At 67.6% G+C, this 56,049-nt stretch carries 54 protein-coding genes (1 of these 54 only partly in view); 25 read left to right on the forward strand and 29 right to left on the reverse strand.

Features of this window, described 5'->3' with window-relative positions; all coding sequences use genetic code 11:
• The first annotated feature begins 239 nt into the window (after positions 1–239).
• The 3 genes from ABZ942_RS30410 to ABZ942_RS30420 are packed head-to-tail and all read left to right on the forward strand — an operon-like array spanning position 240 to position 1,623.
• On the forward strand, positions 240–944 hold the full coding sequence (locus ABZ942_RS30410; RefSeq protein ID WP_357387971.1) for a DUF899 family protein: 705 nt from the start codon (positions 240–242) through the stop codon (positions 942–944).
• A gap of 59 nt (positions 945–1,003) precedes the next feature.
• On the forward strand, positions 1,004–1,309 hold the full coding sequence (locus ABZ942_RS30415) for an alpha/beta hydrolase (protein ID WP_357388982.1): 306 nt from the start codon (positions 1,004–1,006) through the stop codon (positions 1,307–1,309).
• Complete coding sequence (locus ABZ942_RS30420; RefSeq protein WP_357387973.1) at positions 1,246–1,623, forward strand: hypothetical protein; 378 nt, start codon at positions 1,246–1,248, stop codon at positions 1,621–1,623. Before ABZ942_RS30415 ends, ABZ942_RS30420 begins: the two co-directional genes overlap by 64 nt.
• A gap of 16 nt (positions 1,624–1,639) precedes the next feature.
• Here the strand turns inward: ABZ942_RS30420 and ABZ942_RS30425 are convergent, their stop codons facing one another.
• The 3 genes from ABZ942_RS30425 to ABZ942_RS30435 all read right to left on the reverse strand — a co-directional run bounded on the left by ABZ942_RS30425 (position 1,640) and on the right by ABZ942_RS30435 (position 4,244).
• The gene (locus tag ABZ942_RS30425; protein ID WP_357387975.1) at positions 1,640–2,938 is read right to left on the reverse strand and encodes a DUF2786 domain-containing protein; all 1,299 of its coding nucleotides are present in this window, start codon (positions 2,936–2,938) and stop codon (positions 1,640–1,642) included.
• 153 nt (positions 2,939–3,091) lie between these two features.
• Positions 3,092–3,295: a hypothetical protein gene (locus ABZ942_RS30430; protein ID WP_357387977.1), complete on the reverse strand. Its 204-nt coding sequence runs from the start codon at positions 3,293–3,295 to the stop codon at positions 3,092–3,094.
• Between the two features lie 70 nt (positions 3,296–3,365).
• Positions 3,366–4,244 (reverse strand): helix-turn-helix domain-containing protein, encoded by an 879-nt coding sequence (locus ABZ942_RS30435; RefSeq protein ID WP_357387979.1) that lies wholly within the window; start codon positions 4,242–4,244, stop codon positions 3,366–3,368.
• Positions 4,245–4,368: 124 nt separating this feature from the next.
• Here ABZ942_RS30435 and ABZ942_RS30440 point away from each other — a divergent pair, with 124 nt between their 5' ends.
• On the forward strand, positions 4,369–5,160 hold the full coding sequence (locus tag ABZ942_RS30440) for an SDR family oxidoreductase (RefSeq protein WP_357387981.1): 792 nt from the start codon (positions 4,369–4,371) through the stop codon (positions 5,158–5,160).
• 1 nt (position 5,161) lies between these two features.
• The gene (locus tag ABZ942_RS30445; RefSeq protein ID WP_357387983.1) at positions 5,162–6,229 is read left to right on the forward strand and encodes a diacylglycerol kinase; all 1,068 of its coding nucleotides are present in this window, start codon (positions 5,162–5,164) and stop codon (positions 6,227–6,229) included.
• 2 nt (positions 6,230–6,231) lie between these two features.
• Here ABZ942_RS30445 and ABZ942_RS30450 read toward each other — a convergent pair whose 3' ends face one another.
• Complete coding sequence (locus tag ABZ942_RS30450) at positions 6,232–7,464, reverse strand: alpha-hydroxy acid oxidase (RefSeq protein ID WP_357387985.1); 1,233 nt, start codon at positions 7,462–7,464, stop codon at positions 6,232–6,234.
• A complete protein-coding gene (locus tag ABZ942_RS30455) occupies positions 7,461–8,237 on the reverse strand; it encodes an SDR family oxidoreductase (RefSeq protein ID WP_357387987.1) in 777 nt (258 codons plus the stop codon). Before ABZ942_RS30455 ends, ABZ942_RS30450 begins: the two co-directional genes overlap by 4 nt.
• A gap of 213 nt (positions 8,238–8,450) precedes the next feature.
• On the opposite strand from ABZ942_RS30455, the gene ABZ942_RS30460 reads away from it, so the two are divergent.
• The 6 genes from ABZ942_RS30460 to ABZ942_RS30485 are packed head-to-tail and all read left to right on the forward strand — an operon-like array spanning position 8,451 to position 14,637.
• Positions 8,451–9,788, forward strand: a complete 1,338-nt coding sequence (locus ABZ942_RS30460) for an enolase C-terminal domain-like protein (RefSeq protein WP_357387989.1) — start codon at positions 8,451–8,453, stop codon at positions 9,786–9,788.
• Complete coding sequence (locus ABZ942_RS30465) at positions 9,785–10,882, forward strand: sugar ABC transporter substrate-binding protein (RefSeq protein WP_357387991.1); 1,098 nt, start codon at positions 9,785–9,787, stop codon at positions 10,880–10,882. The genes ABZ942_RS30460 and ABZ942_RS30465 overlap by 4 nt, the downstream gene beginning before the upstream one ends.
• Positions 10,879–12,375 carry a sugar ABC transporter ATP-binding protein gene (locus ABZ942_RS30470; RefSeq protein WP_357387993.1) on the forward strand — a complete coding sequence of 499 codons (1,497 nt, stop codon included), beginning with the start codon at positions 10,879–10,881 and terminating at the stop codon, positions 12,373–12,375. Before ABZ942_RS30465 ends, ABZ942_RS30470 begins: the two co-directional genes overlap by 4 nt.
• A complete protein-coding gene (locus tag ABZ942_RS30475; protein ID WP_357387995.1) occupies positions 12,372–13,400 on the forward strand; it encodes an ABC transporter permease in 1,029 nt (342 codons plus the stop codon). The genes ABZ942_RS30470 and ABZ942_RS30475 overlap by 4 nt, the downstream gene beginning before the upstream one ends.
• 2 nt (positions 13,401–13,402) lie before the next feature.
• Positions 13,403–13,726 (forward strand): L-rhamnose mutarotase, encoded by a 324-nt coding sequence (locus ABZ942_RS30480; RefSeq protein ID WP_357387997.1) that lies wholly within the window; start codon positions 13,403–13,405, stop codon positions 13,724–13,726.
• On the forward strand, positions 13,723–14,637 hold the full coding sequence (locus ABZ942_RS30485; protein ID WP_357387999.1) for an aldo/keto reductase: 915 nt from the start codon (positions 13,723–13,725) through the stop codon (positions 14,635–14,637). The genes ABZ942_RS30480 and ABZ942_RS30485 overlap by 4 nt, the downstream gene beginning before the upstream one ends.
• 32 nt (positions 14,638–14,669) lie before the next feature.
• Here the strand turns inward: ABZ942_RS30485 and ABZ942_RS30490 are convergent, their stop codons facing one another.
• Positions 14,670–15,338, reverse strand: coding sequence for an FCD domain-containing protein (locus ABZ942_RS30490; protein ID WP_357388001.1), 669 nt, complete (start codon positions 15,336–15,338; stop codon positions 14,670–14,672).
• Between the two features lie 40 nt (positions 15,339–15,378).
• Here ABZ942_RS30490 and ABZ942_RS30495 point away from each other — a divergent pair, with 40 nt between their 5' ends.
• Together ABZ942_RS30495 and ABZ942_RS30500 are read left to right on the forward strand one after the other, a co-directional pair.
• Positions 15,379–16,260 carry an amidohydrolase family protein gene (locus ABZ942_RS30495; RefSeq protein WP_357388003.1) on the forward strand — a complete coding sequence of 294 codons (882 nt, stop codon included), beginning with the start codon at positions 15,379–15,381 and terminating at the stop codon, positions 16,258–16,260.
• The gene (locus tag ABZ942_RS30500; RefSeq protein WP_357388005.1) at positions 16,257–17,144 is read left to right on the forward strand and encodes a fumarylacetoacetate hydrolase family protein; all 888 of its coding nucleotides are present in this window, start codon (positions 16,257–16,259) and stop codon (positions 17,142–17,144) included. Before ABZ942_RS30495 ends, ABZ942_RS30500 begins: the two co-directional genes overlap by 4 nt.
• A 1-nt stretch (position 17,145) precedes the next feature.
• Here the strand turns inward: ABZ942_RS30500 and ABZ942_RS30505 are convergent, their stop codons facing one another.
• Positions 17,146–18,195 carry an aminotransferase class V-fold PLP-dependent enzyme gene (locus tag ABZ942_RS30505; protein ID WP_357388007.1) on the reverse strand — a complete coding sequence of 350 codons (1,050 nt, stop codon included), beginning with the start codon at positions 18,193–18,195 and terminating at the stop codon, positions 17,146–17,148.
• 182 nt (positions 18,196–18,377) lie between these two features.
• Positions 18,378–18,860: a nuclear transport factor 2 family protein gene (locus ABZ942_RS30510; protein WP_357388009.1), complete on the reverse strand. Its 483-nt coding sequence runs from the start codon at positions 18,858–18,860 to the stop codon at positions 18,378–18,380.
• 163 nt (positions 18,861–19,023) lie between these two features.
• On the opposite strand from ABZ942_RS30510, the gene ABZ942_RS30515 reads away from it, so the two are divergent.
• Together ABZ942_RS30515 and ABZ942_RS30520 are read left to right on the forward strand one after the other, a co-directional pair.
• On the forward strand, positions 19,024–19,281 hold the full coding sequence (locus ABZ942_RS30515) for a three-helix bundle dimerization domain-containing protein (RefSeq protein ID WP_357388011.1): 258 nt from the start codon (positions 19,024–19,026) through the stop codon (positions 19,279–19,281).
• Positions 19,282–19,426: 145 nt separating this feature from the next.
• Positions 19,427–20,269 carry an IclR family transcriptional regulator gene (locus tag ABZ942_RS30520; protein ID WP_357388013.1) on the forward strand — a complete coding sequence of 281 codons (843 nt, stop codon included), beginning with the start codon at positions 19,427–19,429 and terminating at the stop codon, positions 20,267–20,269.
• 18 nt (positions 20,270–20,287) lie between these two features.
• On the opposite strand, the gene hemC is transcribed toward ABZ942_RS30520, so the two are convergent.
• Positions 20,288–21,217, reverse strand: coding sequence for a hydroxymethylbilane synthase (gene hemC / locus ABZ942_RS30525; protein ID WP_357388015.1), 930 nt, complete (start codon positions 21,215–21,217; stop codon positions 20,288–20,290).
• A 163-nt stretch (positions 21,218–21,380) separates the two neighbouring features.
• On the opposite strand from hemC, the gene ABZ942_RS30530 reads away from it, so the two are divergent.
• Together ABZ942_RS30530 and ABZ942_RS30535 are read left to right on the forward strand one after the other, a co-directional pair.
• The gene (locus ABZ942_RS30530) at positions 21,381–22,523 is read left to right on the forward strand and encodes an acyl-CoA dehydrogenase family protein (RefSeq protein ID WP_357388017.1); all 1,143 of its coding nucleotides are present in this window, start codon (positions 21,381–21,383) and stop codon (positions 22,521–22,523) included.
• A gap of 240 nt (positions 22,524–22,763) precedes the next feature.
• The gene (locus ABZ942_RS30535; protein WP_357388019.1) at positions 22,764–23,702 is read left to right on the forward strand and encodes an expansin EXLX1 family cellulose-binding protein; all 939 of its coding nucleotides are present in this window, start codon (positions 22,764–22,766) and stop codon (positions 23,700–23,702) included.
• On the opposite strand, the gene ABZ942_RS30540 is transcribed toward ABZ942_RS30535, so the two are convergent.
• A complete protein-coding gene (locus tag ABZ942_RS30540) occupies positions 23,699–25,378 on the reverse strand; it encodes an FAD-binding dehydrogenase (protein ID WP_357388021.1) in 1,680 nt (559 codons plus the stop codon). The two genes, ABZ942_RS30535 and ABZ942_RS30540, sit on opposite strands and share 4 nt — an antisense overlap.
• Before the next feature lie 2 nt (positions 25,379–25,380).
• Complete coding sequence (locus tag ABZ942_RS30545; RefSeq protein WP_357388023.1) at positions 25,381–26,019, reverse strand: TetR/AcrR family transcriptional regulator; 639 nt, start codon at positions 26,017–26,019, stop codon at positions 25,381–25,383.
• A 165-nt stretch (positions 26,020–26,184) separates the two neighbouring features.
• Here ABZ942_RS30545 and ABZ942_RS30550 point away from each other — a divergent pair, with 165 nt between their 5' ends.
• The 3 genes from ABZ942_RS30550 (at position 26,185) to ABZ942_RS30560 (ending at position 28,472) form a co-directional block, all read left to right on the forward strand.
• Positions 26,185–27,240, forward strand: a complete 1,056-nt coding sequence (locus ABZ942_RS30550) for a zinc-binding alcohol dehydrogenase family protein (protein WP_357388025.1) — start codon at positions 26,185–26,187, stop codon at positions 27,238–27,240.
• Positions 27,241–27,403: 163 nt separating this feature from the next.
• Positions 27,404–28,060, forward strand: a complete 657-nt coding sequence (locus ABZ942_RS30555; RefSeq protein WP_357388027.1) for a cutinase family protein — start codon at positions 27,404–27,406, stop codon at positions 28,058–28,060.
• Between the two features lie 193 nt (positions 28,061–28,253).
• Complete coding sequence (locus ABZ942_RS30560) at positions 28,254–28,472, forward strand: hypothetical protein (protein WP_357388029.1); 219 nt, start codon at positions 28,254–28,256, stop codon at positions 28,470–28,472.
• A gap of 379 nt (positions 28,473–28,851) precedes the next feature.
• On the opposite strand, the gene ABZ942_RS30565 is transcribed toward ABZ942_RS30560, so the two are convergent.
• Complete coding sequence (locus ABZ942_RS30565) at positions 28,852–30,864, reverse strand: SDR family oxidoreductase (RefSeq protein WP_357388031.1); 2,013 nt, start codon at positions 30,862–30,864, stop codon at positions 28,852–28,854.
• Positions 30,865–31,168: 304 nt separating this feature from the next.
• Positions 31,169–32,872 carry a bifunctional UDP-sugar hydrolase/5'-nucleotidase gene (locus ABZ942_RS30570; protein WP_357388033.1) on the reverse strand — a complete coding sequence of 568 codons (1,704 nt, stop codon included), beginning with the start codon at positions 32,870–32,872 and terminating at the stop codon, positions 31,169–31,171.
• A 284-nt stretch (positions 32,873–33,156) separates the two neighbouring features.
• On the opposite strand from ABZ942_RS30570, the gene ABZ942_RS30575 reads away from it, so the two are divergent.
• Positions 33,157–33,582: a hypothetical protein gene (locus ABZ942_RS30575; protein ID WP_357388035.1), complete on the forward strand. Its 426-nt coding sequence runs from the start codon at positions 33,157–33,159 to the stop codon at positions 33,580–33,582.
• A gap of 55 nt (positions 33,583–33,637) precedes the next feature.
• Here ABZ942_RS30575 and ABZ942_RS30580 read toward each other — a convergent pair whose 3' ends face one another.
• The 12 genes from ABZ942_RS30580 to ABZ942_RS30635 all read right to left on the reverse strand — a co-directional run bounded on the left by ABZ942_RS30580 (position 33,638) and on the right by ABZ942_RS30635 (position 49,178).
• The gene (locus tag ABZ942_RS30580; protein WP_357388037.1) at positions 33,638–34,411 is read right to left on the reverse strand and encodes an SDR family oxidoreductase; all 774 of its coding nucleotides are present in this window, start codon (positions 34,409–34,411) and stop codon (positions 33,638–33,640) included.
• A gap of 83 nt (positions 34,412–34,494) precedes the next feature.
• Positions 34,495–35,604, reverse strand: coding sequence for a glycosyltransferase (locus ABZ942_RS30585; protein WP_357388039.1), 1,110 nt, complete (start codon positions 35,602–35,604; stop codon positions 34,495–34,497).
• Entirely contained in the window at positions 35,601–36,968 is a 1,368-nt protein-coding gene (locus ABZ942_RS30590) for a glutamate-1-semialdehyde 2,1-aminomutase (RefSeq protein WP_357388041.1), read from the reverse strand. Before ABZ942_RS30590 ends, ABZ942_RS30585 begins: the two co-directional genes overlap by 4 nt.
• 223 nt (positions 36,969–37,191) lie before the next feature.
• On the reverse strand, positions 37,192–38,565 hold the full coding sequence (locus ABZ942_RS30595; RefSeq protein ID WP_357388043.1) for a GNAT family protein: 1,374 nt from the start codon (positions 38,563–38,565) through the stop codon (positions 37,192–37,194).
• A 5-nt stretch (positions 38,566–38,570) separates the two neighbouring features.
• Positions 38,571–39,938, reverse strand: a complete 1,368-nt coding sequence (locus ABZ942_RS30600; protein WP_357388045.1) for a glycosyl hydrolase family 28-related protein — start codon at positions 39,936–39,938, stop codon at positions 38,571–38,573.
• A complete protein-coding gene (locus ABZ942_RS30605; RefSeq protein ID WP_357388047.1) occupies positions 39,935–41,215 on the reverse strand; it encodes a protein tyrosine kinase in 1,281 nt (426 codons plus the stop codon). The genes ABZ942_RS30600 and ABZ942_RS30605 overlap by 4 nt, the downstream gene beginning before the upstream one ends.
• Positions 41,206–42,606 carry a hypothetical protein gene (locus tag ABZ942_RS30610; RefSeq protein WP_357388049.1) on the reverse strand — a complete coding sequence of 467 codons (1,401 nt, stop codon included), beginning with the start codon at positions 42,604–42,606 and terminating at the stop codon, positions 41,206–41,208. The genes ABZ942_RS30605 and ABZ942_RS30610 overlap by 10 nt, the downstream gene beginning before the upstream one ends.
• Positions 42,607–42,615: 9 nt before the next feature.
• Entirely contained in the window at positions 42,616–43,620 is a 1,005-nt protein-coding gene (locus ABZ942_RS30615; RefSeq protein ID WP_357388051.1) for a glycosyltransferase, read from the reverse strand.
• On the reverse strand, positions 43,617–44,981 hold the full coding sequence (locus tag ABZ942_RS30620) for an oligosaccharide flippase family protein (protein WP_357388053.1): 1,365 nt from the start codon (positions 44,979–44,981) through the stop codon (positions 43,617–43,619). Before ABZ942_RS30620 ends, ABZ942_RS30615 begins: the two co-directional genes overlap by 4 nt.
• Complete coding sequence (locus tag ABZ942_RS30625; protein WP_357388055.1) at positions 44,974–46,155, reverse strand: glycosyltransferase; 1,182 nt, start codon at positions 46,153–46,155, stop codon at positions 44,974–44,976. The genes ABZ942_RS30620 and ABZ942_RS30625 overlap by 8 nt, the downstream gene beginning before the upstream one ends.
• Entirely contained in the window at positions 46,152–47,222 is a 1,071-nt protein-coding gene (locus tag ABZ942_RS30630) for a glycosyltransferase family 4 protein (protein ID WP_357388984.1), read from the reverse strand. Before ABZ942_RS30630 ends, ABZ942_RS30625 begins: the two co-directional genes overlap by 4 nt.
• Positions 47,223–47,372: 150 nt before the next feature.
• Complete coding sequence (locus tag ABZ942_RS30635) at positions 47,373–49,178, reverse strand: FAD-dependent oxidoreductase (protein WP_357388057.1); 1,806 nt, start codon at positions 49,176–49,178, stop codon at positions 47,373–47,375.
• Positions 49,179–49,278: 100 nt separating this feature from the next.
• Here ABZ942_RS30635 and ABZ942_RS30640 point away from each other — a divergent pair, with 100 nt between their 5' ends.
• From ABZ942_RS30640 to ABZ942_RS30650, 3 genes are all read left to right on the forward strand, one after another.
• Positions 49,279–49,971: a TetR/AcrR family transcriptional regulator gene (locus ABZ942_RS30640; protein ID WP_357388059.1), complete on the forward strand. Its 693-nt coding sequence runs from the start codon at positions 49,279–49,281 to the stop codon at positions 49,969–49,971.
• A gap of 127 nt (positions 49,972–50,098) precedes the next feature.
• The gene (locus ABZ942_RS30645; RefSeq protein WP_357388061.1) at positions 50,099–51,478 is read left to right on the forward strand and encodes a polysaccharide pyruvyl transferase family protein; all 1,380 of its coding nucleotides are present in this window, start codon (positions 50,099–50,101) and stop codon (positions 51,476–51,478) included.
• A gap of 3 nt (positions 51,479–51,481) precedes the next feature.
• Positions 51,482–52,321, forward strand: a complete 840-nt coding sequence (locus tag ABZ942_RS30650; protein WP_357388063.1) for a glycosyltransferase family 2 protein — start codon at positions 51,482–51,484, stop codon at positions 52,319–52,321.
• A gap of 57 nt (positions 52,322–52,378) precedes the next feature.
• Here ABZ942_RS30650 and ABZ942_RS30655 read toward each other — a convergent pair whose 3' ends face one another.
• Both ABZ942_RS30655 and ABZ942_RS30660 read right to left on the reverse strand, forming a co-directional pair.
• The gene (locus ABZ942_RS30655) at positions 52,379–52,978 is read right to left on the reverse strand and encodes an MspA family porin (RefSeq protein ID WP_357388065.1); all 600 of its coding nucleotides are present in this window, start codon (positions 52,976–52,978) and stop codon (positions 52,379–52,381) included.
• A gap of 233 nt (positions 52,979–53,211) precedes the next feature.
• Entirely contained in the window at positions 53,212–54,324 is a 1,113-nt protein-coding gene (locus ABZ942_RS30660) for a methyltransferase domain-containing protein (RefSeq protein WP_357388067.1), read from the reverse strand.
• Between the two features lie 55 nt (positions 54,325–54,379).
• Here ABZ942_RS30660 and rfbC point away from each other — a divergent pair, with 55 nt between their 5' ends.
• Complete coding sequence (gene rfbC, locus ABZ942_RS30665; RefSeq protein WP_357388069.1) at positions 54,380–54,931, forward strand: dTDP-4-dehydrorhamnose 3,5-epimerase; 552 nt, start codon at positions 54,380–54,382, stop codon at positions 54,929–54,931.
• Between the two features lie 13 nt (positions 54,932–54,944).
• Here the strand turns inward: rfbC and ABZ942_RS30670 are convergent, their stop codons facing one another.
• Together ABZ942_RS30670 and ABZ942_RS30675 are read right to left on the reverse strand one after the other, a co-directional pair.
• The gene (locus tag ABZ942_RS30670; RefSeq protein WP_357388071.1) at positions 54,945–55,991 is read right to left on the reverse strand and encodes an SDR family oxidoreductase; all 1,047 of its coding nucleotides are present in this window, start codon (positions 55,989–55,991) and stop codon (positions 54,945–54,947) included.
• A gap of 2 nt (positions 55,992–55,993) precedes the next feature.
• Positions 55,994–56,049, reverse strand: the 3' portion of a protein-coding gene (locus tag ABZ942_RS30675; protein WP_357388074.1) for a PIG-L family deacetylase. Its footprint extends 595 nt past the window's final position; the window shows 56 of its 651 coding nt (coding positions 596–651); its start codon lies beyond the right edge, outside the window; it ends in the stop codon at positions 55,994–55,996.

Here is a 56,049-nt window from a genome sequence, read left to right on the forward strand (position 1 = left end):
TGGTACTGCACTCGACAGGGTGTGGGAGAGTAGGACACCGCCGGAACATCATTCACGAAAGCCCCCCAGCTCACGCTGGGGGGCTTTCGTCGTTTCCGAACCAATCCCGGTGTGCCGCAGCGGTCGTCAAGGCTGTCGGCTGAGAAAGTTTCGACCGGATCGACCTGAGCGCGATGATTTCTGTTGCCCGGTCCCGTCAACACAGTCAGAGCGGATCCATCCGAGCCTCTGGAGGAACCATGACCGAGCAGACCACCACGAGCGCCTTGCCCCCTGTCGTCGACCTGCCGACCTGGCAGGCCGCGCTCGACGACCTACGTATCCGGGAGAAGGCCGCCACCCGTGAACTCGACGCCATCGCCGCGCAACGCCGCAGGCTGCCTATGGTCGAGCTCCCCGACTACACGTTGACCGGCCCGGACGGTCCCGTACGCCTGGTCGATGCATTCGACGGACACTCCCAACTCATCGTCTACCACCACATGTGGTCCGACGGTGCCGAGTGGCAGTGCGGCGGCTGCACCGGGTTCACCTCGCAGTACGTCCGGCTGGGCTTCCTCGACAACTATGACGCCCGCTTCGTCATCGTGACGAATGGGCCCATCGACGAAGCCCTGGCCTACAAGACCAAAGTCGGCAACAAAATGGACTGGTACTCGTCGTCGGAAAGCTCGTTCGGCGCCGACGTAGGCGCGGCGCCCGGTGAGGGCTTCGCGGTGAACGTATTCCTCCGCGACGGCGACAAGGTCTACCGCACCTGGCACACCAACGGCCGCGGCACCGAACAGCTCAGCTACACCTTCGCGTTGATCGATCTGCTGCCGTGGGGCCGCCAGGAGGAATGGCAGGATTCACCCGCCGGATGGCCGAAGTCGCCCACCTACTCCAACTGGCTCGACTCTCCCGATGTCGCCAGACTGTACGGTCCGAACGGGACGCCGTAGCGAGGCCCGCGTCGACTCCGTTGCTGCTGATCCCCAGCGGGTTCCTGTCCACCGACTCGATGCAGTCGTGGGTATCAGCCTTCGCGGGCCGGCGCGCCGTGATCGTCTTCGACCAGCAGGGACACGGACGCACCCCGGATACTTCGCGTCCGATGCCGTACGAGCAGTTCGCCGATGATGCCGCGGCGGTGCTGCGCGCATTGCAGGTCGAGCGCGCGGATGTCATGGGCTACTCGCAAGGCGGTGGGGTCGCGGTGCAGCTCGCGCTTCGCACCCGGCGCTCATCGACAAGCTGGTCTCGTTGTCCGCCACCTACCGCAAAGACGGTTGGTACCCAGCGGTTTTCGAGGCTATCGCGGGCCTGAACGCCACCGCGTTCGAGAGCATCGACGACCATCACATCAGCGACGAGCAGATGCGTTCGATTGCCGCGAAGACGATGGTCATCGTGGGCGATGCGGATGCGGTGCGGCCGGAGCACGCGCCGGCGATGTTCACGCTGCGCGGCGGCGATGAGCAGGCGACAGCATCGGGGATGCTGCGGCAGGGACCGCCTGCGCGCCTGGTGGTGCCGGCCGCGACGTCGCACGTCGGCATCGCGGGCGAGTCGGCGGTGTTGGCGCCGATGGTGACTGCTTTTCTCGATGAAGTGCCGCCGGCGACACCGGATCTCTGTTAGCGGCAGCCGGTTTCGGCTACTTGCGAAGCGGGCGTCGCGCGCCGAGTTCGGCGTTGTCGGCGGCGGCGCGGCCGTCGTCCCAGCCGTTGGCGTTGGGGATGGAGACGCCGCGGTTGCGCACTTGCGGGAACAGGGTGTCGAAGGCTTTGTCCACCTTCAGTTGATGGGAGGCCAGGACCGGTAGAAGTCGTTGCGCGTCTGCCGATTTAGCGATGGTGGTTTCGTTCGCCGTCACCAACCGCTCGCCGATGCGCGTCGCGTAGGCGATGAGGAAGGACTTGCGGTAGGAACGACTTCGCGAGTCCGCGCTGCGCTCGGCCTGGTTGCCGCTGGCGATCATCGCCCTGGTGGCCTGGACGAGCAGCGAGGTCGTCAACAGCTCGACGACCTCGAGGTCGCCGTCGTCGCCGACGATGGTCATGAACCCCCACGCCGAGGAGAAGATCGCCCGGCAACGGTTGGCTTTGGTGACCACATCGACGAGCAGCGCCTTGGCATCGACATACGGTGTGTCCAGCCAGATCCTGGATGCGCCAGGCAGATCGGGCACCGAGGTGTCCGCGTCGACCAGTACCCGGTCCACCGCGTATTTGGTCATCAGCTCTTGCGCCTTCGCCGAAAGTGTCTCGGCCTCTTCGGGAAACGAGGTCGACTCGGCTTTGGCGAGCAGCCCTCGGACGCGGCTCAGAATCTTCTCATCGACATGGTGGTGCGCTGCGGTACTCGGCTGCGCGGTACCGGGGAGCGGGCGAATGAGTTCCAGTCGCGGCAGCCGGATCAGCAGCGCCAGTGCCTGAACCACGGTGGTGAGCGCCTCGACCGGCGTCAGCAGTAGCTTCGCCGCCCATTGACCGAGGTGCGGCGCCGAGGGGGACCACCAGGCAACGGCGTCGAGGTCATCGAGTTGTGCGCGCCAGGTCTCGTCGACCGATGCGGCGGCGAACGGTTGCATGTATGCGGCGATCACGTCGGTTAGCAGCGCGATCGCGTACTCGTCGAGGTTGCGCCGCGCGGCCTGGTGGATATCCTCGGGCAGCCAGCCGTTCTGGAGGACCCGGGTGATGATGTGCTGCCCCGCGAGGTGCACACCGTGCTCGAGCTGCGGCGTCAGCGGATCGCGGCCGGCCAGGGCGGTTGCGCAACGTTCGGCAGCAGCCGAAGCGCCTTGCGCGGTCTCCATGGCGGCAGCCATCACTGCATTGGCGATCTGCTCCGCGTCCGCGGGCGGTTGCTGCGCGTACCAGAAGGCTGAGCCACCGGACGATCCGCTTTCCGGGCGGCGCCCCGAACGTCCCCGGCGGTTCTGTTTGGCCACGATCGCCTCCTTCTGTGCACGTTCTCAACGCCTCGCAACGATAGGGCAACCCACCGACAACGAAGTCGGGTGGGTACGAACGTTCTACCCGAGTGCGCACCGGAAATGAGAGAGCCCCCAAGCTGGGGGCTCTCTTCGGTGTTTCAGCGAGGCTCAGGCGCTGTCGTCGTCGCTTGCCTCCTCATCGGCTTCCTCGTCGTCGGTCTCCTCGGTATCGGTCTCGGCGGCGGCTTCGTCGTCGCTGGCTTCGTCGTCGGCCTCGTAGCCTGTTTCATCTACTGGCGGATCGGCAGGTGCCGGATCTACCGGCGCGGGGTCAGCGGGTTCGGGGTCTACGGGAGCTACGGGGTCGGTCATGGATCAAGCGTCCTCCCGCCCAGTGCCGATCCACATCACAGTCCCATAGCGGTGCCGCGTGTTCGTCCGATCAGCGGTGTGTCGTGAGCGAAAGTGTCGCGGTGAGTTGACGGCCGGCTTCCAGCGTTGCCGAAATGTATTCCTCCCGTTCAGGTTTGGCTGCCTCCGCGCGCAGCGGTCCGAGCTGGACCTCGTACGCGGCGGTGCCCGTCGCATCGAAGACCGGGGCGGCGAGGTAGCTCAACGGCAGCGCCTCGTCGGAGTCCAATTCGGCTCTGGTGAAGGGGCGCGACGTGAGGGCGGCGAGCTGACGAAGCGCACGGGTGCGCAAATGTGGTTGCAGCAGTTCGGATCCCACGGCACCGAGCAGATCGGCGAGCAGGTCGACCATGCCCGCGTCATCGGCCCGTGGCCGGAACACGGCGACCCCGCGGTCTCGAACGAGGGCGAGTAACGAGCTCGCCGTGCGCCGGTCCGCTCCGGCGGCGGTCGATGTCCACGCGTTCTGCTCGCTGGCCGAACGCCACGGCATCACGCTCGCTCCGGCCGGGAACTGCAGCGGAATGCGATGTCCGACAGGGATTCCCGGAACGACGCGGTCGGTCCCGTGCCGGACGTCGAGAACGGTGAGGCGATCGGGCTCGATGCGACTGAACGTCGCGCCGGATCCGGTCCGTGCGGCGAGTGTCGCGAGGATCGCGCCGACACCGTGGGGGAGTGCGGCTCCGTTCAGTCCGGCCAGAGCGGGGCCGATCACATAACCGCGCTGTGCGTCACGACCGACCCAACCGGCTGCGTCGAGCTCTGCGAGGATCGCGGTCGCGGTAGCGCGGGCGATATCGAGGCGCTCGGCGATCCCCGCGACACTCACCGGTTCCGTCGACGTCGCCAGCAGCGAAACGATGTCCACGACGCGGCGCGTCGGCGGCGACGCTGATCGGTCCGGCATGGCGTAACCCCTTGTCTCCGTTCGGGCGAGCGACCTACGATGTGTCGAATATTAGTGCATTGACTGTCGAATACTCGACACCACCGGTTGCGCGGCCCTCGCGTACGGCATGGATGGAGCGCGAATGATTCTGGATCGGTTCCGCATCGACGGACGGGTCGCCATCGTGACGGGCGCGGGCCGCGGCCTGGGCGCGGCGATCGCGGTGGCTTTCGCGGAGGCGGGCGCGGACGTCGTCATCGCATCCCGCACCAAGAGCCAATTGGACGAGGTGGCCGAGCGGGTGACCGCGCTGGGACGCCAGGCGCACGTGGTGCCCGCGGACCTGAGCGATATCGAGGCCACCGCGGCGCTCGCCGAGGCGGCGGTACAGCGCTTCGGCCGCTTGGACATCGTGGTCAACAACGTCGGCGGCGCCATGCCGTGCCCGCTGCTGGACACTACACCGCAGGCGCTGGTGGACGCGTTCAACTTCAACGTCACCAACGCGCACGCCCTCGTCCGCGCCGCGGTGCCCCGCATCCTCGAAACCGCAGGTGGCGGTTCGATTCTCAACATCACCTCGACCATGGGCCGGTTGCCCGGCCGCGCGTTCGCGGCCTACGGCACCGCCAAGGCAGCCCTGGCGCACTACACGAAACTGGCCGCGCTGGACCTCAACCCGCGCATCCGGGTGAATGCCATTGCCCCCGGTTCGATTTTGAGCTCCGCCTTGGAGATCGTCGCGAGCAACGACGCGATGCGCACCCAATTGGAGACCAAGACACCGCTACACCGCATCGGTGACCCCGAGGACATCGCCGCGGCTGCCCTCTACCTCGTTTCCCCCGCGGGCAAATACCTCACCGGTAAGGTCCTAGAACCTGACGGCGGCTTGATCGCTCCCAACCTCGACATCCCGATCCAGGATCTGTGACATGACTTATCGCGTAGTGCAGTGGGGCACCGGCAATGTCGGCAGGCACGCCCTCGTCGGCGTCATCGCCAACCCCGACTTGGAACTGTCCGGCGTATGGGTATCGGGCCCGAAGAAGGACGGGATGGACGCGGGAACCATTGCCGGACTCGATCATCCGGTCGGCATCGCCGCGACGACGGACACCGACGCGATCCTCGCCGCGCGGCCCGACTGCGTCGTCTACTGTTCGATGACCGACAACCGCCTGATGGAAGCCATCGGCGACCTGCAGCGGATCCTCAGTGCCGGAATCAATGTCGTCGCCTGCGCCCCGGTGTTCTTCCAGTACCCCTACGGCGTGCTGCCCGATGAACTGCTGAAGCCGGTGCAAGAGGCTGCGGCGCAGGGGAATTCGTCGCTGTGGGTCAACGGCATCGATCCGGGTTTCGCCAACGACCTGCTCCCGCTGGCGCTGGCTGGTACCTGCCTGCGCATCGACGAGCTCCGCTGCATCGAGATCGTCGACTACGCCAGCTACGACAACCGCGAAGTCATGTTCGACATCATGGGATTCGGCAAGCCCCTCGACGACATCCCGATGCTGCTGCAACCCGGCGTGCTGTCGCTCGCCTGGGGCGGCACGGTCCGCCAACTCGCCGCGGGCATCGGCGTCACCCTCGACGCGGTCACCGAGACCTACCAGCGCATCCCGGCCACCCACGCCTTCGGCATCGCCACCGGTCATATCGCCGAAGGCACCGCCGCCGCATTGCGTTTCGAGGTCCGCGGCATGGTCGGCGACACCCCGGTCACCGTCTTGGAACACGTCACCCGCCTGCACCCCGACCTGTGTCCCGACTGGCCCCAACCCGCCCATCACGAGGGCTCCTATCGTGTCGAGATCACCGGCGAACCCAGCTATGCCATGGACCTGGTGACCTCGAGCCGCAACGGCGACCACAATCACGCCACCCTGCTGGCCACCGCCATGCGCATCGTGAACGCCGTCCCTGCCGTAGTCCAAGCGCCTCCGGGCCTCCTGACCGCCCTGGATCTGCCCTTGATCACCAATCCTGCCCAGCGGTAACCCTATTCGCGCGCTCGATATCGCTCGAGCAAGCGGACGTGTGTCGGTTCGAGTTCCTCGACCGAGCTGACGCCGAGTAGCCGCATGGTTCGGATGATCTGGGTGCGGAGGATGTCGATCGTGCGGTCGACGCCTGCCTCGCCGCCGGCCATCAATCCATACAGGTAAGCCCGGCCGACGAGGGTGAACCTGGCGCCGAGGGCGAGGGCGGCGACGATGTCGGCACCGTGCATGATGCCGGTGTCGAGGTGGATCTCCAGGTCGTCGCCCACTTCGCGTACCACGGCGGGCAGCAGGTGCAGTGGGATGGGCGCGCGATCGAGTTGGCGCCCACCGTGATTCGAGAGAACAATGCCGTCGACGCCGAGCCCGGCGAGTCGTTTCGCATCGTCGACGGTCTGCACGCCCTTGACCAGAATCTGACCCGGCCAGTTTTCCCGGATCCAGGCGAGGTCGTCGAAGCCGACGGTCGGGTCGAACATGGCGTCGAGTAGTTCGGCCACCGTCCCGGACCAACGATCGAGCGACGCGAACGCCAGCGGCTCAGTCGTGAGGAAATCCCACCACCACCAAGGTTTACGCAAGGCATCCAACGCGCCCGTCAGCGTGATGGACGGCGGCACTGTCATCCCGTTGCGCACGTCGCGCAGCCGAGCTCCTGCCACCGGCACATCGACCGTGACGACGAGGGTGTCGAATCCCGCCTGAGCGGCACGCTCGACCAGCCCCATCGAACGGTCACGGTCGGCCCACATATAGAGCTGAAACCAATTGCGGGCGTTGGGTCCGGTGCCGGCCGCCACGTCCTCGATCGCCGTGGTGCCCATGGTGGACAACGTGAACGGAATTCCCGCGCGTTCGGCCGCCCGCGCACCCGCCAGCTCGCCCGCCGTGTGCATCATCCTGGTGAACCCGGTCGGCGCGATACCGAACGGCAGCGCAGCGGTCTTACCGAGCACCTGCACCGCGGTGTCGGTGGTGGCCACATCGCGCAGGATCGCGGGCCGGAACTCGATGTCGGAGAACGCTTCCCGCGCTCGATCGAGACTGATCTCGGCATCGGCGGCACCGTCGGTGTAGTCGAACGCGACCTTCGGCGTGCGCTTGCGGGCCATCTCCCGCAACTCCCAGATCGTCTGGGCGCGAGCGAGTTTGCGCTCCCGGCCACCGAACGGGCGCTCGAACTTGACCAGCGGCGCGAGCTCTCGCGGCCGCGGCAGCCTGCGCCCGCTCACCGGGCGGCCCCGGCCACCTGCGCCGCCGCCCGCAGGCGCAGCGAGTGCATGCCGCCGTCGACCTCCAGCATCGTCGCGGTGATGGATGCCGCCGCCGGACCGGCCAGATACGCGACCGCAGCCGCGACTTCCGCCGGCGTGACCAGCCGCCCATGCGGCTGGCGCGCCCGCAACGCGGCCATTTCGGCGTCGGGATCCGCACTGGCGGCCAGCAGTCGCTGCACCCAGGGGGTGTCGACGGTGCCAGGATTGACGCAGTTCACCCGAATACCCTCCGCGAGGTGGTCGGCGGCCATGGCGCGAGTGAGTGACAGTATCGCGCCCTTACTGGCACTGTAGGCGGCGCGATCCGGCAGCCCGGTGGTGGCCGCGATCGAGCAGATATTCACGATCGCGGCGGCGGGTGAGCGTCGCAGATGGGGGAGCGCGGCACGGGAAACCCGCACCGTGCCGAAGACATTGACCTCGAACACCCGCCGCCATTCGTCGTCGGAGTTGTCCGCGATGGTCCCCTGTGCCCCGATGCCCGCATTGTTGACGAGAACATCGATCCGCCCGAACGCGTCGGCCACGCCCGCGATCGCGTGCCGGACCGATTCGTCATCGGCGACATCGCAGCGCAACGCAACCTCCGACGCGTCACCAGGATTCAGATCGAGCACCGCCACCCGCGCGCCTGCCGCGGCAAACGTCTCGGTAACCGCCTTCCCGATGCCGGACGCGCCGCCGGTGACCACCGCCACCAGCCCGTCGAACGTGCCCTGTGCCGTCATGCCGACCACCTTCTCCCCTCGGGTTCCGGTGCACGAGTTCGTTTCCGGACAGGTCCGATGTTTGACTCTGGCGAACATAACACCGATTGTCGGCGCTCGCGCCAGATTGCCACTGCGCAAGCAGGATTGACGGATTTCAAATCTCCCATTGCGTAGACAGACATCCGATGTATAGTCGTGACCCAGATCACTATCTGGAACGAGGATCACCCTATGGCGCACCTCACGGCGCTGGACACAGCAGACGTCCGGTTCCCGACGTCGCGCGAGCTGGACGGCTCGGACGCGATGAACCCCGACCCCGACTATTCGGCGGCCTACGTGATCCTTCGGACCGACGACCCGGCCGGGCCGGACGGCCACGGCTTCGCGTTCACCATCGGCCGCGGCAACGATGTGCAACGCGTCGCCATCGAGTCGCTCGCGCATTTGGTCGTCGGCCGCTCGGTGGCCGAAATCGTCGGGAACCTCGGAGGATTCGCCCGCGACCTCGCCGCCGATTCCCAATTGCGTTGGCTCGGACCGGAGAAGGGCGTCATGCAGATGGCGGTGGGCGCGGTGCTCAATGCCGCCTGGGATCTCGCCGCGAAGCTCGCCGGAAAACCGGTGTGGCAGTTGGTTTCCGAGATGTCGCCGGAACAGATCGTCGACCTGATCGACTTCCGCTACCTCACCGATGCCATGACACCCGATGAGGCACTGGCGATCCTGCGTCGCGCCGAACCGGGCAGACGCGAGCGCACGGCCCGCCTGCTCGACATCGGATATCCGGCGTACACGACCTCGCCGGGCTGGCTCGGCTACTCCGACGACAAGCTGGCCCGGCTGGCCCGCCAGGCGGTGGCCGACGGATTCGGCACCATCAAAATCAAGGTCGGCCGTGATGTGGAAGAGGACGTGCGCCGGGTCAAGGTCGCCAGAGAGGCGATCGGACCCGATATCGGGCTGGCCGTCGACGCGAACCAGCGCTGGGATGTCGATGCCGCCGTGGACTGGATTTCCCGGCTGGCGCAGGCGAATCCGGCCTGGGTCGAGGAGCCGACCAGCCCGGACGACATCCTCGGCCACGCCGAGATCCGCCGCCGCGTCGCGCCGGTGCGTATCTCGACCGGCGAGCACGGCCAGAACCGGATCCTGTTCAAACAGCTGCTGCAGGCCGGTGCGGTCGACCTCGTGCAGATCGACGCGGCCAGGGTCGCCGGTGTCAACGAGAATCTGGCAATCCTGTTGCTGGCGGCCAAGTTCGGCGTCCCGGTGGTGCCGCATGCGGGCGGCGTCGGCCTGTGCGAACTGGTCCAGCATCTGGCGATGATCGACTACGTCGCGATCACCGGAACCATGCAGGACCGCGCGATCGAATTCGTCGACCATCTGCACGAGCATTTCCGGCATCCGGTGCGCGTGGTCCACGGCCGCTACCTTGCCCCGCGCGAGCCCGGTTTCAGCGCGGAGATGCTGCCCGGCTCGCTCCGCGACTACGCCTATCCGACCGGAGCCGCGTGGCGCGCGGATCCGCAGGCCCGCTCGACCCAACAGCAGGAGAACTCATGAAAACCGCCAGCATCATCGGCGTAGCCCTCGGCGCCACACTGGTCATCGCCTCGGGCGCCGCCTGTTCCCGGGAGTCCACCGGCGCCGGCGGCAGCGCCCCGGCCGTCACCGTCGGCGCCGGCGCGGACAACGGTGTCCTCGTCGGCGCCGACCAGCCCCGCTCGGACTCCGACTTCTGGAGCGCCTACGCGGGCTATCTAGGCCCGAAAGCCGCTGCCGCGGGCGTGAAGCTGGAGAACACCTCCTCCGACAACGACGCCAACCGGCTCAAGTCGAACGTCGACACCCTGCTGTCCAAGAACGTCAAGGCGATCATCATGGCGCCGCAGGACACCGCCGCGGTGAAGCCCGCGCTCACCGCGGCGGCGGCGAAGAACGTGCCGGTGGTCAGCGTCGACACCCGTCCTGACAGCGGCGGCGTGTACATGGTGGTGCGCGCGGACAACCGCGCCTACGGCACCAAGTCGTGCCGCTATCTCGGCGAAACCCTCAAGGGCGCAGGCAAAGTCGTCGAGTTCCAGGGTGACCTGAGTTCGATCAACGGCCGCGATCGGTCGGAGGCGTTCGCGGACTGCATGAAAACGCGGTACCCCGGCATCAAGGTGATCGAGATCCCGACCGACTGGAAGGGCGATCGCGCCGTCTCCGGCCTGCAGGACAAGCTGCTGACCGACCCCGACATCAACGGCATCTACATGCAGGCGGGTGGCGTGTTCCTGCAGTCGACGATGGCCCTGCTGCGGCGCAGCAACAAACTGGTGAAAGCCGGTGAGCCGGGCCACATCACGATCGTCTCGAACGACGGCATCAAGGCCGAACTGGACGCCATCGAAGCGGGCGAGATCGACGCGACCATCTCCCAGCCCGCCGACCTGTACGCGCAGTACGCGGCGTTCTACGCCAAGGCCGCCGCCGATGGCCGCAAGTTCACCCCTGGCCCCACCGATCACGGCTCGACGATCATCGACACCGGCGTCGGCGGCACGCTCGAAGACCAGCTGCCCGCCCCGATCGTCACCCGAACGGGCGGCAAGGTCGGCGAACTCGACACCTTGAACACCACCGCGCCCGGGCTGTGGGGTCACGGCGGATGACCGGCGAACCGATCGCCGAGGCGATCGACGTGTCGAAACGCTTCGGCCGCAACGTGATTGCGCTCGACCGGGTCGGCCTGCGGGTGGAGGTGGGGCGGACCCACGCCCTGGTCGGGCGTAACGGCGCGGGGAAGTCGACCTTGGTGTCGATCCTGACCGGACTCGCAACTCCCGATGAGGGGGAGGTGCGGTTCAACGGTCTCCCGGCGCCGTCGCCCGCGGACCGGGATGCATGGCGATCCCGGGTCGCGTGTGTGTATCAGAAGTCGACGATCATTCCGGACCTGTCGGTAGCGGAGAACCTGTTCGTCAACAGCCAGGGCTTCGGCAGCCGAATCATCAACTGGCGCAAGGTGCGCGGGCGCGCCCGCGCACTGCTCGACACCTGGTCGGTGCCGGTCGACGTCGACACCGTGGCCCGCGATCTGTCCGTGGAACATCGTCAGCTGGTCGAGATCGCCCGCTCGCTCTCGCACGGCGCGCGTTTCATCATCCTGGACGAGCCGACCGCGCAACTCGACGGACCGGCGATCAAGCGGCTGTTCAGCCGGATCCGGGACCTGCAGACGCAGGGCGTCACCTTCCTGTTCATCTCCCATCACCTCGACGAGACCTACGAAATCTGCCAGGACATCACCGTTTTCCGTGATGCCAGGCACGTGCTGACCGCACCGGTCGCCGAGCTCGGCAAGAAGGAACTGATCGCCGCGATGACCGGTGACTCGGTCGAACTCGAGACGCCGGTCGCACGGCGCGATCCTGACCACGCTGCGGCACCGACGCTGCGGGTCGAAGGGCTCTCGCGGGCAGCGGAATTCGAGGAGGTCGGGTTCGAGGTGCAGCTGGGGGAGATCGTCGGCCTCGCGGGCGGCGGCAGCAGCGGCCGGATCGAGGTCGCCGAGACCATCGTCGGATTACACAAGGCCGCAACGGGTTCCATCCTTGTATCCGGTAATCGGCTACGCCACGGTGGGGTCCGGGCCGCGCTCGACGCGGGCATCGGATTCGTGCCGCGCGACCGGCACGAGGAGGGCCTGATTCCGGAGATGAGCGTCGCCGACAACGCCACCCTGACGGTGCCGCGCCGACTGGGGCGATTCGGGCTCCTGTCCCGCCGCACCCGGAACACCGTGGCGGGCAAGGCAATCGAGGATCTCGGGATCAAGACCGAAGGACCCGACCAGAGCGTCGCCGAACTGTCCGGCGGCAATCAGCAGAAGGTGGTGTTCGCCCGCGCGCTGGCCACCCAGCCTGCGGTGCTGGTGCTGATCACGCCGACGGCGGGCGTCGACGTCCGGTCGAAGCAGACGCTGCGCGGCGTGGTGCGCGACGCCGCGGACCGGGGCACCGCCGTGCTGGTGGTGTCGGACGAACTCGACGATCTGCGCGACTGCGATCGTGTCCTGGTGATGGTGCAGGGCCGGATCGCCGCGGAATTCGAGCAGGGCTGGGGCGACAAGGAACTGGTCGCCGCGATGGAAGGACTGTCATGACCCCGATCGCTACCGGGCGCGAACCCGCCGCCCGCGCGTCCGCCGGGACGCGGCGGCCGCCGGCGCTGCGCTGGGGCGCGCTGCGCGACTTCCTGCTGGTGCCGCCGATCCTGCTGGTGCTGGTGGTCGGCTACTTCATCAACACCAACTTCGTCTCGTCCACCAACCTCACCAACGTGCTGACCTCGATGAGCGGCATCGCGCTCATCGTGCTGGCCGAGGTGCTGGTGCTGGTGGTGGGCCGGATGGACCTGTCGCTCGAGTCGACCTTCGGGCTCGCTCCCGGTGTCGCCATCTGGGCGACCATGGGCACCGCGAAGGTGGGCGCCTACACCTGGACCTCGCCGTGGATGGCCATCCCGATCGCGCTGCTCGTCGGGCTCGCCGTCGGCGCGCTGAACGGGGTGCTGATCGTGCGGTTCGGGTTGAACGGCTTCATCGTCACCCTGGCGATGCTCATCGCGCTGCGCGGGCTGCTCACCTTCCTCACCGAGGGCTTCACGCTCACCAAGATCCCGCCGTCGGTCGAATGGCTCGGCAACACCCGGATACTGGGAGTGCCGGTCGACGTGGCGGTCTGCTTGGCGCTGTTCCTCATCGGCTACCTCGTGCTCACCTATACGACAGCCGGGCGCGCGCTGTATGCCGTCGGCGGCAACGAGGCCGCCGCGCGGGCCGCGGGCATCCGCACCGACAACGTTGTCATCGCCGTGCTGATCGTCGCGGGCGGGCTGGCCGCGATCGGCGGACTCATCTACTCGGGCCAATTCGCCAGCGTGCAGGTGAGTCAAGGCGATGGGATGATCTTCCAGGTGTTCGCCGCCTGTGTGATCGGCGGAGTCGCGCTCAACGGCGGGCGCGGCTCGGTACTCGGCGCGTTCTTCGGCGTGCTGATCCTCACGCTGATCCAGAAGCTGCTGTCCTACGGCGGGGTGAGCGCCGACTCGCTGAAGTTCATCAACGGCGCGCTGATCCTGGTCGCCCTGGTGATCACCCGCATCGCCAGCGGACGACGGCAGGAGTGAGCGTGCGAATCGCGTTGCACACCAAGCTGAAACCGGGCGCCGAGGCGGAGTACGAGGCGGCGCACCGGGCGGTGCCTGCCGAACTCGTCGCGGCCATCAAAGATGCCGGAGCCACGTCCTGGACCATTTGGCGCAGCGGCACCGATCTGTTTCATGTGATCGACTGTGCCGCTTACGATCTGCTGCTGAGCCGGTTGGCTGAGCTGCCCGTCAATGTCGCGTGGCAGGTGCGGATCAACGAGTATCTCGAAGCGGCGCACGACTATTCGGCCGTCGGGGCCGACGCGGCGCTGCCGGTCGTGTGGGAGTTGGGGCGGTGCGGGTGAATGACGTAGCCGACATCGTCCTCGGCGGCGCGGGTTACGCGGGCCTGTTTCGCGCGATCGACGAGGCGGACGCTCAGGCGGGTATTGGAGCGGCCTGGGATGCGGGTATTCGCGCCTTCGATACCGCGCCGCACTATGGCGCGGGCCTGAGCGAGGAGCGTCTCGGCCGATTCCTGCGGTCCCGCTCGGAGTACACGATATCGACGAAGGTGGGTCGGTTGCTCTACGACGACCCGTTGGCATCCGACGGTGTCGACGACTTCTATGGAGCACCGAAACGTTCACGGCGACGCGACTATTCGGCGGCGGGCGTACGACGGTCGCTGGAGGATTCACTCGAGCGGCTCGGCCTGGACCGAGTCGACCAGCTACTGATCCACGATCCGGACAACTATCAGGATCAGACCCTTGTCGAGGCCGTGCCAGAGCTGAGCCGAATGCGCGATGCCGGCACGGTTTCCGGCATCGGAGTCGGCGTGAACGATGTGGAGGTAGCACTGCGCTTCGTGCGGGAAACAACCATCGATCACGTGATGATCGCAGGCAGATACACCTTGCTCGACCGGCGAGCGGAAGCCGAGCTGCTTCCCGAATGCGCGCGCCGAGGCATTCGAATACTCGTCGCCGGTGTCCTGAACAGCGGAATCCTGGCTGACCCGTTGCGCAGGGCCACCTTCGACTACCAACCCGCCCAACGCACCATCATCGAACGTGCACAGACGATGGAGCGAATCTGCGCGAAATACGATGTCCCCCTGCGTGCCGCCGCACTACAGTTCCCGCGCCGAAACCCCGCTGTCGCCGCCACCGTTATCGGCGCGGGCACCAAGACCGAAGTCGAAGACACCCTCGCAATGCTGAACATCACCGTCCCAGACGACCTCTGGCACGAGTTGGCCCGGTACGCATGACCACCAACACAGACGCACGCGCCGCGATCGAGTCAGCCTGCCGCGCGGCGCAGCCACTCCATCACGCCCGCCACGTGGGCGAGGGCGCGGGCCTGCGCCAATTCCGGGTCGCGGGCGGCGATCGCGTCACAGATGCCGCGATGCTCGGCGACCGTGCGCTCGAACGCCCGCTCCTCGGTCATGCCCCGCCAGATCCGGGCCCGCGTCGTCGGCAGCGACAGCGAATCCAACAGGGAGGCAAGCACTTTGTTGCCCGAGGCGGCGGCGATGGCCGCGTGGAACTCGAGATCCAGCGCGACCAGTTCGGTCACCGAGGTGGTCTCCGGCACGACGAGGGTGCGCAGGTGTGCGACCCCCTCCTCGGTCATCGACTGCGCGGCCAGGGCGGTGGCGGCGGGCTCGAGGATGCGCCGGATGCCGAGCACGTCCAATACCGAGTTGTCCTGGTGGAATTCGAGCAGAAAGCTCATCGCGTCGAGCAGCGACTTCGGCTCCAGGCTCGCCACATAGGTGCCGTCGCCCTGCCGCACGTCCAGGATCCGGACCAGCGACAGCGCCCGGACCGCTTCGCGCAACGAGTTGCGCGAGACGCCGAGCTGGGCGGCGAGGTCCGCTTCGCGGGGCAGGCGGGCGCCGGGCTCCAGATCGCCCGAGATGATCATCGCCTTGATCTTCGCAATCGCGTCGTCGGTAACCGACACCTGTTTCCTTCGCCCTCGAGGATGTGAAGCTATGCCTCCGATGACTGTAGACTCTCATGTCCATATTTGGCGGGTGGACGGCGGAACATTCGGCGTCGAGTACGACTGGCTCACCGAAACATCGGATGTTTTGTACCGAAATTACACCCTGGCGGATGTGCAGCCGGAGTTGACCGAGCACGGTGTCGGCGCGGTCGTACTGGTCCAGGCCTCCGATTCGTTCGCCGAGAATCGCGCATTGCTGGCCGCCGCGACGGCCTCGCCGCACCCGACCGCCGTGGTCGGCTGGCTGCCGCTGCATCGGCCCGAGATCGTCGCCGCCGAATTGCCCGGGCTGCGTGCGCATCCCGAGTTCGTCGGCGTCCGGCACATGATCCACCGCGACCCGGACCCGAAATGGCTACTGCGCCCCGAGGTTTCGGACGGTCTCGCGCTGCTGGCCGAGGCGGGCCTGGTCTTCGACGCGGTGGCCGAGCGACCGGATCTGCTCGCCCAGGTCCCGCTGATCGCCCGCGACCACCCCGACCTGACCATCGTCCTGGACCACCTGGGCAAGCCGCCGATCGCCACCGGCGACTGGCAACCGTGGGCCGACCTGCTCGCCGAGGCCGCCACCCAACCGAACGTGGTCGCCAAAATCTCGGGCCTGGCCACGGTATCCGGCACCGAGATCACCGCTCGACGCTGGCAGCCCTACGTCGACCACGCGGTGGCCAGCTTCGGTCCGGAGCGCCTGATGGTGGGCGGTGACTGGCCTTTCACGCTCACCGCCGCGTCGTATCGGACCGTCTGGCAGACCACCCTGGCGACGCTGGCCCACCTGACGCCCGCCGACCGCGTGCAGATACTGACCGAAGTCGCGTGGCGCACTTACCAACTGCCCCTCGCGCCGACCTGGATGACCGAAGGAGAACCCGAATGAAGTTGCAGCGCATCGGCGAAACAGGTGCCGAGCGGCCGATCGTTGTCGACGGCGAATACGCCTACGATCTGAGCTCGCTCACCGCCGATATCGACGGCGACTTCCTTGCCGCGGACGGTATCGAAGCCGTCGCCGCAGCGCTGGCCGCGGACAGTCTGCCCCGCGTCGATATCGCGGGCGAGCGCGTCGGCGCCCCGATCGCTCGGCCGCAAGCGGTGTGGTGCGTCGGCATGAATTACGCCGCGCACGCCGCGGAATCGGGTTCGGCGCCCCCGCAGACCCCCGTCGTTTTCTTCAAGACCCCGAACACCGTGGTCGGCCCCTACGACGATGTGCTCATCCCGCGCAACTCCGAAAAGACCGACTGGGAAGTAGAACTCGCGGTGGTGATCGGCCGCCGCGCACGCTACCTCGACTCGGCCGACGAGGCGATGAATCATATTGCGGGATACACCATCTCGAACGACGTCTCCGAACGCGCCTTCCAGCTCGAACAATCGGGCGGGCAGTGGTCGAAAGGCAAGTGCTGCGAGACCTTCAACCCGCTCGGCCCCGCCCTCGTCCCGCGCGACCAGCTCGACCCGGGCAACCTGCGCTTGCGTTCCTTCGTCAACGGCGAAGCCCGCCAAGACTCCAGCACCGCCGACCTGATCTTCGACGTCGGCTACCTCGTCTGGCATCTGTCCCAGTACGCGGTCCTCGAACCCGGCGACATCATCAACACCGGAACCCCGGCGGGCGTGGCCCTTTCGGGTCGTTTCCCGTACCTGCGCGACGATGACGTGGTGGAGGTCGAGATCGAGGGGATCGGCCGGGCCAGGCAGCGCTGCCGCGATGCCGCCGGGGCGCGCGAATCATCGCCACCGGCCTCGGTCGAGGCGTGAGCTATTCGGCGGCAAGCACTTCCAGCGCCCGTTCCACGTCTTCGACAGCGTTGTACAGATGGAAGGAGAAGCGCAGTCCGCCGTTTCGGGCGGAGGTGATGACATCGGCCTGCTCCAGGCGCGTTGCCGCGTCACCCGCGCCGGGCACCGTGACGATCGGCGAACCGTTCGGCACCACGTTGCGGCCGAGGTCGGCGAGTCCGACGCGGAACCGGTCGGCCAGCTCGAGGTTGTGCGCGTTGATCTTCTCGACCGTCAACTCCTCGATCAGCGAGATCCCCGCGCTCGCGGCGATCACGCCGAGCCAGTCGGGGGTGGAGTCGAATCGGCGGGCGGTGGACGGCAGCTTGACCGGGTTGTACAGCTCGGCCCACGGGTCCGCGGCCGCGTACCAGCCCGGCGAAAGCGGCCGCACCGCCTCCAGCGCCTCCGGTCCCGCGGCGAAGAACGAGACGCTGCGTGCGCCGATCAGCCACTTGAACGTCGAGCACACCCAGTAGTCGGCGTGGGCGAAGGTCAGCGGCAGCCAGCTCGCCGCCTGCGTGGCATCCACCAGCAGCCGTGCACCGTGCGCCCGGGTGGCCGCCCGCAGCGCCGGCAGGTCGGTGACCCGCCCGTCCGCCGACTGCACCACGCTCACCGCGACCAGTGCGGTCTCCGGCCGCACCTCCTCGATCAGCCGCTCCAGTGGCACCACGCGCACCACCAGATCGCCGCGGTGGATGAAAGGCATGGTGACCGAGGAGAACTCACCCTCGGCCACCAAGACCTCGGCGCCTGGCGGCAGCGCGACGGCGACCGGGCCGATCAACTGCGAGGCGGCGCTGCCGAGCGCGATGTCGTCCGCGGTGGCTCCCGTCAGCAGCCGCGCGAACGATTCCCGCAGTCGGGGGATCAGATAATCGTTCGTCATCGGACCGCCGCGGCCCACCGCCCATTGCGCGTTGATGTCGCGAACAGCGGTGAGCGCACGGGCGGACGGCAGCCCGTACGAGGCGGTATTGAGATAGGTGACTTCGGACGAGAACTCGGCGGGCGCAAGGGAAGACATAGTAGGAGCATCCGCCGCCGCCGGGAACCAGTCCAGCGCCAGCACCCCGAAAGTGGACCGTTATGTCGGCAGTTGCGCCCGGATCTGGTCACGCAGCGCCGCTGCGGTCGCGGCGAGCCGCTCGTTCACCGGCGTCCAGTGTGGTCTGCGTGTGATCGACGGTGAACGGCGTGATGTAAAGCCTATTTCGGAGTCGGCGTTGCCCACATGTTTGTCAGCAGTTGATGGCTCGGAGTATCGGAGAGCGACTGCATCGATTCGTAGATCCGTTGATAGGTGGTCGAGGTGATGCGCCAGCTGCCGTCGGGGTCGAGGCGGTAGGTGTCGGAGTAATATCCGGCACCGCGGATCAGCACGCCGTACTCGGTGGCGATGACCGTGTCCTCGAAACCCCATGAGCCGGTAGCGGTCTCGCCGTCGACAACGATCTCTGGATGGCTCGCGATATGCACCGTGACCACCGTCGGGCCGAGGTTCTCCCGCATGAACGCGGTGATGGCCGCGCGGCCGTCCAAGGTCAGCGGTTCGCCGAGTGCGTGCGTGCCGTAGCGGCCTGCGGCGTCCTCGGCGAGCGTGTCGGCGAATTCGTCCCACCGTTTGAGATCCAGGGTCCGAAAGTATCGGTACTTGAGCTGACGGACGGCTTCGATGGCGGCGAGATCCATCTGCTCAGCCTGGCACGTCACCGCGCGCCATACAATAACCTGTTCTATTTTCGGAGCCGGTACGTGTCCCGCGCCGACCGATGGGTACTCGACACACGACGCATGCCGAAGCCAGTGCACGCGCTCACCGCACCGAATGTCTCGTCACGATCGGGAGTCTGTTGTGAAGAGCCCTGTTACCGCGCCCAACCCGCACGATCCGTCCCTCGACCAAGCGGTCGCGCTGCACGCCGCGGCGACCCGTCTGGAGGAGGAGTTCGACGGCCTCATCGACGACGACGCCATCGAACAGTTCCTCCGCTCGGCCTACGACCACGTCGCCGACCACGCGACCATCGACAACTTCCTCCCGCTGCTCGCCGAGCGCTACACCCGAGAGTGGTTGTACGCCTTGGTCGGCCAGCGCGACCGCACGGCATAGCTGTCAAGGTTCGCTCCCGGCTACCGAGAAGATCCGTAGCGGTCTCCGTAGTTTCCGGGATTCCACTTCGTGCTCGCCGAGGCACTGTGATGGGTGACACAAACGTGATCTAAGCTCTAGGCGAGCACCACAGTGGAGGTGAGCTATGACGGTCGAGGCGGTAACCTCTCCCGAATCCGGCGAGTTGTACACGGGATCGGGACCGGTGTCCGCTCGGCCGCCGCAGCCACCGGTGTCCATGATCGAACGAATGACGTTGATACTGGACGCTTTCGACGGCGCGACACCGACGCTCACCCTGCTCGGATTGTCCGAACGCACCGGCCTGCCGCGCTCGACGGTGCACCGCATCCTCGACCAGATGATCCGACTACGCTGGCTCGCGCACGCACCGGGCGGCTATCGACTAGGCATGCGCACGCTGGAACTCGGCGGACTTGCCGCCGACCACAACGAGATTCGCGATGTGGTCAGCCCGCTGCTGCATGATCTCTGTCAACGCACCGGCATGGTCGGACATCTCGGCGTGCTCGACGGCCGCGAGGTGCTCTACCTCGACAAGGCGGGCGGCCGGTTCGCCGCCACGGTGCCGACCCGGCTCGGCGGCCGCATGCCCGCGCACAGTACGGCGCTCGGCAAGGCGCTGCTCGCCTCGCTCGAACCGAGCATCGTGGAAACCTCGTTCCGTGATCACCTGCCGCAGCTGACGGCCCGAACCATTTGCGACAGAGCGGAATTGCACCGCGAGCTCGCCAGAATCCGGCAGCGGCAGGGCGTCGCGGTGGACAACGAGGAGTCGGTGGCAGGCATCGCCTGCGTGGGGGTTCCTCTTCGCGGTCGCGGCGCTGCGGTGGCCGCACTGTCGTTGTCCGGCCAAATCGGTAGCGAGCGAGCGGCTTTGGACACCGCGCGGCTGGCCCGCGTGCTGGTCGAGGTCGCGCACGAGGCCGGTCGATCGCTCTTCCCGCGCCACGCCCGCTGGCGCTGAGCCGCGGCGGCTACCCGCTCAGTGCGCGATCGCGTCGATGATGGCCCGCGCGCCCTGCCGGAGCAGATCCGCGCCGACGAAGAAGCCGAGCGCCTGCGGGTCTTCCGGGACGCCCCAGTGATGGGAGTCGAGCCACTGGGCACCGTCCAGACTGAACACCTTGCCGTGCAAGGTCAGTCGGCCGGTGCGGTCGGTGGTCGCGTAACCCGCGATGGGGGAGTTGCAGTGCCCTTGCAGCGCGTGCAGCATCGCGCGCTCGGCATCGGCCTGGCGGTGCGTGTCCGGGTCGTCGAGACGCGCGGAGAGTTCCAGCAGTTCGGTGTCGTCGGCCCGGCACGCGAGGGTGATGATGCCCGCGCCGATGGGTGGGCACATGGTGTCCAGATCGAGGGTTTCGGTGATCCGATGGGCCTGGTCGACCCGGTGCAGGCCGGAGACGGCCGCGATCAACACGTCGATGTGGCCCTCTTCGAGGCGCGCCAGCCGGGTATTGACGTTGCCGCGCAACGGCTTGACCGTCAGGTGCGGGTAGTGCAGGCGCAGCTGCGCGGCCCGGCGCACCGAGCTGGTGCCGACGACGGTTCCTTCGGGCTGGTCGGCCAGCGGGGCGCCGTTACCGGTGATGATCGCGTCGTGCACGTCGTCACGCGGCAGGTATCCGGCGAACGCCAGCCCCTCGGGCACTGGGATATCGCCGGGGATGTCCTTGAGGCAGTGCACCGCGAGGTCGGCCTCGTCCACCAGCAGTGCGTGGTCGATCTCCTTGACGAAGGCGCCCTTGCCACCGAGCTTCGCCAGGTCACCCATCCAGCGATCACCCGCGGTGGTGACCTTGACCAGCTCACTGTCCATCCCGTGCGCGCCGAGCAGCGCGGCAACCTGCTCCGCCTGGGCCACCGCCATGGGGCTGGATCGAGTGGCGATCCGAATAATGCGCGAACGCGACATGCCTCGCACGGTACTCCAGCCCGCACCGGCGAGCCGCACCACCTCTGATTTGCGGCACTCGGGAATAGCCTCCGATTTCCGGTGCGAGAAATCGGAAATGGTGCGGTGGTGCGGTACTGGCGCGGTGACAATAGGGCGAGGGGACTCGGAGTAGGAGCATCGCGTGATGTACAGCGACGAACATCAGGAGTTCCGGGCGATGGTCCGGCGCTATGTCGAGCAGAAGATCAATCCGCACGTGGACGAGTGGGAGCGGGCCGAAATGATGCCGCTGCACGAGATCTTCGCGGACATGGCCGAGCTCGGCATCCTCGGGCTGGAGTACGACCCGGCCTATGCGGGACAGGGCGCCGATCATCTGTTCACCGTGGTGCTGTGCCAGGAGCTGGGTCGCGTTGCGCACGGGTCGTTTCCGATGGCGCTCGGCGTGCACGTCGCGATGGCGACGCCGTCGCTGCACGCGCACGGCAGCGAGGAACTCAAGCAGGAGTATCTGGCGCCGGCCATGCGCGGCGAAACAGTCTGTGGCGTAGCGGTTACCGAGCCGGAGGCCGGTTCGGATGTGGCGGGGATCCGGACCAGCGCGCGCCGGGACGGCGACGACTGGGTGATCAACGGGTCGAAGGTGTTCATCACCAATGCCGTTCAGGCGGACTGGCTGTGCACGCTGGTGCGCACCTCACCCGAGGGCGGGTATCGCGGGATGAGCCAGCTCATCGTGCCCACCGACGCGCCCGGCTTCCGGGTGGACCGCAAGCTCGACAAGCTGGGCATGCGCGCCTCCGATACCGGCCTGCTGACCTTCGAGGACGTGCGAGTTCCGGTGCGCAACACCATCGGCGAGATCGGCCGCGGTTTCCAGCAGCAGATGTCACAGTTCGTGATGGAGCGGATGTTCGCCGCCTACAGCGCGCCGATCAGCTGCGCGCTGCAGTTGGAGCTGACCCGCGACTACGCCAAGCAGCGAAAGGTATTCGGCCAGCCACTGACTGCGAACCAGTACCTGCAATACACCTACGCCGAACTTGCCGCCAAGGTGGACATGTTGCGCGTCTATACCGAGGCCACCGCTCAGTCCTACACCGACGGCGGTGACGTCACCCGGATGGCCACGATCGCCAAGCTCGAGGCGGGCAGGCTGTCCCGTCAGGTGGCCGACTGGTGTCTGCAGATTCACGGCGGCATGGGTTATATGGCGGAGACTTGGACGTCCCGTGCGTATCGGGATAGTCGGCTGCTGAGCATCGGCGGCGGTGCGGACGAGGTCATGCTGCGGGTGCTCTCGCTGATGGACGGCTTCGCGTAGCACGAGTCGCCCCTCGTCACAGGGGGTTTCGCGTGGCGGCCCGGCTCGGCCGACCGTTGTTTTTCCGGTGGGCTGCAGGAGTGTCCAACAGTGTGCTGGGCATTTGCCCCATGCTTGCTGAAGTGTGACTCTTTCACTGCGTAGAATTTTCGTTCCCGACATGCGACGACCGTTCGGCTGCTTTCCTATGGACGTCAGGAGCGACAGTCCGTGATCAGGTGAGCCGTTAGTCGGGGAGCGATGCACCGGATACCGATCAACCAACGACACTTCCGCTCGGGGTGGCTGTGGTCCGCGATCGGCTTGGTCGCCATCGCGGGCGTGGCCGTATGGCTGACCCGCCCGGAGCCGCTGCACTGCGATACGCCGAGCGCGCTGGCGCTGTCGCCGACCTCGAATGTGCTGGTCCAGTCGGCGACCCCGCGAACGCCGGTGGCTACCAGCAGCATTGAGCCCACCGCGGCTCCCGCGGCGGAACCGCAACCCGTCGTCTCGGGCGAGGCGCGCTTCTATTCGTTCAGCCCCGGGGTTTCCTGCTCGTTCCCCGGACTACCGACGGACGGTTTCTATGTGGGGATGTCGACACCGGAGTTCGGCAAGGCCGATCCGTGCGGCGCGTACCTCGACATCCAGGGGCCGCGCGGTGATGTGCGCGCGCTCATCGTGGACCGTTGCCCGGCATGTGCTCCGGGACAACTGGATTTGAGTGTCGCGGCCTTCACGCAGCTCGCGGATCTGTCCGACGGCGTGGCGAAGGTCCGCTACAGCGTGGTGCGCAATCCGGAGCCGCCGCCGGAGTTGTTCTATCAGGTGAAGCCGGATTCCAGCAGCGCCTGGTTCGCGATCCTGCTCAGCGGATCCGGTAACCCGTTGCGAGAGGTCGCTATTCGGCCGAACACCGGCGGCGCCTGGCAGAACCTCACCCGGGGCATGGACAACTACTGGTCTATTTCCGGCGCCGGCGCCGGACCGTTCGACGCGCGCGTCACCGACGTGCACGGCGACCAGGCGCAGATCCTCGGCATCACCCTGCAGCCGGGCGTGCGCGCGACCGGCGCCCGGCTCTATGCCGAGACGCCGCCGCCCGCCACTCCGGAAAGCCCGCAGCCGCAGCCGATTCCGCCGCCGACCTCGCTGGCTGCCGCCTCGCAACAGCCGGCCGCGAGCTGCAGGCCCTAACGCAGTTTCGCGGCGAGCGCCTTGCCCGCGGCGCGCCCGGAGAAGATGCACCCGCCGAGGAAGGTGCCTTCCAGCGCGTTGTATCCGTGCACGCCACCACCGCCGAACCCGGCCACCTCGCCCGCCGCGTAGAGGCCGGGGAACTCGGTGCCGTCCGGACGCATCACCTGCGAGTCGAGGTTGGTCTGCAAGCCGCCCAACGTCTTTCGGGTGAGGATGTTCAGCCGCACCGCGATGAGCGGGCCGGCCTTCGGGTCGAGGATGCGGTGCGGCTTGGCGACCCGGCTCACCTTGTCGCCGAGGAACTGGCGCGCGTTGGTGATCGCCATCAGCTGGCTGTCCTTGGAGTACTTGTTCGCCACCTCCCGGTCCCTGGCGACGATCTGCTGTTCCAACGCGTCGTGGTCGAGCTGCGGTCCCCGCGCGATCTTGTTCATCCCGGCCACCAGCTCACGCAGATTGTCCGCGACCACGAAGTCGACGCCGTGCTCTTTGAACGCCTCCACCGGACCCGGCGCGCCCTTGGCGAATCGGCTCTCCAGGGTGAACTTGAGGTCCTTGCCGGTGATGTCGGGGTTCTGCTCGGAACCCGACAGTGCGAACTCCTTCTTGATGATCGACTGGGTGAGTACGAACCAGGAGTAGTCGTAGCCGGTGGCCAGGATCTCCTTCATCGTGGTCATGGTGTCGAAACCGGGGAAACACGGGGCGGGCAACCGCTTTCCGTTCGCGTCGAACCACAGCGAGGACGGTCCGGGGATGATCCGGATGCCGTGGTCGGGCCAGATCGAATTCCAGTTGTTGATGCCCTCGGTGTAGTGCCACATGCGATCCCGGTTGACGATGGCGCCACCCGCGGATTCGGTGATGCCGAGCATCCGCCCGTCCACGTGCGCGGGCACGCCGGAGATCATGGTCTCCGGGCACTTGCCCAGCCGCTCGGTGGGCCAGTTGCGCCGGATCAACTCGTGATTGTGCCCGATGCCGCCGGAGGTGACGATCACCGCCTTGGCTCGGAACTCGAACTCGCCGACGACGTTTCGTGACGACGCCTTACCGCGCTCGAGATCCGTCTCTGCCAGCACGCTGCCCCGCACGCCGACCACGGCACCGTCCTCGACGATCAGTTCGTCGACCTGATGCCGAAAGCTGAAGCCGACCAAGCCCTTCCGCTCACCTTCGAGCACCGGCTCGGCGAACACCCGCACCACCTCGGGCCCGGTGCCCCAGGTCATGTGGAAGCGCGGCACCGAATTGCCGTGCCCGTCGGCGAATTTCCCGCCGCGTTCGGCCCAGCTGATCAGCGGCGTCACCCGCAGCCCGAGTTCGCGCAGATACTCGCGTTTCTCGTCGGTCGCGAACCGCACGTAGGCCTGTGCCCACTGCCTGCCCCATCGGTCCTCGTCGTCGCGATCGAAACCGGCCGAGCCGAGCCAATCCTGCAGAGCCAGGTCGTAGGAGTCCCTGATGCCGAGGCGGCGCTGCTCCGGTGTGTCCACCATGAACAGTCCGCCGAGCGACCAAAACGCTTGCCCGCCCAGGTTGTTGCGATTCTCCTGGTCGAGCACGTGCACCTTACGGCCCGCCTTGACCAGCTCGTGGGTCGCGACCAGGCCGGCCAGCCCGGCGCCGACGACGATGACGTCCGCCTCGGTGGCGAATGCGGAATCGGACATGATTATCCTTCGGTTTCGGTGCTGTAGGCCAGCACGACGTGGTAGATGAGGTCGGTACGTCTGCGCCGCACGACGCGGCTGCGCGGTTCCATCAGCACCTGCACGCTGGTGCCGTCGTGCACGGCGACGAGTGCCTGGCCGAGTGCCTCGGGATCGGGCACGGTGCGGCCGATCTTGGCCAGTCCGGCGACGATGGTCGGCATCAGGGCATTCACGATGGCCTCTTCGCGTGCGGCCATCACCCGGCGCAGTTCGGGGTTACGTAAGGCGTGGGTGGTGAACTCCGCGGTGATCCGATACCAGCCCTCGTCGACCGGGACTGCGCGCTCGAGGCGTTCGATCGAGGTGCGTACGTCGTCGGTGCCGACCGGGATCTCGTCGAGCATCCGCTGCACGCCGTCGAGCATGGCGGCCGAGCGCTGTTCCCACATGGCCAGGAACAGCTCGTCGAGCGAGGCGAAATTGGAGTAGAAGGCGCCGCGGGTGAATCCGGCTCGCTCGCAGACCCGTTCCACGGTGGCCTTGCCGAAGCCCTCCTCGGCGAACGCCTCGTAGGCCGCGGTGAGCAATCGATACCTGGTCTCGGCGCGGCGGCGGGTGACCCGGGTCGCCGAGGTCTTGGCTTCGGTGGACGACGCCAACGGGCACCTCCTCTGGCGCGACCGACGAGCGCCGGCCGAATGGATACAGAAATGTATTCAATACATAAATGTATCAGAAGCGGAGCTGTGACGTGGCGAAATCGGACGAGTAGGGTGAGCGCAGCTCGACACCACCGTGCATCCTGACGACGAGGGGAGATCGGTATGAACGAGGTTGCCGGGACCGCATCGATGAGCGGCTGGCGGGTGCGCCGCCCCGGGCCGATCGATGCGGGGCCGATGGACCTAGTGCGTGAGCCGGTTCCGGAACCTGCGGCCGACGAGCTGCTCGTGCGGGTGCTGGCGTGTGGTGTGTGCCGCACGGATCTGCATGTCGCCGAGGGGGACCTACCGGTGCATCGGGTAGGCGTGACGCCCGGACACGAGGTGGTCGGGGAGGTCGTTGCCGTTGGTTCGGCCGTTGGTTCGGCTGTGGAGGAGTCGCGGTTCACCGAGGCCTTCGCGGTGGGCGACCGTGTCGGCATCGCGTGGTTACGCCATACCTGCGGCGCCTGTAAGTACTGCCTGCGTGGTGCCGAAAACCTTTGCCCCCGTTCGGAATACACCGGCTGGGATGCCGACGGCGGGTACGCCGAATTCGCCACTGTGCCAGCGGCTTACGCGCTGCGGCTACCGGAGGGGTACGCCGATGCCGAACTGGCGCCGCTGCTGTGCGCGGGCATCATCGGCTACCGCTCGTTGCAACGAGCCGAGCTGCCGCCCGGTGGACGCCTCGGCCTCTACGGCTTCGGCGGCAGTGCGCATATCGCCGCGCAGGTCGCCCTCGCCCGCGGCGCGGAGCTGCATGTGATGACCCGCGACCCGGCCGCCCAGGAGCTGGCGCGCGAGCTCGGCGCCAGCTCGGTGCAGGGCGCCGCGGATCCGCCTCCGGTGCAACTGGATTCGGCGATCTTGTTCGCGCCCGTCGGCACGCTGGTGCCCCCCGCGCTCGAGGCGCTCGATCGCGGCGGCATCCTCGCCATCGCCGGCATCTACCTCAGCGACATCCCGGCGCTGAATTACCAGCGGCACCTGTTCCAGGAGCGGGAAATTCGCTCGGTCACCGCGAACACCCGCACCGACGCCCGCGAATTTCTCACCCTCGCAGGCGAACATCGCATAGAAGTGACCACCCGTGGGTACTCCTTGGGGATGGCAAATGCGGCCCTCGCCGACCTGGCGCACGGACGTTTCACGGGCGCAGCGGTTCTCGTGCCATAGAAAAGGTACAGCAGGACACGATTCGGCGCTGAGTACGCATCGTTCGGGTCGTTTTCCTTGACGGCTCGCTTCGCCGTTCTTACCTTCGCAGATATAGCCGAGTGGCACTTGTCTCTGACAAGTGTCATTCGGCTTCTCACAACGGCGTGAGTGGGTGATCACGATGGCAAACCGGAAGGTAATTCATTTCGAGAAGTGGCGGGTGGTGCAAGCATTCGTTGTGCTACTGCTCGTCGCGGGATTCGGAGCGACGACGGGATTACCCGCGCTGGCCTCGCCCTGCGCGGCCGTCGACGTCGTAGTCGCCAGAGGCACCCAGGAACCCGGGTACCTCGGCGCGGTGGCCGGTGATCCGCTCTACGACACCCTGTTGCGCACGCTGCCGGTGAGTTCGGTCGCCTATCGCGTCAATTACCCTGCGGATCTGCTGGATCCGGCGTCGATCAGCCGCGGCACCCAGGACATGACCGCGCACGTACTGTGGCAGGCCGCGGCCTGCCCGGACCAGCGGTTCGTCCTGGTCGGCTACTCGCAGGGTGCGGTGGTCACGCACGGTGTGCTCGGCACCGGCCTGGTGACGGCGCTTGGCGGCATCAGCTCGCTGCCGGTCGATCTCGAATCACGGGTCGCCGCAGTGCTGTTGTTCGGTGATCCGCTGCGGCTGGCCGGCTGGAACGTGCCGGACCTGTACGCGTGGCGTACCGGAAACTACTGCACGGCCGGTGATCCGGTCTGCACCGGCGGCGGCGATCCGACCCAGCACTCCAACTACGCCTGGGCCATGTGGCCTGCGGCGCAGCTGGTCGCCAGCCGAGTGTAAGTCGCCTGCGCGGCGGGGTCCGACATGGTGTCGGACCCCGCTGTCGGCGGTTCGGGTGCCAATTGTGCGGCTGCACAGCAAATTCTCTGAAACATCCGCTGTCCTTTTCGATTCGGATACGCTGCGGCGAAATCCCGTAGAACGCGGACAGTTCGAGTGGTGCGGGGTGCGGCATGCGTGATAGGAACAGCAAATGTCCGATGATCCCGACATCGCACAAGCCCGGGTATTTCTGGACTTGCTCGCCGCACACGCACGCACCCTCGCACGTGCCATCAATACTGCCGAAAGGACTTTCCAAGCGCAGCGCCTCCGCGAACTACACGCCGAGCTGCACACAGTGCGCCACTGCATCGCACGAATCCACTACCGCTATCCCGATATCGTGCCGACAAACCGCGCCCGAGTCTGATTGATCGAGCACTCGATCGCGCACAGTTTGCGCAATGCAACGCGCCCCCCACCGCACAGCGAGCTGCGCGCCACACCCATCCCGTCCCGCCGCGCACGGTCTGTCCCGCCGCGCACGAAGTAGCCAGCTGATTCGCACGCCGCGCGCCAACCAACGCGCGGCGACCGTAACGGCTCCTATGGCGGCCCCGGGTGGGCTGCGCCGCGCGGGTTCTGGTTTGGCGCGCGCGAAATTGCTCGCTGATTTGTGCGCGCCTTGCTGATTTGTGCGCGGTGTGGCGATTTCGGATGCCCGCTCTTAGCGGTGTGCGGTTGAGAGAGGGGGTGGGGGGTACCGGGGACCGGACGTGTTTGCGCACGTCCGGTGTTCAGGGGGGTGATTACCACTGTAGGCCGGGCACTACCCTGGCTACGCGGGCGGCGGGGGCGGGCATGGACATGAATGGCATGAGGACTGGGGCGAGGACGGTTAGTGGGGTGCGCGCGGGGGCGTCGGCGGGCTTTTTGGACGGCTTCTTGCCCTGTGCCGCAGTGGATTCGCCGAAGAGGCGGAAGCCCTGGTGCAGGATCGTGCGCTTTACCGAGGGCATCAGGAGGTCGACGGCCTGGGCGAACGTGCCTACGGGGGTGTCGATACGGTGCGGGCGATCCTCGAGGGCGCGGACCACGATGGTGGCGGCTTGATCGGGGTCGGGGACCGGGAGCGACTTGTAGAGGTCGGTGGGGGCGATCATCGGGGTGCGGACCAGCGGCATCCGCACCGAGGTGAAAGTGATTCCCGCGTCCCGGTTTTCGACCGCGGCGATTTCGCTGAAGTTGTCCAGCGCCGACTTGCTCGCCACATAGGCGGCGAAGCGGGGCACCTTGGTCTGGACCGCGATGGAGGAGATGTTGACGACGTGGCCGAAGCGGCGGGCGCGCATCGAGGGCAGCAGCGCCAGGATGAGCCGGACCGCGCCGAAGTAGTTGACCGCCATCGTCCGCTCGAAATCGTGCATGCGGTCGGTGGAGTTCAGCACCGACCGGCGAATCGAGCGGCCCGCGTTGTTCACCAGGTAGTCGACGTGACCGTGCTCGGTGAGGATGGTCTGCACCAGCGTCTCGACCCCGTCCGCGTCGGTGATGTCGCACGGATAGTCATGCGCGACACCGCCTTCCGCGCGCACCGAATCGGCGGCGTCGGCCAGATCGTCCTTGCCGCGGGCCACCATCAGCACGGTGGCGCCGCGCCGGGCGACCGCATGCGCGGTGGCCAGGCCGATGCCCGACGACGCACCGGTGATCAGCACGACCCGGCCGTTGAGCGGCTCGCTGGACACGACGGGCCGGCCGCGATGGGCGTCGAGGTGGTCGCGCCAGTACTGCCAGAGCTGGCCGGCGTAGCTGTCGAAGGACGGCACGGACAGTCCGGTGCCGCGCAGCTGCGCCCGCGTCGAGTCGGAGATGAACTCCGCCGAGAAGGACGTGTGTGGCGCGACGGCGGCGGGAATGCCCAACTGCTCCAACAGGAAATCGCGCACCGCGGGCACGCCGGGCAGGTGCGCGAGCCCGCTCAGTGCACGGGCGCTGAGCGGCACCACGCCGATGCCGGTGGGTGCGCCCGCCGCGGTGGCCAGCGGGCCGTACACGTCGCTGAACGGCTGCGGCTCGGGGTTGACCAGGTGGAAGGTGCGGCCGTCCAGACCGGGCCTGCGCACCAGGGCGGCCATGGCGGCGGCCACGTAGTCGACCGGGACGATATTGGTCGCGCCGAGATCGGGCAGCGGCATCGGCAGCTCCGACGGCAGTGCGGCCAGCCTGGCGATGGCCGAGAAGAAGTAGTACGGGCCGTCGATCTTGTCCATCTCGCCGGTGCGCGAGTCACCGACCACGATCGCGGGCCGGTACACCCGCCAGCGCACGCCGCGCGATTCGCGAACGAGCTTCTCGGCCGCGAACTTGGTCCGGTGGTAGGGCGAGGTGAGCCGCTGGCCGAGGTCGAAGTCCTCCTCGAAGAACTTGCCCTTGTGGTCGCCCGCCACGGCGACCGACGAAACATGGTGCAGCACAGCGCCGATCGAGCGGGCCAGGGCGAGCACCGACCGGGTGCCCGCGACATTGGCCGCGTGTGCGGTCTCCTCATCAGCGGTCATGTCGTAGACCGCGCCGAGATGGATCACGTGATCGGCCTGCGGCGCCTCTCTGGTCAGGCCGAGCCCGTCCGCGGTGAGGTCGCCGACCAGCGAGAACACCCGCTCGCCGCCGTTCCATCCGGTGGCGAGGTCGGCAAACTTCTGCAGCGACTCCTCGCGCACCAGGACATGAACAACGGCCTCGGGCTCATGGTCCAGGAGCTCCTGAACGACCCGCCGGCCCAAGAATCCGGTACCGCCCGTCACGATGTAGGTAGCCATCGCCCTCTCCTGCTGTTCATTCGAACCGTGTTGTCGCACAAGTCATCCGGCATGCAACGGTGAATGCGGAGATTTAAGGTTCGGCCGCGAGACGCGGTAACAGCGATCGGGCCGAAAGTAGGAACCCCTTCGTCCTGACTTATACCGAAGAGTAATGAGCCTGATCGGCCCCGGCAAGCGTTCCGGACTGGATCACTCTGTGTGACTGATCACCCATCGGTGCAGGTCAAACGGTAAGTGTTACAACGATTTCCAGGTATACCTTCACTGGTCAATCGTCCAGTTGTTCAGGGCTACCGGACAGCTATCGCTTCTCGACGCGGGCGGGCGGTAGCTGAACGGGGGACTTGTCGCGGAAGAGCGCTTCGAAGGCGTCGAGATCGGTGGGGCCGGGGACGTTGTCGGTGCCCTCGGTGAAGACCGTGAAGCCGTCGCCGCCCGCGGCGAGGAAGCTGTTGGTGGTGATGCGATAGGTGGCGACCGGATTCAGTGGCTGCCCGGCGATGCGGACGGTGTCGCCAATTATCTTGGCGCCCTTGGGTGCTGAGTCGGCGAAGGCGTAGGTGATGCCTGCGAGGGAGAGCATCGCGGGCTTGCTGGCGTTGGTCCACTGTTGTTCGAGCAGTCGCAGCACTTGCTGGCCGGTGAGGGTGAGCGTGACGACCTGGTTGCCAAAGGGCTGGACCGTGTAGATGTCGCCGTAGGTGACCGGTCCGGCCTTGATATCGGCGCGGACACCGCCCGGGTTCATGAAGGCCGCCACCGCGGCCGTGGGGCCGGCGGTGGCCGAGAGCATCGAGTCCGCAATGACATTACCGAGGGGCGAGACACCCGTCGCGTCCGGATCGTGCGGCAGCGCGGCGGCGGCGGAGCCGACCACTCGAGCCGTGCGCGGGCGGGCCTGCTCGGTGTAGAAGTTCACCAGGGCGGTGGCGGAGGGGTCCGGCGTCACGTCGCGAGTCACCACCCGGTTGACCGCCGACGCGTGCACCCCGTCGGGGTGGAAGCTCAGCGTGAGGTCGGTGATGAGCCTGCCGTAGGACGCGGCCTGGGTGACCGACTTGCCGTTGATCGTGCACACATAAGCCTGGTGGCTGTGCGCGGTGAACAGCGCCGTCACCGCGGGGTCGACGCCCTTGGTGAGGTCGGTGACGTTCGGGCTGATGTTCGCGCATCCGTTGTAGTCGACCTGGGCGCCACTGTCGGGGCGCTGGCTGCCGCCGTCGTGCATCAGCGCGACAACGGTCTCGGCGCCCGCCGCCTTCATCTCCGGCACGTACTTGTTGATCGCCGCGACTTCGTCGCCGAAGGTGAATCCTCGAATGCCTTCGGGGAAAACGAGATTCACGGTATCGGGGGTCACGGTGCCGACGACGCCGATCTTGTGGTCGCCGACCTGCAGGATGGTCCACGGCTGCAGCGAGGGCGGCAGCTTGCCCTCGGCGTCGGTGACGTTCGCGGCCAGATACGGAAACTTGGCGCCGGTGAACGGTTCGCCGGGCGAACATCCGTCCGGGGCGCAGCCGCCCCGCTGCAGGCGCGCCAATTCGATTACACCGTGGTCGAATTCGTGATTGCCGACCGAGGAGGCGGCGACGCCGATGGTGTTCATGAACGTGATGGTCGGCTCGTCGTGGAACAGGCCCGACACCAGCGGACTGGCCCCGACGTCGTCGCCCGCCGCGACTACCGCGCTCGCCGGATACGCCGCCTTCAACCGCGCCAGATGCGTCGCCAGGTAGGCCGCGCCGCCCGCGTCGTAGCCGGACACCTTGCCGGTCGAGCCGGCCGGCGGCTCCAGGTTGCCGTGCAGATCGTTGAGTCCGAACAGGTGCACCTCGTCGGGCTTGGCTGCGGGTAGATCATTCGTCGAAACCAGGGGAATGACACCGGCCGCGGTCGACGTCGTCGGCCCACTGCTCTGCTCGCTCGCAGTGCCGCACCCCGCGACCAGTGCGATGCTCATGACCCCGGCAACAACAGCGGCAATGCGACGGCGCGCGTTCATGCTCAGACTGTCCCACGCGCGGCCTGCCGCTGCCACCGCACACGCCCGTCGGCGTCGGTGTTCGTGCGGCGATCGTGTCGAGTTCACCGCGTATTCCGATGCGAGCGAGCGCAATTTCAATGCGGCACACCGATAGGCGCGGGGATGCCCCGATTTAGGTGATGGTGAGTGACATACTGCCTAGTCAAAGGGACAGGCATGTGAAATTCACGACCACATGGAGGGCTCGGTCTTTGAAATCCTCATCCAAAATCTGGTTGGTGACGTGCGCGCTCGCTACCACGTTGGCGCTGCCCGGATCGCCAGCTCACGCCGCTGGTTCGCTGTTCGGCGTCGCGCCGGAGGTCGAACAGCAGATTTGCGACGGTAAAGACCACGACGACCGCTGGTATCAAGAGGTCGGCGATTGGTTGGAGCTCTCACCCGCCATCTTCGACAAACCCGTGCACAGCGAAACCCGCGCCGAACTGTTTCAGAATCCGGCCTTCGTCCCGGACACACGGAAGGCAATGTGTGAAAAGGAGGACGCCTATAACGAGAAACTCAAAGAGTTGATCACCAAGTACTACAAGCAGGGAAACCTGCTCCAGGACTGTGGCACCACCCAGGGCCTGCAACGCTTCATCGACCGAAGGCTCGCCGTGTTCCGCTGGATCGCCGCCGACGATTGGAACGCGCCGAAGCCGCCCGCCCCCACCTGCTCGGCCTGAGCCGCGCACCGGGCGCGGCTGACGTTGTACCGCAACGTGTTTCGCCCGGTGCTACTCAGCGGAGGGTGTAACCGCCATCGGGGTAGAGGGTGGACCCGGTGGTGAAGGTGCTGGTGAAGAGATAGACCACAGCGTGCGCGATCTCGTCTTCGGTGGCCGGTCGGCCGAGCAGGGTCTCGCGGCGATACTGCTCGAACGCGGCCGCACGAGCGGTGTCCGGGCGGTTCGCCCACAGGTGGCCGTCGACAGTGCCCGGCGAAACGACGTTGACCCGGACCGGCGCGAGTTCCACCGCGAGCCCACGCCCGAGCCCTTCGATAGCGGCATTGCAGGCGATATACGCCGGGGCGAGTCCGGCGGGCCGCGCCGAAGCGGCACCCGACATCAACACCACCGATCCATCCGCGGCCAACTTCGGCGCCGCTGAACGGACGGCGTGGTATTGACCCCAGAACTTCGACTCGAACGGCGACGCAGCCTCGGCCGCACTCAGCTCCCGCATCGGCCCGACCTGATAGGACGCCGCCGTGGTGAAGAGATGATCTACGCGCTCGATACCGTCGAAGAAGTCAGCGAGCGACGCACTATCCCTGGTATCCACCGTCCGCCAACTGGCCGCATCCCCCAGTTCCGCCGCCGCCCCCGCCAACCGCGCTGCGGTCCTTCCGCCCAACACAACTCGGCCACCTGCCGTTACCACTCGATGTGCGACCCGCAACCCGATGCCCGAGCCGCCGCCGATCAGCACAACCGTGCGCCCACGAAGATCCCCGGCATCACCCGATGCGTCGGCCCGCTCGGCGACGGTATCGACTCCAGCCTGCGACATACTGCTGCCTCCTCACTCACGGCGATCACTCGACCTTCGCCCGCAACCACCGAGCGACTGACGGTATTCCCGAGTTGCGCGAGTCAGCGCAGGAACTGGGCGACGGTGGCGGCCATTTGGGAGCGGAAGGCGGTGGGGGAGAACGTCTCGGCGTGGGTGCGGATGGTTGCGGGATTGTAGGCCGTGGGGTCGAAGGTGAGCATTGCTTTGGCGAGGTGGTCGACGACGGCCTCGTCGGGGCCGTGCGGGATGTGTTCGCCGGTGTTGCCGGGGGAGACGGTGTCGAGGGCGCCGCCCTGGTTTACGGCGAGAATTGGTGTGCCGCAGGCCATCGCCTCTACCGGGACGATGCCGAAGTCTTCTACGCCGGGCATGAGCAGGGCTCGGCAGCGGCGGTAGGTGTCCAGTAGGACCTCGTGCGAGGTTGCACCGAGGAAGGTGGTTTCCGGGCCTGCGAGGGTTTCGAGGTGGGTGCGGAAGCGGCCGTCGCCGAGGATGACGAGGCGGCAGCCTGCGCGCTGGGCGGCGCGGATGGCCAAGTCGGGGCGCTTGTAGGGGACGAGTCTGCCTGCGAAGAGGAAGAAGTCGTCGCGGGGGATGGAGGCGTCGGGGGTGAAGCGGTCGATCTGGACCGGGGGATAGGTGACGGTCGCGGGTAGTCCCCACCAGTCGTTGACGCGGGCGGCGACGGCACGAGAGTTCGCGACGACGTGGGAAAGCTTTGGGGCGGCGCGTAATTCGCCGCTGCGAGCCAGTCGGCCGAGGGTAGCGAGTGCGAGTTGGCCCGCGCGGCCGCCCGCCTCCTGGGCGCGGAAGTCCTTGTCCCAGGCCCATCGTGCGGGGCTGTGCACGTAGGCGATGACGGGAGCGTCGGTGGCGAACGCGGCCTGGGTGGCGAAGGCGTGATGGCTGACAACGACCGCGTCGTAACGACTTCCGAGCGGGAGGCGGCGCAGCGCGCGGGGGACGAAGGGCAGCAGCGGCGCGTGTGAGCGGCGGCCGGTGGCGGCGTAGGCGCGGCTGAGCCAGGTGTCGTGGACCGTGGTCAGTGGCGGGCGTACACCGGCCGGATCGACGATGGGCGCGAAAACGTCGGTGCCAGGCCAGGTTTCGGAGAGTTCACCGACCACCGCTTCGGAACCGCCGAATTCGGTGAACCGCTCGTGCACGATGGCGATGCGCGGCTGCGTCATTCGTGCACCGGCGAGATCTGGCGCGGTGCCGCGCGGCGGCGGATGGCAGGGGCGACCGGGCGGCCCTCGAGCAGACCGTCGACGCTGCCCTGCTCGATCGCCTTGCGGTAGACGGCGGCTGCCTCCCGGCAGGCCGCGATCGTCTCATCGATATCGGCGTCGGTGTGCGCGGCCGAGGTGACGAAGGATTGACCGAGCACCCCGCGGTGCAGCAGTTCCTGTAGGAAGAGGGTTCGGAATTCCTGAGAGGGCTGACCGTTGGGGTCGCGGGTGACGAAGATCAGGCAGGACGGTCGCCCGAGCACCTGGAGATAGTCGGCGATGCCGAGCTCGGCGGCCACCGCGTTGACTCCGTCCGCGAGGCGGCGACCCGCGTGCTCCATCTTGGCGATGGGTTCGCCGGTGCGGTACTCGTGCACGACCGCGCGAAAAGCAGCCAATGATCCCGATTCCGGGCCGTGTGTGGTGGACAGCAGGAAGACCCGGTCCTGATCGGTACGCAGACCACCGAGCTCCATGAACTCGCGTTTACCGGCGAGCGCGGACAGCGGGAAACCGTTGCCCATGGCCTTGCCCCAGCAGGACAGATCGGGCCGCACGCCGTACACCGCCTGTGCGCCGCCCGCCGACCAGCGGAAGCCGGTGATCATCTCGTCGAAGACGAGCAACGCGCCGTAGCGGTCGCACAGGTCTCGAACACCCGCCAGGAAGCCGGGTTCCGGTTCGGACAGCGCGGTGGCTGCCTCCATGACGACTGCGGCCACCGCGCCGGAATCCAGCACGGCGGCAAGCGAGGGCAGATCGTTGTAGCGGAATCGCACGGTGCCCGCCGAGGTTTCGGCGGGGATGCCGCTGTCCATCGCGGTGGTGCCGATGAACCAGTCGTCCACCGAGAAGAACGGTTGATCGCAGACGGCGATGGCGGTGCGGCCGGTGGCGGCCCTGGCCAGCCGGACCGCGGCGGTGGTGGCGTCGGAGCCGTTCTTGGCGAACTTCACCATGTCGGCACCCGGCACCAGAGACAGGAAGTCTTGCGCGGCAAGCAGTTCCAGCTCGGTCGGGCGGCTGAAGCTGACGCCGTCGGCGATGGCGCGGTGCACCGCGTCGAGCACCGGCCGGTAGCCGTGGCCGAGGGTGACCGAACGCAGGCCCATGCCGTACTCGATGTAGCCGTTGCCGTCGGCGTCCCAGACCCGGCAGCCGCTGCCGCGCACCAGGATCGGCGCCATGAATTCGGGATACTGGTCCGCGCCCCTGGCGTAGGTGTGTGCGCCGCCCGGGACCAGATCGTGCAGCCGGGCCTGTAGTTCGTTGCTGCGGGTGAAGCGGCGGGGTGCCGCCGGATCCGCGGAAATAGACTCCATGGTCGGGCTCCTGAAGAGTCGGGTCGCACACGCACGGCAGACGGCCTGCGCGAATCCTCCCTGCGCGCACCGGTTCTGCGCATTACTGTACGTCTGCGGGATCGGCTTGTCCGCGCAACAGTGTCGCCTGTCAGTCGTTTGATATACACCCTGTCGCTTTTGTGCTGTTTCAGCGGAAGTCGTTCCGCCATAGGTCATCCGGTGATCCCGCCATCTCGCGCTCTCATGAGTGATCGGGGCCGATGGTCGGTCTCGCGGACGGAGCCGAGGATTCCACGTCCGGTTCGACCACCGGGCCGATGGTGACGGCCCACAGGTCGTGGTCGCCACGGTGACCGGTGGCGCCGACATAGCAGCGCATGCGCCCCTCGCGGGTCATGCCGACCCGCGCGGCGATATCGGCGGAATGGCTGTCCGCAGGCTCGACCGCCGTCGAGACCCGGCACAGGCCGAGCGGACCGAAGGCATAGGTGAGCAGCAGCCGGGTGGCCGCCGTCCGGACGTCGTCGCCGTGACTCGGCTCGGTCCAGACGAACATGCGCGCATTGCGGTCGAACATGTCGAGGTCGAACAACCTGGCCTCGCCGACGTAGGCGCCATCGACCTCGATCGCCAGCACCAGCCCGCTCCGCGCACGCAAACCTGGACGGGCACCGAGGAATTGGCGCAGCCACCGCAGTCGGCTGTGCTGCCGTGCCCACCCGTCGTCGGCGACCAGCGAATCCGGCGCCAGCGCGGCCCGACTGCGCAACCGGGCAGCACGCCACTGCCCCCAGTCCGACAGTCGCCGACTTCGGATGACCATCCCCTGGTGTTCCGGATCGGCGAGCCGGACGGGCCGGGCGGCCTGCAGCGGATCGAGCAGATGCAGTACCCGCCCCGCGTAGAAGCGCGCGGCCGCGGCGAGCACCGCGCTCCTGGGGAACGAACCGCCGGACACGTCGTCGGCGGGGGGCTGCGGCGGACGGGCGTCGTAGCGGTCGAGCCACGAGCCGACGAACCCGTTCGCCGGCGCATCGGCCCTGGTGACCGACCACAACTCGTGGTCGCGGCGCGAACCGCCCACGTCGAAGTAGCGGCCCATCAAGGCTTCTCGCTGGAACCCGAGCTCGGCGGCACCGTGCGCGGCGGCGACATTCTCGGGCGAGATCGGCGCGGTGATCCGCTCCAGGCCGATCTGGTCGAGGGCGTAGTCCAGCAGCAGCGCCGCCGCGATGCCGCCGATCCCGTGCCGGGCCACCTCGGCGTCCACCCAGATGCCCAGTTCCGCAGCGCCGGTGGCGGTGTCGATCGAGCCGAGCTCGACCTGACCGGCGAACCGGCCGTCGACCTCGATCACCGTGGACAGTCGACGGCCCGACCGCGCCTCGGCGCGAGCGGTCAAACACTCACGGACCCAATGTGTTCCGCAATGTCGCGCCGGCCAGTCGAGCGTCGAACTGTACCAGAACGGCTCGATATAACGCCGGTCCCGCAGTCGAATACGACGCCAGTGTGGGTAATCCGCTATCCGTGCCTGGCGCAGCACGACGGCGTTGCCGTGCAGCGACACGGGACCGAGACTGATGCGCGCCAACGATTTCGGACTGGTCGACATGGCGCCTACTCGCGCGGTCGAGTCTTGCCCAGCGACATCGTCTTGAGCGCGCCCTCGGTGGAGACGGACAGCCGCCAGTATGTCCCGGATGCGTCTTTGAGCACGACTCCGCCCTCGGTCTGCTCGGAAAGCCAAGTGCCGCTGGCCAGCACGGCCGAGCGCAGCGCGCCGTCGGCCGACTGCGCCTGGAACACGTCGCCGTCGCCGCGCCCGGCCTTGGCGACGATGGTCCCGGTGAACTGAGGCGCGTGCGTGCTGGTGCGACCGAGCACATGCCAGCGTGGCGGGAACAGTGCCGGATTGAGATCGTCTGCCGCGGTGGAGATCAGGTTCACCGCGGTGCCCTCGGGACAGTTCGCCGGATCGATCCGTAGCTCGATCGGCGCCTTGTCGAGATCCTTGTCGAACTGGACATTGGCGAGATACGGCTGACGACAGTAGATCATGTCCACGCCGACCGTGCGCGCGGCGACCTTGCAGTTGATCATGCCGAACTGCGCGGGCCCGCCGCGGTCGGCCCGGCCGATCGACAGCGCGATATCGGCGCCCTCGAACCAGACGTTGGTGAGCCACCAGTCGTTCGCCGCGCCGTCGATGAGGATGTGCTTGTCGGTGGTCTTCGGGTCGGCGTCGGACACGAATTCGACGTTGGTGAGCGCCAATCCGGCGTTGTGGTCGTTGCCGGTGCCGAGCACCCCGATGTAGTTGCTGGTGAGCTTGGACGAGGTGACGTAGTTCTGGATGCAGGAGGTGACGATGCCGTACCCGAAATTGTTGATGTCGCAGTTGAGGAACGCGGTGCCGCCGGTGTTGCCCTCCAGCACCACGCCGCGCTGCTCGAGAAAGCGCGGATGGTTTTCGGCGATGTGGTTGCCGCGGATCACCACCGAATCGAAGGAGCAGCGGAAGCATTCGGACAACAGGACCGCCGTCGCCTTCGGCCCGGCCAGGTAGAAGCCGAGGCGGGCGAACCGCACCCGGCTGCGCTTGCGCAGGGCGACGAGGGTGGTATCGACCATGCAGTTCACCACGCTGACGTCACCGCCGTCGCCGAGCACCGTGGCGTAGTCGCCGAGGTCCGGCCATGCCGTCACGTTGTAGTGCCCCGCGGGTAGGTACATCACCAGCGGGGCGCCACCGGGCACCGCGGCCGCAGCGGCGATCGCCGCCGTGTCGTCGGCGATACCGTCGCCGATCGCGCCGAAGTCACGGACGTTGCGCGCCGCCGGAGCGTCGGTGACGTGTGGCGAACGAAATTCGATGCTGGGCTGTACCGCTGAGTCGGTGCCGCAGGCCGCGAGCGCCGGCACAGCACCCGCCGCACCGAGCGCCGCGACGAGCATTCGCCGCCGACCGACCGCTTCGTTGGTCATCGCCGCAGCCTCCCGGTAAGTCGCTGCAGCCGGTTGCCCGGCTTGCTGTACGCTACCGCGCCGGTCAGCTTGTTGTCGCCGAATGTGGCCAGGGCGCCGCGCAATTGCGGCGCGGTGGTCTCGCCCAGCAGTACAACGGCGATGGTCTGGTCGCACAGCGGCGCGACGGCGATGGCGTCGGCGGCGTGCGCGATCGGCGCGGCCTGCACCACCACGTGGTCGTAGTCGGTGGTCAATTTCGCGACGATGGCCGCGAACCGATCCGAGGCGAGCAGATCGGGCGTCGTGTCATCGGGCTCGCCGAGCGCAAGCACGGTGACGCCGGTGTCCGGCCACGCGGTCAACGCCTCGTGCACCGGTGCGGCGCCCTGCAGCACGGCCGCCAGACCGACGCCCGTGTTCGCCACCGCGCGCGAGCTCCCGTGACCCGAGGTGTCGGCGTCGATGAGCACCACCTTGCTCCCCATGTCGGCGAACGATTTCGCCAGTGCGACAGCCACTTCGGACTCCGAGCGCGGGGAAAGACTGGTCAGCAGGATGCTGCCTGCCTCGCCTTCGCGCAGTAGCCGGGTGCGGAGCCTGCGGGTCTCGCCCGGCGCGCCGGGACGGCCCGCGTCGATGATGCCCAGGATCGGCACCGGCAGAATGGCTTCCAGGTTGTTGGAGGTGCGCAACGTCCGGTCGGTGCGGTCGCGGACGAAGGCGCCCGCGCAGCCGAGCGCGAGTCCGGCCAGCAGGCCAAGGGCCAGAATACGTTTCGACTGCGGCCCGCTCGGCCCGGCGGGCAGCTCGGCGCGGTCCACCACGGTGATCCGCGCGGCCGGCGCCGCGTCGCGCTCGATGGTCTCCAATTCGTCTACGAGCCTGCGGAATTGGGCGGTGACCGAGTTGGCCAGGTCGCGTGCGCCCTCAGCGGTCGAGGATTGGACGGTGAGGATGATGTTCGTGGTCGCGGGCGGGGAGAACGCCTTGATCTTGCCCTGCACCTCGCCGACCGACATCTTCAGGCCGAGGTCGTCGATGACGCGCTTGGCGACGGTGGCGCTGGTGGCCAGGTCCAGGTAGGAGCGGACGCGCTGCTGGGCGGCGAGCCCACCCTGGTAGGAGTCGTTGACCGAGGTTCCGGTCGCCATCGACACGTACATGCTGCTCGAGGCGACATAGGTGGTCGGCAGGGTGCTCAGATATCCGGCCGATGCGCCCAGGCACAAGAACACCACCGCGACGATAATGACCCAGCGGCGGCGCGCGATATGCCAGTAGTCGATCAATCCCATGGGGATTCTCTCTTTTCGATGGTGGATGCCCCGACGAATACAGGTTCCGCAGGAGAGGTCCTTGCGGCGGACAGTGGTTCGGCTCGAGTGCGCCGCCGGTACTCGCGTACCAGCAGCGAGATGAGCCAGGCGAGCACGGCGGCCTGCAGGAATTTGCCGAGATTCTCCATGCTGCCGAGGATTCCGCGTTCGAACAGCGCGGAGGCGCCGGTCATCGCGAGCCCGAGCACCACGACCGGGAAGAAGCGCGAATACAGCGCTTTGGCCCAGGCCAGCAACAGCAGGAAGGTGAACGCGGCGCAGACGACCACACCCGGATAGCCGCCGAGCACAAAGCCCTCGTTGAGATTGCCCTCGGCCAGCGATACCGACACCTTGGTCATATCGACCGAGGAGCCGCGCACTTCATTGGCCCACTCGGTGCCGGATTGGAACTTGGTGGTGCCGAGCAGTTGGCTGGGAATGAGGCTGTATACGGCGTGTTGCAGCGCCTGGGCGGGGGTCAGCCAGAAGCCGGGCTGGTGGTAATAGGCGTCGGTCGCGGCCTCGAGCAGATCGAACCGCCGCAGGATGCTGAGGAACGGCTGCACGATCGGCGGATAGCTGGAATCCGTCAGCGCCGATTCCGCTTTCGCGTACTGGGTCTGTTTCAGTGACTGCAGCCAGCCGAACCCGCCGATGCCGAGCACCGCGATGGCCGCGACGGAGACCGCCTTGCGCTTGGTCCAGCCGAGGATGGCGAAACGGACCGCGATGGCCATCGCCGCGCCGATGATCGGCGTCTTCGATTCGACGATCGCGGTCCAGGCCAGCTCGCCGAGCAGCAACCCGCCGAGGACCAGCCAGGTCATCAGCGTGCGTTCGGACCGGTAGAAGATGATCAAGCCGAGGGCGGCGATGGTGGACAGGATGGCGACGAAGGCCAGGATCGGATTGGCGCTCTCCACATCGCCCGCGCTGCCGATGGAGCCGGAGGCGTAGGACGCGGCCCGGCCGAGCAGGCCGACGCCGTACATCGCGACCAGTGTCGGCACGAAATCCGGGTCGTTGGTCAGCGATGGCAGCTCGACCCGCGGATGCCGTCGCGCCCAAAAGGAGTAGGCGACCACGAATCCCGCGTAGACCCAGAGCCCGAAGACGATGTGCTGGAGCACCAGCGCGATGCCGTGGTCGTAGCCGAGCTGGGCCAGCCGCGGGTCCGGCACATTGTCGCCGAAGCGCGGTTCCGGCTGCACCCACAGCAGTACCACGGGTCGCGCCACATACGACAGCGACCAGAACGCCGCCTGCGCGATGAGGAACACCCGGGCGACGCCGGGAATGGTGCTGGCCGCCACCGCGATGGTGGCGAGCGCGAGGGCGATCAGCAGCACCTCGGTGGTGGCGGTCATGCTCGAGGCTCAGGTGATGTCATGGATGATCTCCCGCGCCCGGTCCACGTAGCGATGGTTGCCCGCGAGGATGCGTTGATATCCGGCTTCGGCCACGGCGGCGGCCTTGTCGGGATGGGCCGCGCACCAGTCGAGGACGGCGTACAGCTCATCGGCGTCGGAGAACAGGAAACATTCGCTGGTGTCCTGCAGCAGCTCGGCGTGCTCGTCGGTGCGTTCGCCGACGAAAAGGCCGCCCGCTGCGGGCACTTCGAAGGTGCGGCAGGTGTGGGTATCGCGGTTGTCGGAGTTGAGCAGCACCAGATTGGCGGTCACACCGGCCACCACCTCCGAATACCGCTCGCCGTATACCGCACCGCCGACTTCGGCTCCGGTGGAACGCAATTCGGGCACTCGACGCCAGCCCGGCCCGCGCACCAGCATGCGGGAGCCGTGCGTGCGGGCGAGCCCGATCAGGTCGGCCCGCCGGTCCGGGCGGCACACGCCGATGAAGCCGACCAGGAACTGCCGGGTTCCGCGCCGCGCGGTGGGATGATGCCAGGCCGGGTCGTAGGCGCTGCGCACGAAGGTGACCGCGCGGGCGCCACGATCGCGCAACTCGGCGACGTTGTGCCGTTTGGTGGTGACGATGTGGTCCCATTCCGATTCGTGCGCAAGGTATTCCGCGCTGGTGTTCTCGGGGTTGGCGACATCGTCGGGGCTGTAGTGCACGTGCCATCGGGCGGGGATATCGAGCAGCCTGCGCTGGTCGAGGTGGATTCCTTTGAACGCGAACACCATGTCCGGCCGGAATTCGGTAGCGGCGCGGTCGATTTCGGCATGCAGCCCGGCGACGTTCCATGGTGCACGGCGCCGTGCGAGCTTCGAATAGACCCATGGCGGAGACAGCCTGGAGGGCAAGGTGACTCGAGTCGTGTCGATGACCGCCACGTCGTGCCCGGCCTGCCGAAAGCCGTCGGCGAGCGAGTGGGCATTGCTGCCGACCCAATCGTCGCCCAGATAGAGAATTTTCATGATCCGCCCTCCTCCCGCATCAGCACAATCGCGGGACTCGGGGACGGCGTTACTCGCTCGCGGTTGATCAACGTGCGAATTCTGAGCAGATACCAAGAGGCGACGGTGAATTCGACGACAACGGTGCCGTAGACCAGCGTCCACACCGAGTGCGTGCGAAACGCGATGACCAGCGCCACGGCGGCCACGCAGGTACCGAGCACCGCACCGATCAGCACACCGGTGGTGTCCTGGCGCACCGGCAGCACGGCGGTGGTGACGAACGAGGTGATCGCCGTCGCGGGTAGCACGAAGATCTCCACTCGCAGTAGCCCGATCGCGGCGGCGAAGTCGTCGCCGAACACCAGGTGGATCAGCAGGGGCGCGGTCAGCCATACCCCGGCGGCCGCGACCGTCGCGACGCAGACGCAGGCGAACAGCGCCTGTAACGCGTGCCGCCAGAAGTTGTCGTCAGCGCTCTTGCGCGCCATGCGCGGTAGTAGCGCGAAACCTATGGGGTCCAGGGTGGATTGGATGGCACGGACCAGGCGATCGCCTGCCGAGTACAGACCGAGCGAGACGGCGTCGAGTACCGCCGAGTAGACCGCTGCCGCACCCTGCCCGTACGTCGTCACCAGTAGCCGGGAGATGAAAACCGGTGCGCCGTTTCGTAAGACGGTCCGCATGCCGCGCGGCCGCGTCGGCGGCCCGAAGGTGCGCAGCGAATCCCACCAGGTCAGCACGACGGTGGGAATGGACGACACCAGCAGGCACAGCACAGCTACCTGGGCGTTGGGCATTCGCGGCAGCACCGCGACCAACAGGACGAGGTACCCGATTCGGCCGACGCCCTGGTAGGCGGTGGAGGCGCCGAAGCGGCCCTGGCCGATGAGCAGCCAGTCTTCGGAGGCCGACCAGAAACCACCCGCGAACAGGCCGAGCAGGATCATCTCCAGATGGTCCGGTGCGCCGAATGCGTAGCTGAGCAGCAGCGCGGACCCGAGGATGCCGAGGGAGCTCGCGCGGATGGCCAGGTAGTCGCCGCGCAACTGGTTGATGTGGCGGAGGCGGTCCCCGCCCAGGCTGGCGTCGTGCACCCGAGCGGCCAGATACGAGGTGATGCCGAGATCGACGAGCAGCGAGCCGATGAAGTAGGCCGACATACCGATCGCGAGCAGGCCGAGACCGTGCGTGCCGAGCACCCTGGCCGTCAGCGGCACGGTCACTATCGTGACGACGTACTGTCCGTACTTGCCGAAGCTGACGTAACCGATATCGCGGATGATGCCGAGAAATCCGATGCGGTGCTGGGTATTTCGGCGATGAGTGCCGGCGGGCGCTGGTGGCTGGACGGGGGTGTTCGGGGCTGTGTCGTCAGCCATGCGGGGCTCTCTCCGGTGAATGTGGTGTGCCCGCAGCGTCGTTGCGTTGTGCAATGTCGTCGAGAAAGGCGGCGACCGTGCGCGCCGTTTCGGTGATGTCGAAGTCCTTGGCGCGCAGGCGGGCCGCCATGGCCAGCCTGCTGCGCAGTGCCGGGTCGCCGATCAGGGTGTCGAGTGCGCCGGTGAGTTGGTGTTCGTCGCCGCCGTCGACGAGCAGGCCGTCGACGCCCGGCTCGATGATCTCGGCGGGACCGCCTGGCACCGAGGCGATCACGGCGCAGCCCGCGTGCATGCCTTCCACCACGACCTGGCCGAACGGCTCGGGCAGCACCGAGCTGTGCACCAGAATGTCGGTGTCGCGCAGGTATTCGGCAGGATCGTCGACATGTCCGGTGAAGGTGACCGGCAAGCCCAGCTCCTCGGCGAGGCGTTCGAGTTCGGCGCGATAGGGCTCTTCGTCGAAGAACGTGCCACCGATCAGAAACACCTGGCGTGGCCGCGTTTTCGTGGCCGCGAGCGCGCGGAGCAGCACATCCTGGCCCTTCCACGGGGACAACCGGCCGACCACGGCGACCACGGTGTCGGCGGGCGGGCGCTGGTCGGGACGCGGCAGGTCGGTGCCGAGTTCGACACCGGGATAAGCGACGAGCGCGGGTCGGCGTCCGATCGGCAAGGTGCGCAGGGTGGTTCGGCTGTTGGCGAGGTAGCCGCGGCTGAAGAGCCGGCCGAGTAGCTGCAATACAAGGGTGGGGAGTCGGCCGAAGTAGTCCGCCGAGATGCGGTCGTGCACCTGCCAGACCAGCGGAACGCGAGCGCGGCGGGCGGCGACCGCGCCCATCACCAGCGCCTTACTGCTCTCCGCCACGAGAACATCTGCGCCGAGCTCCCCAGCGGTGGCCCCGAGGGACCAGCCGAGCCGCAGCAGCCGGAGAAACCCGGTGACCAGCCGCAGCGGACCCGAGTCGATGGTCATCGCCCGGCTGTCGAATCGGCCGCGCAGCACCCGGGTTTCGACACCGCGTGCGCGCATCCGCTCGACCATCGGGCCGTCCTCCGTGTAGACCATGGCGACACCTAGCCGTCCCTGGTCGCGCAAGGCCGACACCAGCCGCAGCGTGGCCAGCTCGGCGCCGGACGGCGCCGCGGTGTGCGCGAGAAACAGGGCCCTGCTCATTGCCTGACTGCCCGGTACATCGTGAGATGCCGCTCCGCTGTGACATCCCAGGAGAATGTTTCCGCGTGCGCCCGGCACTGCGCCGGTGTCGGCACGGTGCCGTGCAGCGCGGCGACGATGCGCGCGCCGAGCGCGTCGGCGTCCCCGGCGGGCACGATGAGCGACGGGTCCAGTCCGCGGACCGAATCCGGGAGGCCGCCGCAGTCGGTGACGATGGGCGGGCGGCCCGCGGCCAGCGATTCGAGCGCGATCAGTCCGAATCCTTCGAGGGCGGTGGTCGGCACGACGGTCAGCTCCGCCTGTTCGTAGAGGCCGGTGAGGCGCTCGTCGTCGACGTGCCCGGCGAATTCGACGGTATCACCGAGTGATCTTGCCGCGGAGCGTAATTCGTCCCCAGCCGTGCCGGTACCGACGATCACCAGACGGGCCGTCGGGTGCTCGGCGCGCACCTCGGGCCAAGCGCGTAGCAGCGTATCGATGCCCATCCGGCGTTCGAGCCTGCGCACACACAGCACGGTTCGGACGCCCGACTCCGCACGAACTGGGGACGCGTGGAAGCGATCCAGGTCGACCCCCGGCGGGATGACCGCGATACGATCCAAGGAAACCCGGTAGTCGGTATGTAGTACGTCGCGAAAGTGGTTGGACAACACCACGAATCGGTCCGCGCCTGAATATCGGAGGCGTTCGAGCAGATACTTCGCGCGCACCGCCGTTTCGCTCTGTCCGCTGAGCCGGCTCTCGGCGGCCCACGGTCCGTGGAAATGGATGACGAGTGGTAGGCGCCCGCGCCGGGCGATGGCGGCCGGACCGTAGAGGCAGAAGTGCCGGTCGAGCACGGTGTCGCGGTGCAATTCGGCGCGATCGAGGAACGCGGTTCGTGCTCGCCGCAGCGTGGAACCGCCTAAGCCGCCCCATGATTGGGCTCCGGCGGCCGCGGGGGAGTCGGCGCCGAACGCGGCGGCGGACACCGCGGCGCCGGGTTGCTTGGCGAGCGCCTGGAAGAGCTCGGTGAAGTAGCGATTGAGCCCACCGGGCGCGGACGCGAACCATTCGGATCCCGTCATGTGGACCCGAACCGTCTCGGTACTACCCGTCACCCATGCCCCCTACTGGCGGTGATGGCGGACGAGCCGCTATCGGTGAACTCGCCTCTCCCGCAAAAGTCTAGGGGACGGGGGCCTTTCTGGTCGGGCAGTCGACGAGCTACCGATGGGTCACCCCAGATCGAACAGATTCGGCTGCCCGGCCCGGAAGCGCGCGGCGTCCATCTGGCGCAGCGGTTCGAACGCGGGAATCGACTCGCGGGTGAACAGCTGGACCCGCGCGGCGGGGGAGCCCGCGGCGTCGAGCAGCGCGTTGACAGCGGTGCGGCCGGCCTCGTTCGCGCCCTCCATGGTGGCCAGGTCGAAGTTGGTCTGCACGTAGTCGGCGGCGAGGAACAGATTCGGGATCTTGGTGTGCGCGGTGGGCCGGGCCGCCCACGAGCCGATGGTGTTGATCAGCAACGGTTCGTCGCTCTGGTTCTGGCCGTTTTGCCAGCTGATGCCTGGGTCGAGCAGCCAGTCCTTGACGATGCCGTCCTGCAGCTGGATCTTGCCGTCGTCGTTGAGCGCGGCGGCCAGCTGTGCCCAGGTCTCCTGGTAGATCTCCTCGTGGGTGCAGTGTTTGGCGGTCTTGCCGAACAGGATGCCCGGGGTGTCCCAGTCGGAGATGTCGATGGTGAGGCCGTCGTTGATGGTGCCGTCACCGTACGTCGCCGCGTAGTCGACGTCCCAGAACGCGCGCTGCGAGTAGGACGTCAGCCGCCACGGTGCGTCGAGGTAGATGTTGTAACCCGCGCCGAGTTCCAGCTTTTCGGTGACGAACATCTGCAGGCCGCTCATCCAGTCGACGGTGAGTTCGTCCATCCGCGCGAGTCCTGGATCGAGACCGCGGATTTCGGGCGACCAGAGCCTCCGTGCGCGATCCGTCGGCACCGCGCAGACGTACCAGTCGGCTTGGTGCAACTGAGTCGAGCCGTTGGGCTGACGAATTCGGGCGCCGCCGATCTGATCGCCCGCCACTTCGAAGCCGTCGAGCGCATGACCGGGCTGGAACTGAACACCCATGTCGCGCAGCATGGTGAGCCACGGATCCAGCCAGGCCTCGTTGGTCGGGCCGTTGAGCACCTCGTAGACCTTGGGTCCGCCGGTGAGCTCCTGCAGCAGGGCGAGGAAGAAGCCCTCCATCATGTTGCCCATGGTCCTGGTGCTGGCGACGTACTCCTTCGCGGCGACCAGCGCGCGCGTCAAACCCGTTGCCGCGAGGGCCTGGAACTGCGGCGACCGGGTCGCGGCACCGACGAAGTCCCACCAGCTGACGTGCTCCCACTGGCCGAAGCGGCGGTCCTCGCTGGAGGTCAGATAGGTGACGACCCGTCCGGCCATGTGGATCGCCTCGGGCAGCGGGATGAGGTTGTTCTTGACGAACCCCTCGATCAGGATGCGCTGCAACCCTTCCGGCGTGAGCGCCTGGCGCGGGTCGAAGTAGAACCCGAACATGAGCGGGAAGCCGTCCGGCAGATTGTTGGCGCGCGGATACCGCGGGTCGTTGACCGAGAACGGAATCAGGTTGTCGTGCACCGTATTCCGGGAACCCGGCAGTGGGATGCGGCGCATGGTGTCGTGCACGTGGTGATAGAACGAGGTGAAGCCGCGCGCGCCGTGCTCACCGGGTAGCGGTGCCCGCCCGTCGCGGCCGGTACCGGGCAGCGGGATGGTGCGCGACTTGCCGCCCAACTCCTTGCGATCGAACACGGTCACCTCGAAGCCGCGCTCGGCGAGCTCGTGAGCCGCGGTGAGTCCGCCGATGCCCGCGCCGAGCACCGCAACCGTGTTGCGAGGCGGGCCGTTTCGCCTGCGTGTCACCTGTGCCGCCGCCGGGCCCGCGGTCGCCGCCAAACCGGCGGCACCGGCCAAACCCGCCGCGCCACGCAGCACCGATCGCCTGCTGACCGCGCTGTCCCGATATTGAGCTGTCATGCACGACCCCGTTCACATTTCTGACTATCCTGATAGTCATATTTAGCAGATAGCCGCTCGCGATGGGAGACAATGCGAGGATGACGAGCAGGGACCAGCGATGAGCGGTGATGCCAAGCGACGACCGGTGCGGCCCTACGGCGGGGTCGGTGCGGCGGATCGGGTCGCGGCGCGGCGGAGCAAGCTGCTGGCGGCCGGCCTGGAACTGTTCGGGACGCGGGGCTACGCGGCGACCGGGGTCAAGGACCTGTGCGGCGCGGCCGGGCTGACCGACCGGTACTTCTACGAATCGTTCGGCGGCACCAAGGAATTGTTCGCCGCCGTGTTCGACAAGGTCATCGACGAGCTGTTCGCGGAGGTGGCCGTTGCGGTGGACGCGCAGCGGGCCGAGGGGACCCGCAAGCTGCGCGCGGGGATCGGCACGTTCCTCACGGCGCTGGCCGAGGATCCACGCCAACTGCGGATCGTGTTCGTCGAACCCACCGGGGCCGGCGCGGAACACCGCATGCGGGAGGCGCTGTGGCGATTCGCCCGGTTGGTCGCCGCGACCGCCACCGACGCGCGACCCGAGACACAACCACCCGTCGAACTAGTAGATATCTACGCACTGTCGGTCGTCGGCATGCTCGAGCGCGTTCTGGTCGAGAAACAGGGCGGGCGGTTGGATGTGCCGATGGCCGAACTCGTCGACTATTGCACGGCATTCGCCGGTGCATCGCTCGGCGCCCTGTACACCGGGCGGATAACCAAACAATCCGGTCGGCACGAAGTATCTTCGCGCGCAACGGAGTAAGTTGCTCGGAGCTGTCGGGGTAACTCTTCGTGCGGTAGCCGCGATGCATAGCGTGGGGTAGATTTCACAACGAGTTCGTGCTCGGCACGGACCGACCCGCGGGGGGACTGGCGGGAGGGTATGGACAGTGGGGACCGTAGGTTCCGAGGCCGAGCACGCCGATGTCGCAGAAGGCGACATCAGGGTGCTCGTCGAAAACGGCGAGTATTGGCTGCGTAACCGCGGCGATATCGCGATGATGGCCGTAACGGTCGAACGGCTGCGGGCACGTTGGCCGCGCGCCAGGATCGGGGTGCTCACGCATCAACCCGGCATTCTGCAGGCGCTGCTGCCCGAGGCGGAGCCGCTCTGCGGACCCGACTGGAGCTGGGGCCGTGACGGCTGGTCCGGACGGTTGAGTCGTTCTGCCGGAACGAGATTGGTGGGTCCGGCGGCGCTACGCTGGCGGGCCGCCACCGACGGACCGAAGGACCGGCTGCGCGCACTACGCTCCGCGGCCCGGCGACGATCCGCCGGACCCGGCATCACCGAACACGTCACGACGCCGGAGCAGACCGAATTCCCGGTCGAGATCCCGGCCGCCGTCGAGCAGGCGTCGTTGGTGCTCGCGCTCGGCGGTGGGTACATGACCGATGTCGACCGCTACCAAGCGCACCGCACGCTGAACCTGCTCGAACACGCACGGTCGCGCGGCATCCCGACGGCACTGGTCGGCCAGGGCCTCGGCCCGCTGCGTGACCCGGCCCTGGCGCGCCGCGCCGCCGAGGTGCTGCCGGGCGTGGACTTCCTGGCGTTGCGCGAAGGACGGCGCGGCCCAGAACTGTTGTCGCGGTTCGGCGTCGCGCCGGAACGGGTGCTGGTCACCGGTGACGACGCCGTCGAATTCGGTTATCGCCTGCGCCAGGCCACAATCGGCTCGGATATCGGGCTGTGCCTACGGGTGGCTGACTACTCGCGCGTCACCGCGTCCGCGCAGGCGACGCTGGGCCGGGTGGTCCGCGCCTGCGCCGGTGAGTTCGACGCCGGCGTGGTGCCACTGATCATCTCCGAATACGCCTCCGAGGATCGCCTTTCGACACTGCCGCTACTCGCGGGCGCGACAAGCGCTCGGCCCGCCGTCGGCCGGGGCGGCACGCCGCACGATGTCGCCCGTCAGGTCGCGGGCTGCCGGGTGCTGGTCACCAGCGCCTACCATCTCGCGGTGTTCGCACTCTCCCAAGGGATTCCGGCGGTCGGCATCACCGCCTCGGAGTACTACGACGACAAGTTCCACGGATTGTTACAGATGTTCGGCACCGGACTGCGGATCGTGCACCTCAACGACCCGGAACTGGACAAGACCCTCACCGAAGCCGTGCGCGAGTCCTGGACCGAGGCGCCGGTCGTGCGAGAAGCGTTGCAACAGAAGGCTATCGAACAGATCGAAGCCAGCCGGGCCGGGCTCGAACGGGTCTTCCGGCTGGTGGAAAGCGGACCGGTCCGCCCGGCCCATCAGCTAGGGGGATAGGTCATGACACGACTGTCGATTTGCGTTCCCGCCTACAACTCGGGACGCACACTGGCCACGACGCTGCGCTCGGTCCTGGACCAGGACGTGGACTTCGAACTCGTGGTGCTGGACAACGCCAGCACCGACGAGACGGGCGCCATCGCGCGCGCGATCGACGATCCACGAATCCGGGTGCTGCGCAACGACACCGTGCTACCGATCGGGGACAACTGGAACAAGGTGGTCGCCGCGTCCACCGGTGATCTGATCAAGGTCGTCTGCGCCGACGACGTGCTGCGGCCGGACGCGCTGGCCACCCAGCTCGCGGTGATGGTCGGCGACCCGTCGATCGCCATCTCGTCGAGCCGATTCGAGGTGATCGACGAGGACGGCGGGCTGCTGGAAAGCGGGCTCGGTCTGGCCGGACTGCTCGGCAGGCAGAGCCCGCGGGCGCTGGCCAGGGTGATCGTGCGGCGTGGGCCCGCCGATTTCGGGCCGACCGCGGCGGCGATGTTCTACCGCAAGCACTTCGACCTGGTCGGCGGGCTGCGCGGCGACCTGGTGTTCCCGATGGACGTGGATCTGTTCGCCAGGGTCTCGTCCTTCGGGGTGTTCTTCGGCATGTCGGAAACCCTTGCCGCCTGGCGTAATTCGTCGTTCAACCTGTGCAGTCGCACCTCGACGGTGAGCAAGTTGACCGACATGTACCGGTTCCATCACCGTATCGCGGGCGACTACCCGCACCTGGTGAGCCGCGGCGACGTGCTGGCCGGCGATACCCGGCTGGCGCGGGCGGCGCTGTACCGCTTGCGAGTTCGCACCGTGGCGACCGTGCGGAACCGGCCGGACCTACTGGTCTGACGTACAGACATCGGAGCCGCCCCGGCGACGGGGCGGCTCCGATGCGTCGGCCGGTCTTCAGATGGTCCAGAGCCGCCCGTAGGTGTACACGGTGTCGCCGTTGCCGGTGACCACCTTGACGAACGGCCGGATCGTGGTCTGCCCGATCACGCCGGTCACCGTGGCGTGGTAACCGCCGATCCGGATGAAGCCCGCGGTGCCGGAAACGTCGCCGCCCGCGAATTCGACCGTCTGGATGCCCGGGCCGAGGCCGACCTCCAACTCGATGCCCGCCCGCGGGATCAGCCCGTTCAGCTTGAGCAGCGCGCCGCTGTCGCCGCCGAGATCCAGCCCGAGATCCGGGGTCGAGTAGCCGAACTTCAACCGCCCGGTCAGCGTCGCCGGATAGCCGACCTGATAGCCGACGGTGATGTGCCCGCGCCAGTCACTCGCACTCGGACCGGTGACCTTGTACGAAGCCTCGCCGGTGTGAAACCACTCGCGAGTGAACGGGTTTCCGTCCAGCGGCGGCACGAAATCGATTCTCGTGTCGGACTGGATCGCCTCGATCGACCGATCCTGCTGATCGACGATCTGGCTACTGCTGTCGACGACCGCTCCCGCGGTGCCGGTTCCGAAGACCAGTCCCGACGCCACTGCCGTGGCGATCGCGAACATACGGACACTTCGGCCGCATTGCTGCGTGTCATTCCTCATCAGGTTGTCCCCTCTGCACACACACCTGGCCGAGCGGGGTAGTTCGCTCGATGCCCGCTCCCCGGCACGCGGGAGCGAAGAACCTCATTGATCATCTGGGCCAACAGGTGTTCGGTAAACGAAATCATGTCAGGTCAAGCGCATAGAGCAAACGGGCAACAAATGCGCTGGGGGACAGCGAATGCGCGGCAAGTTCATCCTCCCTTGACGGTCGAGTCGGCCGGGTCGTCGACAATCCAGCAACCGTCGAGTTCCGGATAGCGGGCGCGGACCTCCGGCAGCAGATCGGGCAGCGTCAGCAGCACGAGATCCGGTCGGGCCGCGACAAGTTCGGCGGGCGCGATGATGGGCACGTCGGTGCCCGGCATCCGGCGACCCTGCTTGGCCGGCGAGGCGTCGGCGACGGCGGCGATCAACCCGCGATCGACGCCCGCCAGACTGAACAGCGCCACCGCGCGAGAGGCCGCGCCGTACGCGAAGATCCGATCGCCCTGTGCCGCATGCCTGGTCAGCCAGCGGCGCAACACCTCGGCATGCCCGTCCGCGGCCTGCTGCAGGCTGCGCACGGCGGCGTACTCGGTGTATTCGGTTTCCTGCGAACGGATCTCGCGTGCGGCGGCATCGAGCGGATGAGTGCCGTGCCGCGCGGCGACGAGCACGGTGCCGCCGTACAGGTCGAACTGCCACGCGGTGGTGATGCTCATGCCTGCGGCGGCCAGCAAACGGCTCAGCGCGGACAGCGAGTAATAGGCGAAGTGGCCGTGCCGCAGCGCGTTCCACTGACCGCCCGCGACGATGGTTGCCAGCGAATGGAACTGGATCAACAGCAGGCCGTCCGGCGCTGTCGCCGCGGCCCGCTCGGCGACCGCCGCGCGCTGATCCGGCTCGTGCATCAGGCCGAAGCAATCGAGCACCACGTCGCCGACTTCGTCGGTGGCGGCGAACCCGCGCTCGGTCAGCAGCGGCACCCAGGTGCCGCCGTGCGGGCTGCCGAACTCGCGCACCGTCTTGCCCTGCAGCAGACCGGCTTTCGCGACCCTGGCGACCGCGTCGGCGGCTTGATCGCGCAGCGCCGCCGGTTCGATGCCGCGCGGCTCCTCGGCGCGGGTGTCGTCCTCGGCCAGCTGCGCGAGGCCGCAGGGCGCGCACCGGTCCATCCGCAGCGGATGGGCCGTCTCGGCGAGGCCGACCGGGGAGGTGGCGGGCGGAAAGTAGTCGGCGGCGGGGACCATGCCGAGATCGAGCACCGGGCTGAGATCGATGCTCCCGCAACCTCGACAGCGACGCGCGCTAGCGACCGGATCCACGGTGCGCCCCTTCGTTGCGAGCCGACGCGGCGCCCACCCGTGGCACCATGGCTTGGTGCGCATCGAGCAGACCGAGCTTGCCGACGTCCTCGTTCTGGTACCCGAACCGTTCCGCGACGACCGCGGCCTGTTCACCAGAACCTTCGACGCGGCGGAGTTCGACACCTATCTCGGCACCCCCGGTGCGTCGGCCACGTTCCAGCAGGATTCCCAATCCCGTTCGGTCGGCGGGGTTGTCCGTGGCATGCACGGGCGAACCGGGCGCGGTGAGGCGAAGCTGGTCCGCTGCGCGCACGGCGCGGTGCACGACGTGCTGGTCGACCTGCGACGTGAGTCGCCGACGTTCGGTCGCCAGCAGGCGTTCCGGCTCGACGACGAGACGTTCCGGCACCTCTATGTGCCGCCCGGATTCCTGCACGGCTTCCAGGCGCTCAGCGACACCGCCGACGTCTGCTACCGCATCGACCGCCCGCACGACCCCACCGAGGACATCGGCGTCGCGTACCACGATCCCGACCTGGCCATCGCCTGGCCGCTGCCGGTCACGCTGGTATCCGCACGTGACGCCGCCGCGGGCAGCTGGCAGCAGCTGCTCGCGGCGTTGTGACGACGGCCGGTGCCTAGGTAGCCGGAACACGGGCGGTTCCGGGCTGCACCCGGCGCATCGACTCATCGAGCACCCCGGAGTCGCGCAGCCGCTCCAGATGCGGCAACCGGGTGAACTTCTGGAAGAAGTCGTCATAGGTGAGGCCGCGCGCGGTGTACTCCTGGAACAGCTCGTCCGCCCCGGCCTGCACGGTCCACAGCGCGCGAAAACCGATGGCGGAGCGGGCCGCCGAGAAGTCGACCCGATAGGAACGCGGGTCGGCGCCGCTCTCGCCGGTGATGTTCAGCCGGGAGCCCGGCACCGCCTCCACCACCGCGCGGGCGATGTCGGCGACGGTCAGGTTGTTGGCCTCGGTGCCGATGTTGAAGGCGCGGCAGTGAATTGCCGCGGGCGGCGCGGTGAGGCAGTTGGCGAACGCCCACGCGATATCGCGGGCATGCACCAGCGGTCGCCACGGCGTGCCGTCGGAGAGCACCTTCACCTCGCCCGTCAGCGTGGCGTACCCGACCAGATTGTTGAGCACGATGTCGGCCCGTAACCGTGGCGAGAAGCCGAAAGCCGTTGCGTTGCGCAGGAATACGGGGGAGAAGCCGGAGTCGGCCAGTACGGCGACGTCGTCCTCCACCCGCACCTTGCTCTCCGCGTACGGGGTGATCGGACGCAGCGGCGCGTCCTCGGTGACCAGATCCGCGCCGGCGGCACCGTAGACCGAGCAGGTGGAGGCGTACAGGAACCGCCGCACGCCCGCCTCCTTGGCCAGTCGAGCCAGCCGCACCGACGCGTGATGATTGATGGCGTAGGTGATCTCGGGCGCCAGCGCGCCGAGCGGATCGTTGGACAGCGCGGCGAGATGGATGACCGCGTCGAAGCCGCGCAGCTCCTCGACGGTCACGTCGCGCAGATCCATGGTCAGCCCCGGCGGATCACCGGGCAGGTCGCCCAGCACACAGTCGGCGAAGAAGCCTGCGTCGAGGCCGACCACCTCGTGCGCGTTGGCGCGCAAGATCGGCGCCATGACGGTGCCGAGGTATCCCTGGTGACCGGTGAGCAGAACCCGCATGGCTAGGAACCTCCGAAGTCGATGACAGCCTTGTCGAGCAGGAACGCCTCGGCGTGCG

It is taken from the genome of Nocardia sp. NPDC046473 (assembly GCF_040645995.1).
GTDB lineage: Bacteria > Actinomycetota > Actinomycetes > Mycobacteriales > Mycobacteriaceae > Nocardia.

What these genes read in the sequence shown, in the direction of transcription:
- ABZ942_RS30650 (WP_357388063.1), top strand. Translation starts at nt 51,482, where the DNA reads ATGACACGACTGTCGATTTGCGTTCCCGCCTACAACTCGGGACGCACA.
- ABZ942_RS30470 (WP_357387993.1), top strand. Translation starts at nt 10,879, where the DNA reads ATGACCGGCGAACCGATCGCCGAGGCGATCGACGTGTCGAAACGCTTC.
- ABZ942_RS30455 (WP_357387987.1), bottom strand. Translation starts at nt 8,237, where the DNA reads ATGACGGCACAGGGCACGTTCGACGGGCTGGTGGCGGTGGTCACCGGC.
- ABZ942_RS30560 (WP_357388029.1), top strand. Translation starts at nt 28,254, where the DNA reads ATGTCCGATGATCCCGACATCGCACAAGCCCGGGTATTTCTGGACTTG.
- ABZ942_RS30635 (WP_357388057.1), bottom strand. Translation starts at nt 49,178, where the DNA reads ATGACAGCTCAATATCGGGACAGCGCGGTCAGCAGGCGATCGGTGCTG.
- ABZ942_RS30540 (WP_357388021.1), bottom strand. Translation starts at nt 25,378, where the DNA reads ATGTCCGATTCCGCATTCGCCACCGAGGCGGACGTCATCGTCGTCGGC.
- ABZ942_RS30610 (WP_357388049.1), bottom strand. Translation starts at nt 42,606, where the DNA reads ATGACCGCCACCACCGAGGTGCTGCTGATCGCCCTCGCGCTCGCCACC.
- ABZ942_RS30510 (WP_357388009.1), bottom strand. Translation starts at nt 18,860, where the DNA reads ATGGATCTCGCCGCCATCGAAGCCGTCCGTCAGCTCAAGTACCGATAC.
- ABZ942_RS30625 (WP_357388055.1), bottom strand. Translation starts at nt 46,155, where the DNA reads ATGAGCAGGGCCCTGTTTCTCGCGCACACCGCGGCGCCGTCCGGCGCC.
- ABZ942_RS30630 (WP_357388984.1), bottom strand. Translation starts at nt 47,222, where the DNA reads ATGACGGGATCCGAATGGTTCGCGTCCGCGCCCGGTGGGCTCAATCGC.
- ABZ942_RS30580 (WP_357388037.1), bottom strand. Translation starts at nt 34,411, where the DNA reads ATGTCGCAGGCTGGAGTCGATACCGTCGCCGAGCGGGCCGACGCATCG.
- ABZ942_RS30605 (WP_357388047.1), bottom strand. Translation starts at nt 41,215, where the DNA reads ATGGGATTGATCGACTACTGGCATATCGCGCGCCGCCGCTGGGTCATT.
- ABZ942_RS30565 (WP_357388031.1), bottom strand. Translation starts at nt 30,864, where the DNA reads ATGGCTACCTACATCGTGACGGGCGGTACCGGATTCTTGGGCCGGCGG.
- ABZ942_RS30415 (WP_357388982.1), top strand. Translation starts at nt 1,004, where the DNA reads ATGCAGTCGTGGGTATCAGCCTTCGCGGGCCGGCGCGCCGTGATCGTC.
- ABZ942_RS30670 (WP_357388071.1), bottom strand. Translation starts at nt 55,991, where the DNA reads ATGCGGGTTCTGCTCACCGGTCACCAGGGATACCTCGGCACCGTCATG.
- ABZ942_RS30435 (WP_357387979.1), bottom strand. Translation starts at nt 4,244, where the DNA reads ATGCCGGACCGATCAGCGTCGCCGCCGACGCGCCGCGTCGTGGACATC.
- ABZ942_RS30585 (WP_357388039.1), bottom strand. Translation starts at nt 35,604, where the DNA reads ATGACGCAGCCGCGCATCGCCATCGTGCACGAGCGGTTCACCGAATTC.
- ABZ942_RS30595 (WP_357388043.1), bottom strand. Translation starts at nt 38,565, where the DNA reads ATGTCGACCAGTCCGAAATCGTTGGCGCGCATCAGTCTCGGTCCCGTG.
- ABZ942_RS30640 (WP_357388059.1), top strand. Translation starts at nt 49,279, where the DNA reads ATGAGCGGTGATGCCAAGCGACGACCGGTGCGGCCCTACGGCGGGGTC.
- ABZ942_RS30590 (WP_357388041.1), bottom strand. Translation starts at nt 36,968, where the DNA reads ATGGAGTCTATTTCCGCGGATCCGGCGGCACCCCGCCGCTTCACCCGC.
- ABZ942_RS30495 (WP_357388003.1), top strand. Translation starts at nt 15,379, where the DNA reads ATGACTGTAGACTCTCATGTCCATATTTGGCGGGTGGACGGCGGAACA.
- ABZ942_RS30550 (WP_357388025.1), top strand. Translation starts at nt 26,185, where the DNA reads ATGAACGAGGTTGCCGGGACCGCATCGATGAGCGGCTGGCGGGTGCGC.
- ABZ942_RS30555 (WP_357388027.1), top strand. Translation starts at nt 27,404, where the DNA reads ATGGCAAACCGGAAGGTAATTCATTTCGAGAAGTGGCGGGTGGTGCAA.
- ABZ942_RS30620 (WP_357388053.1), bottom strand. Translation starts at nt 44,981, where the DNA reads ATGGCTGACGACACAGCCCCGAACACCCCCGTCCAGCCACCAGCGCCC.
- ABZ942_RS30475 (WP_357387995.1), top strand. Translation starts at nt 12,372, where the DNA reads ATGACCCCGATCGCTACCGGGCGCGAACCCGCCGCCCGCGCGTCCGCC.
- ABZ942_RS30445 (WP_357387983.1), top strand. Translation starts at nt 5,162, where the DNA reads ATGACTTATCGCGTAGTGCAGTGGGGCACCGGCAATGTCGGCAGGCAC.
- ABZ942_RS30520 (WP_357388013.1), top strand. Translation starts at nt 19,427, where the DNA reads ATGACGGTCGAGGCGGTAACCTCTCCCGAATCCGGCGAGTTGTACACG.
- ABZ942_RS30655 (WP_357388065.1), bottom strand. Translation starts at nt 52,978, where the DNA reads ATGTTCGCGATCGCCACGGCAGTGGCGTCGGGACTGGTCTTCGGAACC.
- ABZ942_RS30505 (WP_357388007.1), bottom strand. Translation starts at nt 18,195, where the DNA reads ATGTCTTCCCTTGCGCCCGCCGAGTTCTCGTCCGAAGTCACCTATCTC.
- ABZ942_RS30460 (WP_357387989.1), top strand. Translation starts at nt 8,451, where the DNA reads ATGGCGCACCTCACGGCGCTGGACACAGCAGACGTCCGGTTCCCGACG.
- ABZ942_RS30535 (WP_357388019.1), top strand. Translation starts at nt 22,764, where the DNA reads ATGCACCGGATACCGATCAACCAACGACACTTCCGCTCGGGGTGGCTG.
- ABZ942_RS30600 (WP_357388045.1), bottom strand. Translation starts at nt 39,938, where the DNA reads ATGACCAACGAAGCGGTCGGTCGGCGGCGAATGCTCGTCGCGGCGCTC.
- ABZ942_RS30615 (WP_357388051.1), bottom strand. Translation starts at nt 43,620, where the DNA reads ATGAAAATTCTCTATCTGGGCGACGATTGGGTCGGCAGCAATGCCCAC.
- ABZ942_RS30500 (WP_357388005.1), top strand. Translation starts at nt 16,257, where the DNA reads ATGAAGTTGCAGCGCATCGGCGAAACAGGTGCCGAGCGGCCGATCGTT.
- ABZ942_RS30465 (WP_357387991.1), top strand. Translation starts at nt 9,785, where the DNA reads ATGAAAACCGCCAGCATCATCGGCGTAGCCCTCGGCGCCACACTGGTC.
- ABZ942_RS30440 (WP_357387981.1), top strand. Translation starts at nt 4,369, where the DNA reads ATGATTCTGGATCGGTTCCGCATCGACGGACGGGTCGCCATCGTGACG.
- ABZ942_RS30570 (WP_357388033.1), bottom strand. Translation starts at nt 32,872, where the DNA reads ATGAACGCGCGCCGTCGCATTGCCGCTGTTGTTGCCGGGGTCATGAGC.
- hemC (WP_357388015.1), bottom strand. Translation starts at nt 21,217, where the DNA reads ATGTCGCGTTCGCGCATTATTCGGATCGCCACTCGATCCAGCCCCATG.
- ABZ942_RS30410 (WP_357387971.1), top strand. Translation starts at nt 240, where the DNA reads ATGACCGAGCAGACCACCACGAGCGCCTTGCCCCCTGTCGTCGACCTG.
- ABZ942_RS30430 (WP_357387977.1), bottom strand. Translation starts at nt 3,295, where the DNA reads ATGACCGACCCCGTAGCTCCCGTAGACCCCGAACCCGCTGACCCCGCG.